Origin of the sequence: Mycobacterium sp. SMC-21, assembly GCF_045310825.1 — a bacterium.
Taxonomy (GTDB): Bacteria; Actinomycetota; Actinomycetes; order Mycobacteriales; family Mycobacteriaceae; genus Mycobacterium.
Genome location: NZ_JBJIAO010000033.1, coordinates 1 through 55,885, shown reverse-complemented (window position 1 = coordinate 55,885; position 55,885 = coordinate 1). Strand labels below are relative to the sequence as shown.

At 67.0% G+C, this 55,885-nt stretch carries 54 protein-coding genes and 1 pseudogene (1 of these 55 cut by a window edge); 28 read left to right on the top strand and 27 right to left on the bottom strand.

The window, feature by feature from the left end:
* The 6 genes from ACJH6H_RS23570 to ACJH6H_RS23545 form a co-directional block, all read left to right on the top strand.
* Positions 1-81, top strand: partial view of a group 1 truncated hemoglobin gene (locus ACJH6H_RS23570; RefSeq protein ID WP_406775927.1) — the 3' end only. It extends 294 nt beyond the left edge of the window; the window shows 81 of its 375 coding nt (coding positions 295-375); its start codon lies beyond the left edge, outside the window; the stop codon is at positions 79-81.
* A 38-nt stretch (positions 82-119) separates the two neighbouring features.
* Entirely contained in the window at positions 120-1,403 is a 1,284-nt protein-coding gene (locus tag ACJH6H_RS23565; RefSeq protein ID WP_406775926.1) for an adenylate/guanylate cyclase domain-containing protein, read from the top strand.
* Positions 1,403-2,173: an enoyl-CoA hydratase gene (locus ACJH6H_RS23560; protein ID WP_406775925.1), complete on the top strand. Its 771-nt coding sequence runs from the start codon at positions 1,403-1,405 to the stop codon at positions 2,171-2,173. The genes ACJH6H_RS23565 and ACJH6H_RS23560 overlap by 1 nt, the downstream gene beginning before the upstream one ends.
* Before the next feature lie 52 nt (positions 2,174-2,225).
* Positions 2,226-2,696, top strand: coding sequence for a hypothetical protein (locus tag ACJH6H_RS23555; RefSeq protein ID WP_406775924.1), 471 nt, complete (start codon positions 2,226-2,228; stop codon positions 2,694-2,696).
* An 86-nt stretch (positions 2,697-2,782) separates the two neighbouring features.
* Positions 2,783-3,886, top strand: coding sequence for a ferritin-like domain-containing protein (locus ACJH6H_RS23550; protein WP_406775923.1), 1,104 nt, complete (start codon positions 2,783-2,785; stop codon positions 3,884-3,886).
* Positions 3,887-4,027: 141 nt separating this feature from the next.
* Complete coding sequence (locus tag ACJH6H_RS23545; protein ID WP_406775932.1) at positions 4,028-7,249, top strand: LuxR C-terminal-related transcriptional regulator; 3,222 nt, start codon at positions 4,028-4,030, stop codon at positions 7,247-7,249.
* A 5-nt stretch (positions 7,250-7,254) separates the two neighbouring features.
* On the opposite strand, the gene ACJH6H_RS23540 is transcribed toward ACJH6H_RS23545, so the two are convergent.
* On the bottom strand, positions 7,255-7,716 hold the full coding sequence (locus ACJH6H_RS23540; protein WP_406775922.1) for an OsmC family protein: 462 nt from the start codon (positions 7,714-7,716) through the stop codon (positions 7,255-7,257).
* 41 nt (positions 7,717-7,757) lie between these two features.
* Entirely contained in the window at positions 7,758-8,135 is a 378-nt protein-coding gene (locus ACJH6H_RS23535; protein ID WP_406775921.1) for a nuclear transport factor 2 family protein, read from the bottom strand.
* 123 nt (positions 8,136-8,258) lie between these two features.
* On the opposite strand from ACJH6H_RS23535, the gene ACJH6H_RS23530 reads away from it, so the two are divergent.
* From ACJH6H_RS23530 to ACJH6H_RS23515, 4 genes are all read left to right on the top strand, one after another.
* A complete protein-coding gene (locus ACJH6H_RS23530) occupies positions 8,259-8,852 on the top strand; it encodes a TetR family transcriptional regulator C-terminal domain-containing protein (protein ID WP_406775920.1) in 594 nt (197 codons plus the stop codon).
* Positions 8,853-8,975: 123 nt separating this feature from the next.
* The gene (locus tag ACJH6H_RS23525) at positions 8,976-9,698 is read left to right on the top strand and encodes a cysteine hydrolase (protein WP_406775919.1); all 723 of its coding nucleotides are present in this window, start codon (positions 8,976-8,978) and stop codon (positions 9,696-9,698) included.
* A gap of 60 nt (positions 9,699-9,758) precedes the next feature.
* Positions 9,759-10,712 (top strand): aldo/keto reductase, encoded by a 954-nt coding sequence (locus ACJH6H_RS23520; protein WP_406775918.1) that lies wholly within the window; start codon positions 9,759-9,761, stop codon positions 10,710-10,712.
* 5 nt (positions 10,713-10,717) lie between these two features.
* Positions 10,718-11,314 carry a DNA-3-methyladenine glycosylase I gene (locus tag ACJH6H_RS23515; protein ID WP_406775917.1) on the top strand — a complete coding sequence of 199 codons (597 nt, stop codon included), beginning with the start codon at positions 10,718-10,720 and terminating at the stop codon, positions 11,312-11,314.
* Here the strand turns inward: ACJH6H_RS23515 and ACJH6H_RS23510 are convergent.
* The gene (locus ACJH6H_RS23510) at positions 11,278-11,925 is read right to left on the bottom strand and encodes a TetR family transcriptional regulator (protein ID WP_406775916.1); all 648 of its coding nucleotides are present in this window, start codon (positions 11,923-11,925) and stop codon (positions 11,278-11,280) included. The two genes, ACJH6H_RS23515 and ACJH6H_RS23510, sit on opposite strands and share 37 nt — an antisense overlap.
* 92 nt (positions 11,926-12,017) lie before the next feature.
* Here ACJH6H_RS23510 and ACJH6H_RS23505 point away from each other — a divergent pair, with 92 nt between their 5' ends.
* Together ACJH6H_RS23505 and ACJH6H_RS23500 are read left to right on the top strand one after the other, a co-directional pair.
* The gene (locus ACJH6H_RS23505; RefSeq protein ID WP_346414586.1) at positions 12,018-12,491 is read left to right on the top strand and encodes a nuclear transport factor 2 family protein; all 474 of its coding nucleotides are present in this window, start codon (positions 12,018-12,020) and stop codon (positions 12,489-12,491) included.
* Positions 12,484-13,167 carry a hypothetical protein gene (locus tag ACJH6H_RS23500; protein WP_318986494.1) on the top strand — a complete coding sequence of 228 codons (684 nt, stop codon included), beginning with the start codon at positions 12,484-12,486 and terminating at the stop codon, positions 13,165-13,167. Before ACJH6H_RS23505 ends, ACJH6H_RS23500 begins: the two co-directional genes overlap by 8 nt.
* Here the strand turns inward: ACJH6H_RS23500 and ACJH6H_RS23495 are convergent.
* On the bottom strand, positions 13,164-13,823 hold the full coding sequence (locus tag ACJH6H_RS23495) for a potassium channel family protein (RefSeq protein ID WP_406775931.1): 660 nt from the start codon (positions 13,821-13,823) through the stop codon (positions 13,164-13,166). The two genes, ACJH6H_RS23500 and ACJH6H_RS23495, sit on opposite strands and share 4 nt — an antisense overlap.
* Positions 13,824-13,917: 94 nt before the next feature.
* Between ACJH6H_RS23495 and ACJH6H_RS23490 the strand changes: the two genes are divergently transcribed.
* Positions 13,918-15,414: a potassium/proton antiporter gene (locus ACJH6H_RS23490; RefSeq protein ID WP_406775915.1), complete on the top strand. Its 1,497-nt coding sequence runs from the start codon at positions 13,918-13,920 to the stop codon at positions 15,412-15,414.
* Positions 15,415-15,499: 85 nt separating this feature from the next.
* Here the strand turns inward: ACJH6H_RS23490 and ACJH6H_RS23485 are convergent, their stop codons facing one another.
* A complete protein-coding gene (locus tag ACJH6H_RS23485) occupies positions 15,500-15,790 on the bottom strand; it encodes a WhiB family transcriptional regulator (protein ID WP_029105464.1) in 291 nt (96 codons plus the stop codon).
* Positions 15,791-16,203: 413 nt separating this feature from the next.
* Here ACJH6H_RS23485 and ACJH6H_RS23480 point away from each other — a divergent pair, with 413 nt between their 5' ends.
* From ACJH6H_RS23480 to ACJH6H_RS23470, 3 genes are all read left to right on the top strand, one after another.
* Complete coding sequence (locus ACJH6H_RS23480) at positions 16,204-17,028, top strand: hypothetical protein (protein WP_406775914.1); 825 nt, start codon at positions 16,204-16,206, stop codon at positions 17,026-17,028.
* An 88-nt stretch (positions 17,029-17,116) separates the two neighbouring features.
* Positions 17,117-17,695, top strand: coding sequence for a sigma-70 family RNA polymerase sigma factor (locus ACJH6H_RS23475; RefSeq protein ID WP_406775913.1), 579 nt, complete (start codon positions 17,117-17,119; stop codon positions 17,693-17,695).
* Entirely contained in the window at positions 17,688-18,911 is a 1,224-nt protein-coding gene (locus ACJH6H_RS23470) for an anti-sigma-D factor RsdA (protein ID WP_406775912.1), read from the top strand. The genes ACJH6H_RS23475 and ACJH6H_RS23470 overlap by 8 nt, the downstream gene beginning before the upstream one ends.
* A gap of 194 nt (positions 18,912-19,105) precedes the next feature.
* On the opposite strand, the gene ACJH6H_RS23465 is transcribed toward ACJH6H_RS23470, so the two are convergent.
* The gene (locus ACJH6H_RS23465) at positions 19,106-19,510 is read right to left on the bottom strand and encodes a DUF5319 domain-containing protein (RefSeq protein WP_020102483.1); all 405 of its coding nucleotides are present in this window, start codon (positions 19,508-19,510) and stop codon (positions 19,106-19,108) included.
* Positions 19,511-19,653: 143 nt separating this feature from the next.
* Between ACJH6H_RS23465 and guaB the strand changes: the two genes are divergently transcribed.
* The 3 genes from guaB to ACJH6H_RS23450 all read left to right on the top strand — a co-directional run bounded on the left by guaB (position 19,654) and on the right by ACJH6H_RS23450 (position 24,147).
* Positions 19,654-21,195 (top strand): IMP dehydrogenase, encoded by a 1,542-nt coding sequence (guaB, locus tag ACJH6H_RS23460; protein WP_406775911.1) that lies wholly within the window; start codon positions 19,654-19,656, stop codon positions 21,193-21,195.
* Between the two features lie 32 nt (positions 21,196-21,227).
* Positions 21,228-22,355: a GuaB3 family IMP dehydrogenase-related protein gene (locus tag ACJH6H_RS23455; protein WP_406775930.1), complete on the top strand. Its 1,128-nt coding sequence runs from the start codon at positions 21,228-21,230 to the stop codon at positions 22,353-22,355.
* Positions 22,356-22,422: 67 nt separating this feature from the next.
* On the top strand, positions 22,423-24,147 hold the full coding sequence (locus ACJH6H_RS23450) for a GMC family oxidoreductase N-terminal domain-containing protein (RefSeq protein WP_406775910.1): 1,725 nt from the start codon (positions 22,423-22,425) through the stop codon (positions 24,145-24,147).
* Between the two features lie 61 nt (positions 24,148-24,208).
* Here ACJH6H_RS23450 and ACJH6H_RS23445 read toward each other — a convergent pair whose 3' ends face one another.
* The 3 genes from ACJH6H_RS23445 to ACJH6H_RS23435 all read right to left on the bottom strand — a co-directional run bounded on the left by ACJH6H_RS23445 (position 24,209) and on the right by ACJH6H_RS23435 (position 28,250).
* Complete coding sequence (locus ACJH6H_RS23445) at positions 24,209-26,569, bottom strand: glycoside hydrolase family 65 protein (RefSeq protein WP_406775909.1); 2,361 nt, start codon at positions 26,567-26,569, stop codon at positions 24,209-24,211.
* Between the two features lie 7 nt (positions 26,570-26,576).
* A complete protein-coding gene (locus tag ACJH6H_RS23440) occupies positions 26,577-27,311 on the bottom strand; it encodes a beta-phosphoglucomutase family hydrolase (RefSeq protein ID WP_406775908.1) in 735 nt (244 codons plus the stop codon).
* 69 nt (positions 27,312-27,380) lie between these two features.
* Entirely contained in the window at positions 27,381-28,250 is an 870-nt protein-coding gene (locus ACJH6H_RS23435; RefSeq protein ID WP_406775929.1) for a TauD/TfdA dioxygenase family protein, read from the bottom strand.
* A 67-nt stretch (positions 28,251-28,317) separates the two neighbouring features.
* Here ACJH6H_RS23435 and ACJH6H_RS23430 point away from each other — a divergent pair, with 67 nt between their 5' ends.
* On the top strand, positions 28,318-28,875 hold the full coding sequence (locus ACJH6H_RS23430; protein ID WP_406775907.1) for a TetR/AcrR family transcriptional regulator: 558 nt from the start codon (positions 28,318-28,320) through the stop codon (positions 28,873-28,875).
* Positions 28,876-28,884: 9 nt separating this feature from the next.
* Positions 28,885-30,444, top strand: a complete 1,560-nt coding sequence (gene guaA, locus ACJH6H_RS23425; RefSeq protein ID WP_406775906.1) for a glutamine-hydrolyzing GMP synthase — start codon at positions 28,885-28,887, stop codon at positions 30,442-30,444.
* Positions 30,445-30,468: 24 nt separating this feature from the next.
* Here the strand turns inward: guaA and ACJH6H_RS23420 are convergent, their stop codons facing one another.
* From ACJH6H_RS23420 to ACJH6H_RS23410, 3 genes are read right to left on the bottom strand one after another with little or no spacing between them, the layout of a single operon-like run.
* A complete protein-coding gene (locus ACJH6H_RS23420) occupies positions 30,469-32,379 on the bottom strand; it encodes a zinc ribbon domain-containing protein (RefSeq protein WP_406775905.1) in 1,911 nt (636 codons plus the stop codon).
* Positions 32,376-34,010 carry a peptidase S53 gene (locus ACJH6H_RS23415; protein ID WP_406775904.1) on the bottom strand — a complete coding sequence of 545 codons (1,635 nt, stop codon included), beginning with the start codon at positions 34,008-34,010 and terminating at the stop codon, positions 32,376-32,378. The genes ACJH6H_RS23420 and ACJH6H_RS23415 overlap by 4 nt, the downstream gene beginning before the upstream one ends.
* A gap of 59 nt (positions 34,011-34,069) precedes the next feature.
* Complete coding sequence (locus ACJH6H_RS23410; RefSeq protein WP_406775903.1) at positions 34,070-34,336, bottom strand: hypothetical protein; 267 nt, start codon at positions 34,334-34,336, stop codon at positions 34,070-34,072.
* 209 nt (positions 34,337-34,545) lie between these two features.
* Between ACJH6H_RS23410 and ACJH6H_RS23405 the strand changes: the two genes are divergently transcribed.
* The 4 genes from ACJH6H_RS23405 to ACJH6H_RS23390 all read left to right on the top strand — a co-directional run bounded on the left by ACJH6H_RS23405 (position 34,546) and on the right by ACJH6H_RS23390 (position 37,991).
* The gene (locus ACJH6H_RS23405; protein ID WP_406775902.1) at positions 34,546-35,241 is read left to right on the top strand and encodes a hypothetical protein; all 696 of its coding nucleotides are present in this window, start codon (positions 34,546-34,548) and stop codon (positions 35,239-35,241) included.
* Position 35,242: 1 nt separating this feature from the next.
* Positions 35,243-36,811, top strand: a complete 1,569-nt coding sequence (locus ACJH6H_RS23400; RefSeq protein WP_406775901.1) for a DNA polymerase Y family protein — start codon at positions 35,243-35,245, stop codon at positions 36,809-36,811.
* Between the two features lie 273 nt (positions 36,812-37,084).
* Entirely contained in the window at positions 37,085-37,516 is a 432-nt protein-coding gene (locus tag ACJH6H_RS23395; RefSeq protein WP_406775900.1) for a MarR family winged helix-turn-helix transcriptional regulator, read from the top strand.
* Positions 37,517-37,568: 52 nt separating this feature from the next.
* The gene (locus ACJH6H_RS23390) at positions 37,569-37,991 is read left to right on the top strand and encodes an organic hydroperoxide resistance protein (RefSeq protein WP_133427590.1); all 423 of its coding nucleotides are present in this window, start codon (positions 37,569-37,571) and stop codon (positions 37,989-37,991) included.
* 72 nt (positions 37,992-38,063) lie between these two features.
* On the opposite strand, the gene ACJH6H_RS23385 is transcribed toward ACJH6H_RS23390, so the two are convergent.
* The 8 genes from ACJH6H_RS23385 to glnT all read right to left on the bottom strand — a co-directional run bounded on the left by ACJH6H_RS23385 (position 38,064) and on the right by glnT (position 46,709).
* Positions 38,064-39,149, bottom strand: coding sequence for a nucleoside hydrolase (locus ACJH6H_RS23385; RefSeq protein ID WP_406775899.1), 1,086 nt, complete (start codon positions 39,147-39,149; stop codon positions 38,064-38,066).
* Between the two features lie 63 nt (positions 39,150-39,212).
* Entirely contained in the window at positions 39,213-39,860 is a 648-nt protein-coding gene (locus tag ACJH6H_RS23380; RefSeq protein ID WP_020102466.1) for an XRE family transcriptional regulator, read from the bottom strand.
* Positions 39,814-41,130, bottom strand: a complete 1,317-nt coding sequence (locus ACJH6H_RS23375; protein WP_212806812.1) for an allantoate amidohydrolase — start codon at positions 41,128-41,130, stop codon at positions 39,814-39,816. Before ACJH6H_RS23375 ends, ACJH6H_RS23380 begins: the two co-directional genes overlap by 47 nt.
* Before the next feature lie 39 nt (positions 41,131-41,169).
* Complete coding sequence (locus ACJH6H_RS23370; protein ID WP_212806811.1) at positions 41,170-42,348, bottom strand: FAD-binding oxidoreductase; 1,179 nt, start codon at positions 42,346-42,348, stop codon at positions 41,170-41,172.
* Positions 42,348-43,703: an FMN-binding glutamate synthase family protein gene (locus tag ACJH6H_RS23365; RefSeq protein ID WP_212806810.1), complete on the bottom strand. Its 1,356-nt coding sequence runs from the start codon at positions 43,701-43,703 to the stop codon at positions 42,348-42,350. Before ACJH6H_RS23365 ends, ACJH6H_RS23370 begins: the two co-directional genes overlap by 1 nt.
* 14 nt (positions 43,704-43,717) lie before the next feature.
* On the bottom strand, positions 43,718-44,398 hold the full coding sequence (locus ACJH6H_RS23360) for a protein glxC (protein WP_212806809.1): 681 nt from the start codon (positions 44,396-44,398) through the stop codon (positions 43,718-43,720).
* Positions 44,395-45,306 (bottom strand): glutamine amidotransferase, encoded by a 912-nt coding sequence (locus tag ACJH6H_RS23355; RefSeq protein ID WP_212806808.1) that lies wholly within the window; start codon positions 45,304-45,306, stop codon positions 44,395-44,397. The genes ACJH6H_RS23360 and ACJH6H_RS23355 overlap by 4 nt, the downstream gene beginning before the upstream one ends.
* A 65-nt stretch (positions 45,307-45,371) precedes the next feature.
* Positions 45,372-46,709 (bottom strand): type III glutamate--ammonia ligase, encoded by a 1,338-nt coding sequence (glnT, locus tag ACJH6H_RS23350; protein ID WP_212806807.1) that lies wholly within the window; start codon positions 46,707-46,709, stop codon positions 45,372-45,374.
* Positions 46,710-46,913: 204 nt separating this feature from the next.
* On the opposite strand from glnT, the gene ACJH6H_RS23345 reads away from it, so the two are divergent.
* Entirely contained in the window at positions 46,914-48,158 is a 1,245-nt protein-coding gene (locus ACJH6H_RS23345; protein WP_212806806.1) for an ammonium transporter, read from the top strand.
* A 67-nt stretch (positions 48,159-48,225) separates the two neighbouring features.
* Here ACJH6H_RS23345 and ACJH6H_RS23340 read toward each other — a convergent pair whose 3' ends face one another.
* A complete protein-coding gene (locus ACJH6H_RS23340) occupies positions 48,226-50,238 on the bottom strand; it encodes an SDR family oxidoreductase (protein WP_212806805.1) in 2,013 nt (670 codons plus the stop codon).
* A gap of 88 nt (positions 50,239-50,326) precedes the next feature.
* Between ACJH6H_RS23340 and ACJH6H_RS23335 the strand changes: the two genes are divergently transcribed.
* On the top strand, positions 50,327-51,193 hold the full coding sequence (locus ACJH6H_RS23335) for a MaoC family dehydratase (RefSeq protein ID WP_212806804.1): 867 nt from the start codon (positions 50,327-50,329) through the stop codon (positions 51,191-51,193).
* A 198-nt stretch (positions 51,194-51,391) separates the two neighbouring features.
* Complete coding sequence (locus ACJH6H_RS23330; protein WP_212806803.1) at positions 51,392-51,844, top strand: DUF5994 family protein; 453 nt, start codon at positions 51,392-51,394, stop codon at positions 51,842-51,844.
* Positions 51,845-51,878: 34 nt separating this feature from the next.
* Here the strand turns inward: ACJH6H_RS23330 and ACJH6H_RS23325 are convergent, their stop codons facing one another.
* From ACJH6H_RS23325 to ACJH6H_RS23300, 6 genes and pseudogenes are all read right to left on the bottom strand, one after another.
* Complete coding sequence (locus ACJH6H_RS23325; RefSeq protein WP_020102455.1) at positions 51,879-52,082, bottom strand: cold-shock protein; 204 nt, start codon at positions 52,080-52,082, stop codon at positions 51,879-51,881.
* A gap of 83 nt (positions 52,083-52,165) precedes the next feature.
* Positions 52,166-52,621, bottom strand: a complete 456-nt coding sequence (locus ACJH6H_RS23320; RefSeq protein WP_212806802.1) for a DUF5994 family protein — start codon at positions 52,619-52,621, stop codon at positions 52,166-52,168.
* Between the two features lie 279 nt (positions 52,622-52,900).
* Positions 52,901-53,386 carry an SRPBCC family protein gene (locus ACJH6H_RS23315; RefSeq protein ID WP_212806801.1) on the bottom strand — a complete coding sequence of 162 codons (486 nt, stop codon included), beginning with the start codon at positions 53,384-53,386 and terminating at the stop codon, positions 52,901-52,903.
* Entirely contained in the window at positions 53,383-54,090 is a 708-nt protein-coding gene (locus ACJH6H_RS23310) for a DUF899 family protein (RefSeq protein WP_212806800.1), read from the bottom strand. Before ACJH6H_RS23310 ends, ACJH6H_RS23315 begins: the two co-directional genes overlap by 4 nt.
* A 52-nt stretch (positions 54,091-54,142) precedes the next feature.
* Positions 54,143-55,321 carry an FAD-dependent monooxygenase gene (locus ACJH6H_RS23305; RefSeq protein WP_256445375.1) on the bottom strand — a complete coding sequence of 393 codons (1,179 nt, stop codon included), beginning with the start codon at positions 55,319-55,321 and terminating at the stop codon, positions 54,143-54,145.
* A gap of 125 nt (positions 55,322-55,446) precedes the next feature.
* Positions 55,447-55,602 (bottom strand): annotated as a pseudogene (locus ACJH6H_RS23300) (FAD-dependent monooxygenase); the annotation flags it as partial.
* Positions 55,603-55,885: the final 283 nt, after the last annotated feature.

Sequence of the window (55,885 nt, the reverse complement as noted above, 5' to 3'; positions counted from 1 at the left end):
CTCAAGAACGGCGTGCCCGACGCCGAAAGGGCGGAGTTCCTGGCGCTTTTCGAGCGCTACCGCGACGACATCGTCGAATAGCGGTCCCGGTCGACCCGGGTCTCAGCTAGTTTCGCCCTGTGGATGCGCAAGCGGTGCGGTGCTGGGTGCAGGAGCGGCATGCCCAGCTTCATATGCGCAAGTGGATGCTGGAGTTCGACGACGCCGACTCCGAACGCGAGTTCCGGGCACACGACGACGCGAACGGCCTGCGGGCGGTGACCTTCGCGCAGGTGGTCGGCGTTCTGTTCACCGTCGTGTACGCGGGTGTGGATTTCCTTGTCCTGCACGGTTTCGTCCCCGGCGCGCTGATCGTCCGCGTGGTCACCATCGCCATCTTCCTGCTCGGGATCGTGGCGATCCGGCGGATTCGAACGCTTCAGGACCGTCTGCAGGTCGCCGCGGTCGTGCAGCTGACGATCGTCCAGGTGCTGCTCGTCCCGGTGCTTGCCGGCATCGGCGATTTCCCGACCCAGTACCTGATGACCTCGGCCACCGTCACGCTGCTGGGCGCCGTCGGTCTGCTGCGGCTGCGGATGCACGCCGCCCTGGCCAACACGGTGGTGTTCGTCGTGGTGTGCCTGGAGCTGCCGAATGCCCGGGGGAACCTGAACGAGCTCGGCACGATGGCACCGCAGATCGCGGGACTGGCCGCGATCAGCGTGCTGATCGCCTATGCGCTGGAGCGGCTGCGGCGCATCGACTTCCTGCGGCAGCGTGAAGTCGAACGAGAGCGGGCCCGAACCGAGGAGATTCTCTACAACGTGCTGCCGGCACCGATCGCGGACCGGCTGCGCGACGGCGCGCTGACCATCGCCGACTCGGCGCCCAGCGTCAGCGTGTTGTTCTCGGACATTGTGGGCTTCACCCCTCTGTCCGAGACGCTGACGCCGGAGGAGCTGGTGCAGCTGCTGGACACGATGTTCCGCGCCTTCGACGAGCTCTGCGACCGGCGCGGCATCGAGAAGATCAAGACGGTCGGTGACGCCTATATGGCGGTGGCGGGCCTGCCCAATCCCGACGCGGACCACGCTGCCTCGATGGCTGAACTGGCCCTCGACATGCAGCGCACCGTCACCGGCCTGTCATCGAGTTGGCCGAGTCCGATCTCGATGCGGATCGGCATCTCGTCGGGTCCGGTGGTCGCAGGCGTGATCGGGCAGCGCAAGTTCATCTACGACCTGTGGGGCGACACCGTGAACACCGCGAGCCGCATGGAATCCAGTGGCCGCCCGCACCGCATCCAGGTGTCCGCGTCCACACACGCGCTGCTGGCGCACCGCTACGCATTCAGCGACCCACAGGTGGTCGAGGTCAAGGGCAAGGGACGCATGACAACGTACTTCTTGGAGGGCGCCCGGTGATGAGTGAACCGCTGCTGCGGCACGACCGCGACGACCGCGGCGTCGTCACGCTGACGCTGAACCGGCCGCAGGCCTTCAACGCCCTGTCCGAGGCGATGCTCACGGAACTGGGGGAGGCGTTCGCTGCACTCACGGACGACGCGACGGTGCGGGCCGTCGTCCTCGGGGCATCCGGCCGGGCCTTCTGCGCCGGTCACGACCTCAAGGAAATGCGCGCCGAACCGTCGCTCGAGTACTACCAGGACCTGTTCGCCCAATGCACGGCGGTGATGTTGGCGATCCAGCGGTTGCCGGTGCCGGTGATCGCGCGGGTTCAGGGCCGGGCGACCGCGGCCGGCTGTCAGCTCGTGGCGATGTGCGATCTGGCGGTGGCGAGCCATGACGCCCGCTTCGCCGTCAGTGGCATCAACGTCGGATTGTTCTGTGCCACAACGGGAGTCGCGTTGTCACGCAACGTCCCGCGCAAGGCCGCCTTCGAGATGCTGGTGACCGGGGAGTTCATCGCGGCTGACGAAGCCAAAGCCCTCGGACTGGTCAACCGGGTGGCGGCGCCGGAAGCGCTCGACGACGAAGTGGAGGCCGTTGTCGCGAGCATCGTCGCCAAGCCTGCCGTCGCCGTCGCGATGGGCAAGTCGTTGTTCTACCGCCAGCTCGAAGTCGGGATCGAAGCCGCCTACGCGGATGCCGGCGCGACGATGGCCTGCAACATGATGGACCCGAGCGCACTCGAGGGCGTGCTGGCGTTCATCGAGAAGCGCCCGCCCCACTGATGTGGCGGCGTGCGCCAAGAATCCGCCAAGGCCCGCGCACCACGCTGTGGCCATGAAGACCATTCTGATCGCGGCGCTCTCGGTCGCGGCCACCGCAGCATTGCCACTCGCCGCTGTGGCGAACGCCTGTGGCGGTGGCGGCCCGGTGCCGGCCAACCATGAATTCGTGACCCCGTCGGGGAACATCGGGTGTGACATCTACTCCGACGGCACTGGCGTGAATTGCGAAGTGCGGGAACATGTCTGGGTGCAGCCGGCATCCACGATGGGTCCCTACGGCCGGGCCTGTAATTTCAACTTTGGCGGTCTGCAGTTCTACGTCAGCAAGGGCAATCCCGGAAAGCTCGGATGCTACGAAGGCGCGAGCAACTTCACCGCCGCGAACCTCAAGACGCTCGACTACGGCCAGACCTTCACTCAAGGTTCGATCACCTGCACCAGCGAGCTGGCAGGCGTCACCTGCACCGACACAGCCACCGGGCACTTCATCCGCGTCTCGCGTGAGAATTACGACTTGGGCTGAGTGGTTGACGGTTCGGCCGCCCGCGGCGCACTGTGATGTGAGTCATATTTCTATCCGGACACATCGGGGCAGAGAGGCGGCCGCTCGTGACCACGAAGGACAAGTACACGGAAGTGCCCACGCCGTACTCCTGGGACGTCGCGAGCGGTGGCGACGCACGCTTCACCTGGGAATATGACGACGGCCGCGGGCGCCTGTTGAACCTGTACCAGAAGGGCAAGGACAAGCAGTGGGACGCCCAGTCGCGTATCGACTGGTCGCTGGATGTCGATCCGATGAACCCGATCGGCCTGCCCGACGAGTTCCATCCGCTGTTCGGCAGCCCGATGTGGGAAGCGGCCGACGAGAAGCGCCGCGCCGAGATGAAGCGCCACTCGCAAGCCTGGCAGTTCTCGCAGTTCCTGCACGGCGAGCAGGGGGCGATGGTGTGCGCGGCGAAGATCGTCGAGGTCGTCCCCGACCTCGATGCGAAGTTCTACGCGGCCACGCAGACCATGGACGAGGCCAGGCACGTCGAGACATTCTCCCGGTTCCTGCAGGAGAAGGTCGGCCTCGTCTACCCGATGAACAAGAATCTGAACCTCCTGCTGGAGGACACCCTGCGGGATTCGCGCTGGGACATGCCCTATCTCGGCATGCAGGTGCTCATCGAGGGCCTCGCGCTCGCCGCGTTCGGGGTACAGCGCGACCTGGCGGCGCCGGGGTCGCTGGCAAAACAGGTGCTGGCCTACGTCATGCAGGACGAGGCCCGGCATGTGGCGTTCGGCCGAATCTCGTTGAAGGACTACTACTCCGGGATCACCGAGGCGGAGCGGAGCGAACGCGAAGAGTTCGTCGTCGACGCCTGTTACCTGATGCGGGACCGGTTCCGCGGCGAAGAGGTTTTCGAGACCCTCGGGCTCGACGTCAAGGCGTGTGCCGAGTGGGTCGATACCTCGGCGCCCATGATGAAGCAGTTCCGCGCGCATCTGTTCAGCCGAATCGTGCCCATTGTCAAGGACATTGGGCTGTGGGGTCCCAAGGTGCAGCAGGCCTTCGCCGACATGGGCGTGCTGGACATGGCCGGCTTCGACATCGAGTCGATGATGAAGGCCGACGAGGATCAGGCCGAGGCGCTCGACAAGGCCCACGCTGAAATGGCTGTCCGGGCAGCTGAAGTGAATCAGATCATCGCTCAGGCGGCGAGTTAGAGGCCAGGCGCGCGGGGACGTATACGACCCCCTCCTTCGAGCTGCTACGCGGTTGTGTCGATGTTCCGCGGTTACCGACGCCGCATGCTCGTTAGCATGATCGACACTGACGCGGCGCTGCTGAACTGCGGAGATCTGGCTATGGGCGAGCTGATACCGACCGGCACGGTCACGCTGCTGCTTGCTGACGTCGAGGGGTCGACCAGACTCTGGGAAGCGCAGCCCGACGACATGACGGCCGCGTTCGCGAGCCTTGACCGCACGCTTGCACAGCTGGTGGCACCGCATCATGGCGTGCGACCGCTCGAGCAGGGCGAGGGTGACAGCTTCGTCATCGCCTTTGGCCTGGCCAGTGACGCCGTCGCCTGCGCGCTGGATCTACAACGGGCGGCGCTTGACCCGATCCGGTTGCGTATCGGTATCCACACCGGTGAGGTGCAGTTGCGCGATGAAGCCAACTACATCGGCCTGACCATCAATCGCACCGCCCGGCTGCGGGATCTGGCCCATGGTGGACAGACTGTGTTATCCGGTACCACAGCGGATTTGGTCATCGACCGCCTGCCGGACGCAGCCTGGCTGGCCGATCTGGGCCGTCATCCGGTTCGTGACCTGCCACGGCCCGAACACGTGATGCAGTTGTGCCATCCCGACCTGATCAACGAATTTCCGCCGCTTCGCGTCGCGAAAGCGGCCAGGGCGCACAACCTTCCGGCGCAACTGACCAGCTTCATCGGACGGAGCGCACAGCTGGACGAACTGCGCGGGAGTCTCACGGAACATCGTCTGGTGACCCTCACGGGCGCGGGTGGTGCTGGGAAAACCAGGTTGGCCATTGAAGTTTCGTCCCAATTGACCGAGAAGTTCCCGGATGGTGTCTGGTACGTCGACCTTGCACCGATCACCGACCCCGCGGTGGTCGCAGTCGCCGTCGCGCACACCCTGGGGTTGCCTGACCAACCGGGCCGCTCGCTGGTAGAGATCGTGCTTAGGTTCATCGGGGACCGAGACGTGTTGCTGTTGCTGGACAACTGCGAGCACGTGCTCGACTGCTGCGGCGAACTGGTGATGACGCTCCTCACCGGCTGCCCGCAGCTGACGGTTCTGGCGACCAGCCGGGAGCCCATCGGTCTTGCCGGAGAGGTGATCTGGCGGGTTCCGTCGCTCGGATTGGCGGACGAGGCGGTCGAGTTGTTCCTCGACCGGGCGCAGCGGGCCCGTCCAGGGTTCCGGCTTTCTGGCGACGACGTAGAACGGGTGCACGACATCTGCCACCGACTCGACGGCATGCCGCTGGCCATCGAGCTCGCCGCGGCCCGAGTGCGTGCGCGGTCCCTCGGCCAGATCGCCCTGGGCCTGCAAGACCGTTTCCGGGTACTGACCGGGGGCGCCCGCACTGCGGTGCGGCGGCAGCAGACCTTGCGGGCGTCGGTGGACTGGTCGTTCGGGTTGCTCAGCGAGCCCGAACGGATGCTGTTCCGCCGGCTCGGTGTATTCATGGGTGGATTCGACCTGGAGGCCGCACAGGCGGTGTGCGGCAGCAGTTCCGTCGAGCAATTCCAAGTGCTGGACCAGATCGGTCTGTTGGTCGACAAGTCGCTGGTTGTCTCTGATGACGGTGCCGGTGGCATGCGGTACCGGATGTTGGAGACCATGCGGCAGTACGCGCTGGAAAAGCTCGGCGAATCGGGCGAAGCCGCAGCCGTTCGAGACCGGCACCGCGACTACTACACGGACAAGGCGACCTGTACCGCGCCACATCTTTTGTCCGACTGGGCCAATGGTGAGTACGACAACGTTCGGGCAGCATTGGGCTGGAGCCTCGAAGTCGCCGATGTCGAAACGGCCTTACGGCTGGCCTCTGCGCTGCAACCGTTCTGGATCGCACAGGCACGATTCCACGAGGGCCTGACGTGGTTTGATGCGGCGCTGACCGAGCAGCCGGGCGCTGTGTCTCCTCGCAACTGGGTACATGCCGTGGCCAACCATGCTGTCTTGTCGATGTGGGCAGTGGCCCCGGCCGACCTGGAGCGGGTCTATGCGGCGTTGTCGGTCGCGCGAAAGCTGGGCGACCCGTCGCTGATCGCCGCGGTACTCAACGCCTGCGGAAACCTCACGTTGATCGATGTGCAGACCTGTCGGGCGTACCTGGACGAGGCCGCCCGCGCGGCGCGGGAAAGTGGTGATCGGCGGACACTCTGTGAGATTCGGCTCACCCAGGCAATTGCCGGCCCCTTCGGGGGTGACCCGGGCAGCCGGGCGGCCGCGGAAGAGGGGCGCGATATCGCCGATGAGCTCGGCGACCGGTTCATGTCGTGGAACATCCGCTGCTGGCTCGGCATCACCCTGTTCACACTGGGCGAGCTCGACGAGGCGGACCGCACCTGTCGCCCGCTGACGGTGGGCAGCGCCCCGGAGGAGCGATTCAGGGTCTGCCTGGCCAACATCGGCTTGGCGCATGTCCATGCGTTTCGGGGCAGGCTCGCCGAAGCTCGCGCGTGCAACGATGTCGCGCTCAAAACCTCCGCAGCCATGGGAGGTTGGGCCGAAGACGCCATCTACACGGTTATGGCTTTCACCGCATTGGCTGCCGGCGACGGCGCCGCCGCGAGAGCAGCGTGTGAAACGTGTTGGCAGCGCACGGTGCCGCAGCGGCAGCTCTTCATTCGCAGCCTCAATCCGATGGCCGAGGCGTTACTGGCCTGCGGTGAGCTCGCGGAGGCGCGGCGATGGGCTGATGACACCGTTGCCATGGTGTCGGGCTGGCACAAGATGGTTGCGCTGCACGCGCGTTCGCGCGTGGCCATCGCGCAGGGTGAATGGGAACAGGCCGAGAGCGATGCCCACGAATCTCTGGCGATCGCAGCGCAGGTCCGGGGATTCATCCGGCTGCCCGACATCGTCGAACGGCTGGCTCAGCTCGCCGTTGGCACCGGTGCGCATCGACACGCCGCCCGCCTATTTGGCGCGGCCGAAGCAATGCGGCAGCGCAATGGCATTGTGCGGTACCGGATCTACGACGACGACGTCGTGGCCGCACAAACGGCCGCACGAGACCTGCTCGGCGAACCGCAGTTTCAGGCGGCGTGGAACGAAGGCTCATCGATGTCAGCCGACGAGGCCATTGCCTTCGCCCAGCGCGGCCGCGGCGCGCGCAAGCGGGCCGCGACCGGTTGGGAATCGTTGACTCCGACCGAACACGATGTCGTGCGTCAGGTCAGTGATGGCCTGTCCAACAAAGACATTGCTGCCAAGCTGTTCATCTCGCCGCGGACGGTACAGACGCATCTCACCCACGTGTACGCGAAATTGGGGCTCGAGTCGCGCGTTCAGTTGGTGAATGAAGCCGCGCGGCACACGTGAGCTGGTTACTCCGTCAAAGACGTGGAGACGTGCACCGACGAGGTCAGCGTCCGGTGCACGGGACAGCGTTCGGCGATGGCCAGCAGCTTCTCCCGCTGATCGTCGTCGAGGTCGCCGACCAACTCGATATCACGATCGATGTGGTCGACCATGCCCTGTTGCGTCTCGCACTCGGCGCAGTCTTTTGCGTGAATCCGGGAGTGCCGCAGCGATACTCGCACCTGTTCGAGCGGCAGGCCCTTCTTGTCCGCGTACATCCGTACCGTCATCGAGGTGCAGGCACCCAGGGCGGACAGCAGGAGGTCATAGGGCGACGGTCCGGCGTCGTCGCCGAACGGGCGGGGCTCGTCGGCGATCAACCGATGACCGCCGGCGATGATGTCCTGCGTGTAGGTCCCCGCGCCGCTCTCGGCGACGGTGACGGTGCCTTCGGGCGAGGTTGCAGCCTGGTCGGCTTGCTGGGTCATCGAAGTCTCCTCATCGGTTGTTGCGTCGCGGTCGGTTGGCGTCACATTCGTTCGACCCATTGGGCCCGAGAGGGACCAGCCTCGAATGCCTCTGTGAAGTACTGGGTCTCGCGCACGACCTCGGTGCCGGAGAACTCCATGATGCTCACCGTATAGAAGGGTTGCTCGTCATACGTCATTACCAGCTCGGTGATCCACAGCTCACCCGATCCTACGATGCGCCGCACCTGGAAGTGCTTCGCGTTCGGTTGTGCGGCGCGGGATGCCTGGATGTTGTGCCGCCCGCGAATTCGTTCGCCTGACTGGGGATACTCGAGAACCGCGTCGTCACGGTAGATTTCGTGCTCTGTCGCGAAGTCGTTGGCGTCGGATGCGGCCCAGTGCCGCCGTAGTGCGGCTTCCACGTCGTCGTCGCGCATCGGGGTTCTCCTTGGGCTTCGGCGACGACGTTAGCCGTGGGACCGCCGGTTTCGCGGGCGCCTTCGATCAATCACCAATTACTGCGAGCCGTGATAGTCGACCGGTCGGCTAATATCGCGAGGGTGCCCCGCCCGTCGAATCCCGAAGTCCGCCGCCGCCTGCTGGCCGCGGGACTCGATCTGGTTCATGCACACGGCTTCGCTGCCAGTGGTGTCAAGGAGATCACCGACGCCGCGGGTGTGCCGAAAGGTTCGTTCTATGCCTACTTCCCCAGTAAGGAAGGATTCGCGGCGGCGATCCTCGAGCACTATTGGTCCGATATCGAGGCGCGCATACTGCCGCTGCTGGACGGCGATGGATCGGCGCACGAGCGCATCACCCGGTTTTTTCACGCGCTTGCCGACGAGCACGAATCCGCGGACTTCCTGCTCGGCTGTCTGATCGGCAACATGTCGCTGGAGCTCGGTGGTTCCAGTGAGCCGGTGCGCACTGAGCTGACCCGCATCCTCGAACGCTGGGACGGGGCGCTTGCGGACTGTGTGCGATCAGGGCAGGGGAGTTCTGGTGAGATCGCCACGGACATCGGAGCGTCCGAGTTGGCCTCGGCGCTGATCGAGGCGTGGGAGGGCGCCGCCCTACGGGGCAAGGTCACCCGCAGCCGCGCGCCCTACGACCGATTCGAAGCTGTCACGCTGCCGGCCTTGTTGTCGCGCTGATCCGGCCTTGTTGTCGCGCTGATCCGGCCTGTCACGCACACCACTGTCGACGACTCTTGATACATAGACGACCGGTCATCTATTGTTTAGGTACCGACATCCACCGATCGCGAAGGCCGTCCCATGACAGACCAGGCGAACTACGCCGAGCCGCTCCATCCCGCGTTGCCGAGTTCCGGTTTCGTGCTCGACCATGCGCGCGCGGCGCTCGTTGTCACCGACCCGCAGATCGACTTCCTCAGTCCCGATGGAGTGTCGTGGTCGGTGTTCGGGCCGAGCGTCGAGGAGAACAACACCGTCGCCCATATCGGCGAGCTGTTCGATGCGGCCAAGCGTGCGGGGCTCACTGTCGTGGTCTCGCCGCACTACTTCTATCCGACCGATGGGCAGTGGCGGTTCGGCGACCCGCTCGAGCAATTCATGGGTGGTGTCGGGATGTTCGCGCGTGCCGGCGCCTACACGATGGACGGCTTCGCCGACTCCGGCGCGGACTTCCTGCCCGCGTACCGCAGCCACATCCATGACGGCCGCACCGTCATCACCTCACCCCACAAGATCGTCGGTCCGGAGTCGAATGACCTTGTGCTGCAGCTACGTAAGCGCGGAGTGACGCAGGTGATCCTGGCCGGCATGGCCGCCAACCTGTGTGTCGAGGGCCACTTGCGCGAACTCGTCGAACAGGGCTTCGAGGTGGCCGTGGTCAAGGATGCCACGGCCGGACCGCGCCTGCCCGAAGGTGACGGGTATCTGGCCGCGCTGGTGAACTTCCGCTACCTGGCGAGCGCGGTATGGACCACCGCTGCGGCCGTCGCCAACATCGACGGGAGCGCCGATGGCAGCCACTGAACTGCGAAATACCCAGCACCCGAACACTTTCCAAATCTTTACCTCATCGAACTTGGAGATATGACCATGACATCGAACGACGATCTACGGCAGCGACGCTTCCCGCTGAGCAATGGCAGCGGTGCCATACCGGCCCTGGGCTTCGGGACTCTGCTGTCCGACAGCACGAAGACAGAAGCTGCGGTCAAGGCTGCCGTCGAAGCAGGTTTTCGCCACCTCGACGCGGCCGAGCGGTACCGCAACGAAGCGCAGGTCGGCGCGGCGCTCAAGGAGCTGTTCGCGAACGGCACCGTGCGCCGCGAAGACCTGTTCGTGACCAGCAAGCTCTGGAACAACAACCACCGCCCGGAACGGGTCAAGCCGGCATTGCAGGCCAGCCTGAATCGGCTGAGGCTCGACACGCTTGACCTGTACCTGGTGCACACCCCGTTCGCGTTCCAGCCGGGCGATGACCAAGACCCGCGCGATGTCCACGGAAAGGTGATCTATGACAACGGGGTCACCTTGGCCGAAACCTGGGCCGCCATGGAAAGCCTTGTCGATGAAGGACTTGTCGGAGCGATCGGCCTCTCCGACGTCAGCGCCGAGAAGGCCGAGGAGGTGCTGAATTTCGCGCGGATCAAGCCGGCGGTTGTCGAGGTCGAATCGCACCGGTACCACCCTCAGTGGGAGTTGCACGAGCTCGGCAAGCCTCACGGAACCATCTTGCTGGCCTTCGCGCCGCTCGGACGTGCTCTGGAACCGCGTCTGCTCGACGACCCGCTGATCATCTCGCTGGCGCGGCAGTTCGGTAAGACGCCGGCGCAAATTCTGTTGGCCTGGGGTATCCAGCGCGGCAGTGCAGTCATCACGGCATCGGTCACGCCCTCGCGGATCATCGAAAACTTCGACGTCACAGCGCTTCCCGACACCGCGATCGAGGCAATCAATGAGCTGGACACCCGCATCCGGTTCAATTCCGTCGTCGACGGTGGAGAACCGGGGTTTGCCGAAGTTCCGTCCGGCGTGAGATGAGAGCAATGGCCGGCGTCGGGATGTCGTCGGCGCTACCCACCGTGGTCACCGCCGCCGACGGTGTGACGAGATGTCGATGGGCGACCGAAACCGGCCGGGATTTGAGGGCGTATCACGACCAGGAATGGGGTGTGCCGACGCATGGCGACGCCGCCTTGTTCGAACTGCTTGCCTTGACGTATTTCGAGAACGGGTTGTCATGGGTTGCCGTGTTCGATAAACGGAGCAACCTGCGCAACGCCTTTCGCGGATTTGACCCGGAGGCCGTGGCTGCGATGACGGCCGACGACGTCGAGCGTTTGATGGCTGATACCAGCATCATTCGTAATCGGCGCAAGATCGAGGCCACGGTGCACAATGCCCGAATGCTGGCGACGTGCTCGCTGTCGGAGCTGTCCTGGCAGCATCAGCCGCGGCGGCATTACCGAATCAGGAGCTGGGCTGACGGCAGAATGACAAGTCCGGAGTCTGTTCGGCTGTCAGCGGCATTGCGGGAAAACGGGTTTCGGTTGGTCGGGCCCGTCGTTGCGCATTCGTTCATGCAGACCGCGGGCATCGAGAACGGTCACTTCGAAGGTTGCTTCCTGGCCTTATCGGGCTGATCGCGGTCGGACAACGGGGCCAGGATCAAGCGGCAGGCCAATTGTATTTCGTCTTCGGTCTCGTCGGCGGAGATTCGCCCGTTCATGCTGGACTGCAGGATGCCGTGCCACGTGTGCTGGACGAGTCGCATCAACGAAATATCTTGTGGCCCTGGATCATCCACGCCGCAGATGGTCAGCAGCATGCTGCGGACCTGGCGGTCGATGTGGCCCACCTCGGCCACGGCCGTCGCATCGGCGGTGTTCAGTGAATTGAGCATGGCGGCGGTCAGATGCGGTTGGCGCAGCATCGGGCGGGTAGCGCGGGACAGGACGTCGAACACGCGGTCGGCCGCGGTGCCGGCCGGGGCCTTCCGGCGGTCGATGCCCTCCTGCATCCGGTCCACCCGGTCGGCCATGAGGCCGACGAACAAGTGGGTCTTGGACGGGAAATAGCGGTACAGCGTGCCGAGGGCGACCCCGGCCGCGCGGGCGACTTCGTTCATCTGGACCTGGTCGGCGGGCTTCTGTGCGGCCAGGGCTGCGGTGGCCTTGAGGATCGCGTCGCGCCGCTGCTGCTGCACGGCGGAGCTGGGCTCGGCGGCCGGGCGAGGTTCGGCGATTCTTGCCAAGGTGCAGCTCCTTTTTGGGTCTGGAGTGAATTCTAGTTGTTCGGTAGAGTCCCGGAACTGAAATTGATTCTAGTTATCTTGGAGGTCTGGACATGCCACGCTTCACCCGGGACGAGCTGATGGCCGCGCTCGATCACTACACCAAGGTCGTCGAGGTCTGTTCGAGCACGGGGGACTGGGCGCCGTTCGCCGATCTGTTCACCGAGGACGTCCACTACATCGAGCACGCCTACGGCGAGATGCACGGCCGCGAGGCGGTGCGCGAGTGGATCATCGGCGTCATGAAGCCGTTCCCGCACATGCGATTCCCGCACACCTGGGTCGCGATCGATGAGGAGAACGGGGCGATCGTCACCGAGATCATCAACGCCCTCGACCACCCGACCGAGCCGGGCAAGGTGTTCGGTTTCCCCAACATCACCCGCCTCGTCTACGCGGGGGACAACCTGTTCTCCTCGGAGGAGGACGTCTACAACCCGGTCCGGGATGCACCGCGCGTCGTCGGTGAGTGGCTGCAGGCCGGCGGTGTCATGCAGGCCCAGCCGATGGCCGCCAAGCATGGCTGACGGCGTGAAGCTCATCTACGCCCTGTGGGGCTCGGGTCTGGACACCGCCCTGCATTCGACGCAATTGCACGTGCTGCTGCAGGCGGCCGGTGTGAACCGGTTGCAGATCAACGTCGACGATGCCGACGTGGAGGCCGCGATGTTGCGCATCACCACCTTCGACAACCCGGTCCCGGCGGTGGTCAGTGTGTGGACCGACGCCGGTGTCGACCCGGACCCCATCTCCGATCTGCTGGCCGCGATCTCTCAGCGCAGCGCCGGCTGGGAGGTCGAGGAGACGGTGCGGCTGGAGCCACCCGTCGTGGAAAACGGGGTCCGGACAACGGCATTGGCGCAGCTCGGCTTCCTGCGCATCCCGGCGGACCTCGATCCGGCCGACTGGCTCCAGATCTGGCAGGGGCAGCACACCAGTGTCGCGATCGACACCCAGGACACCTTCGGCTATGTGCAGAACCGCGTCCTGCGGACGGTGCACGGCAGTGAGCGGGTCGACGCCGTCGTCGAGGAACTGTTCCACATGGCAGCAATGACGGACGTGCACGCATTCTACGGCAGCGGGGGAGACGACGCGGAACTGCAGCGGCGGATGACGCTCATGGTCGAGAGTGTGATGCGCTTCGGCGCCCACACGAACCTCGACTCGGTGCCGACGAGTAGGTACTGCTACGCGCTCTAGCCGCCGTGGATGAGGTCGCGGATGTCGCCGTCGACGGATTCGTCTGCGACGAAAAGCAATTCGTCGCCATCCTCGAAGTGGTCGCCGGATTTGGGCACGATGATCCTGCTGCCGCGCTGCACGGTCACCAGCAGTGTGTTCGGCGGCAGGGTCATGTCCCCGATGGTGCGTCCGATCAGTGGGCTGTCCGGCGGCAGCGTGAATTTCGTCAGGTTCGCGTGGCCCTGACGTAGGCCCATCAGCCGAACCAGGTGGCCGACGTCGATGGCGCCCTCGACGCCGGCGGCCATCGCGTGCGGTGTGGACACCGCAACGTCGACACCCCAGTCGTCGGTGAACAACCACTCGTTGGCGACGTTGTTCACGCGCGCCACCACCCGCGGGACGTTGAACTCGGTTTTGGCCAGCAGCGCCATCGCGAGGTTCGCCTTGTCATCGCCCGTCGCGGCGATCACTACGTCGCACATCTCGATGCCGCATTCCTCGAGCGCGGCCACCTCGCAGGCGTCGGCCCACAGCCAGTCGGCCTCGGGGACTGTGCGCGGCTCGTACTTGCGGATGTCGCGCTCGATCAGAAGAACTTTGTGCCCGTTTGCGACGAGTTCCTGTGCGACCGACCGGCCCACCGCGCCGGCGCCGGCGATCGCCACGCGCATGCCCCGGGTGCTCACGCAGTCATTGTCGCCTACCGCGTTCCGCAGCGAGTTCCCAGATACATTTGCTTCGGCCGCACACCGGAATGGGGGATTGATGACGCTCGAGCAGCTGAACCGGGTGCTGCTCGTCGGGGCACTGGTGCTGTTGGCGAGCATCGTCGCCACGCGACTCGCGACCCGCGTCGGCCTGCCCAGTCTGCTGCTGTTCCTCGGCCTCGGCGTGCTCGTCGGCGAGGACGGCATCGGGCTGCGGTTCGACGACGTCGCCCTGGTCCGGGACCTGGGGACCGCGGCGCTGGCGATCATCCTCATCGAGGGTGGTCTGACCACCAAGTTCAGCGACGTCCGCAAGAGTTTGGCGCCGGCCGCGGTCATGGCCACCGTCGGCGTGGCCGTCAGCACGGCCGTCACCGCAGCGGGCGCGCATCTGGCGTTGGGCATGGACTGGCAGCTGGCGCTGCTGCTGGGAGCCATCGTCTCGTCGACCGACGCCGCCGCGGTGTTCTCCGTGCTGCGCGTGCTGCCGTTGCCCCGGCGGCTGGCGGGTCTCCTGGAAGCCGAGTCCGGTCTGAACGACGCCCCCGCCGTCATCCTCGTCCTGATGTTCAGCGTGGTTCCGCTGGCCTTCCATCCGGTGCACGGGCTGCTCGATCTGGTCTACGAGCTGGCGGTCGGTGCGGCGATCGGTCTGCTGTGCGGCTACCTCGGTGCCGTCACGCTGCGCCGGATCGCGCTGCCGGCGTCGGGGCTGTATCCGCTCGCCACGTTCGGGCTGGGCACGGTGGCCTTCGCGGCCTGCGGGGTCACGCACGCCAGCGGATTCCTCGCGGCCTACCTGACCGGCCTCGTGCTCGCGAATTCCGGGCTGCCGCACCGCGCGGCCACCAGGTCATTCGCCGAGGGGCTGGGCTGGCTGGCCCAGATCGGTCTGTTCGTCCTGCTCGGCCTGCTGGTGACGCCCAGCCAGCTCGGTGACGACCTGGTGCCGGCCGTCGTCATCGGCCTGGTGCTGCTGTTGTTGGCCCGGCCGTTGTCGGTGGTGTTGTCGCTGATCGGCTTCCGGGTGCCCTGGCGGGAGCAGGCCTTCCTGTCGTGGGCCGGACTGCGTGGCGCTGTGCCGATCGTGCTGGCCACCTACCCGATCGTCACCGGAGTGCCGGACAGCCAGCGGCTGCTGAACATCGTGTTCGTGCTGGTGGTGGTGTTCACGCTCGTGCAGGGGCCGAGTCTGAAGCCGATCGCGCACCGGCTCGGGTTGATTCGGCGCGACGTCACCCGGGAGATTCAGGTGGAAGCGGCGCCGCTGGACGTGCTCGACGCGGAGCTGTTGACGCTGACGGTGCTGCCGCAGTCGCGGCTGCACAACGTGACGGTGCTGGAACTGCGGCTGCCTGATCCGAGCGTGATCACGCTGATCATCCGCAAGGGCAATACCTTTGTGCCGCAGCCCGACACACGGCTGGAAGCCGGTGATGAACTACTGATCGTCAGCACCAGCACCACCCGTGAGGCCACCGAGCGCAGACTGCGTGCGGTGAGCCGCCGCGGGAAACTTGCCTATTGGTTCGATGAATACGGTGAGCCGGACTGACGGCTGCGACTACTGCGCCGAAACCGCATTCCAGCAGCGAAGTTCGAGGAACGCCCCGCCGGAATGCGGATTCGGTGGAGATGGACTACGACGCGCGGCGGATGCCCCGCTTCAGCAACAGTTCGCGCTCACCTTCGCTGAGCCCGCCCCAGATGCCATACGGTTCGCCGACGGCCAGGGCGTGCGACCGGCATTGAGTGATCACCGGGCAGGCCCGGCACATTTCCTTGGCGCGCATTTCGCGCTGGGCCCGAGCCCGACCGCGCTCGCCATCGGGATGAAAGAACACCGCTGAGTCGACGCCACGGCAAACGCCGTGCATCTGCCAATCCCACATATCGGCGTTGGGTCCGGGAAGCTGCTGCGGCTGTGGCATTGGGAATGACTCCTCCCCGCGCATCCTTTTTGGAAATCTGTGGATACGCGTTGATCTGCAAATGACCCGAGAACTTGTCGCCGATGACAACTCGTGCACACAAAGTAGAAGGATTCGGCAAATTCCGTCAATAGCCGCGCTCTGTGCGAAACCCCATAAGCGCAGGTCAAGAATTTACATCACGTTCATCTGCGCGATGCCTTGGAAACGAAACGGATGGTGGCGATATTGGCGCAACCCACCTGTTTCGGCAGTTCGCGATAGTTCGCCACGTCTGTCAATATGTGGCGGAATTGGAAGTCGTTGACATGCTGTTAACACGGCCAGCATTAATTATTAACCAAAGCTCCCGAACTCGCATGGCGAGAGAAGGCGGCCATGCCAAGGTGCGGCATTGATACCGTGCTGACTCGATGACCGCAACCGGTACCAGGACGGGCACTGTCGACCCGCCAGCCGTCCCTTTGTATGACGCCGCTTTTGGCAACAACCTGCCGTGTTGGCCCCTGCCCGCGGCGCATTCGGCCGACGAACTGTGGCTGCGCGCCGTGGCCGCCGGCGGTCAGGGTCGATACGCCGCGGCGACCGCCGATCTCGACGCCGTGGCGCGACGCGGTCGTGGTCCGTTGCTGTCGCTGGCGCACAGCACCCGTGCGTCGTTTCTCCGGCAGCTCGGTTGGCATCGCCTCGCCCGGGTTGCTGACGGGCGCGCGTGGGCCTTGGTCGCCCATCGGCCCGACGCCGCTGAGGCGCGCGCCGACGCCCTCGTCGGCCTGGCTGCCGATGCTCTCGGGATCGGCCGCTTCCCGGTGGCGCAGCGGTTGCTCGAGCGGGCCGCGGTCGACACCGACAACAGTGGGGTGCCGCGTCAGCGGGTTCGGCTGGCCTGGGTGAGCGCAGAGTTGGCCATGGTCAGCGGTCGTGGCGAGGACTCCGTCGCCCATGCCGAATGTGCCCGGCAGCTCGTCGGCGACCTCGGTTCGCCGCGCCACGCCGTGAAAACCGACGTCGTATATTCGGCGGCGCTGTGCAGCGCCGGCCGGTTCGACGAGTCCCGCCGCATCGCCGACGCCGCTCTGGAACGGACGCAGCAGTTCGGGTTGGTGCCGCTGACCTGGGCATTGGGCTGTTTGTTGAGCGATATCGGCAGCGCCGGGCACAGCCCGGAAGCGATGGCAGAGATCCGTGATGCGGCGGCCGACACCGTGCGCGGCCGCGGCGGGCGATGGGCGGGATGAATCTGGCAGCCCGCACCAGTCATTACTGTTGTCCTGACATACCAACCACGGCACTGCCTCGTCCGTAACGCTGGAGATTGCGCCCACGATGACATTTTCGGGAGATGGTCTCGATGCTGTCGTTGCTGATGCAGTTGCCGGCAATCGCGACGCGCTCCGCAAGGTGCTGGAAACCATCCGCCCGATCGTCGTTCGGTACTGCCGTGCGCGCTTCGGGGTCGGCGAACGCCAGGGTGTTTCCGCAGACGATGTGGCTCAGGAGGTGTGTTTAGCTGTGATCACGGCGCTGCCGCGGTACAAGGACCAGGGACGGCCGTTCCTGGCTTTCGTGTACGGCATTGCCGCTCACAAGGTTGCTGACGCGCATCGTGCCGCCGGCCGCAACCGCGCTGAAGCCACCGACAATCTGCCGGACCGCCCCTCGGCGGAGTTGGGTCCGGAACAGCTGGCCATCGACGCCGACTCGGCGGCCCGGATGAACCGCCTGCTGGCCGTGCTGCCCGAGAAGCAGCGCGAAATCCTGATCCTGCGCGTCGTCGTCGGCATGAGCGCCGAGGAGACCGCCGAGGCCGTCGGCAGCACCGCCGGCGCCGTCCGCGTCGCGCAGCACCGCGCGTTGGCGCGGTTGAAGACCGAGATCGGTTCGACGGAGCGCGGCCATGCCTGACTCCGGACAATGGCCGCCGGGCGGCGGCGACCCCTCGCTCAACGAGATTCGACGCGTCGACCGATTCTTCGACGCGCTCGCTGCCGACCAGCACGCGTACTCGACGGATTCCACCGAAGCCGAGCTGGCATTCCTGCTCGCCGACTGGCGCGACAGCATCCGCGAACCCGCGGTGACGACGCCCGTCACGGCCCGTGACGCCGTCGCGGCCCTGCAGAACGGGTTGCATCGCAAGGAATCTCGGACATCGCTGACGATCGTCGGCTCCGTCGCGGCCGCGCTGCTGTGCCTCGGCGGGTTCGGCACCGCGATCTACGCCGCCGGGCCGAACTCGTCGCTGTACGGCTTGCACACGGCGATGTTCGGCTCCGAAAAGGCCAGCCGCGACGACCAGGTGATGCTGGCCGCGCAGACCGAGATGCAGCAAGTGCAGCAGCTGATCGACAACGGCCAGTGGCAGCAGGCGCAGGAGAAGCTCCAGGCGCTGAGCCCGACCGTGCAGAGCGTCGACGCCCCAGAGCACAAGCAACAGCTGATCCAGCAGTGGAATGCGTTGACCTACAAGGTGGTTGAGCAGAACCCCGCCGCGACGCTGCCCCCGCCGGGAGAGCCGATGCCGGTCCTGCCGTCTTCGCCGCTGACCTTGTTGCCGGTCCCGGTGGTGGAGACGACGTCGTCGTCGACCTCGTCGTCCAGCACGTCGACGACCACCTCGTCGTCCACGACGGCCACCTCGACCGACACGTCCACGACGTCGACCAGTACGTCGACCTCGGCCTCGGAGCCGACGAGCACGTCTTCTTCTACGAGCGCGACGTCCTCGACCGAGACGGCCAGTTCTCCGTCGGCGAGCAGCTCGAGCGTCACGTCGGTGCCGTCGTCGTCGGTGTCGACGGTTACCTCGGCGCCGTCCACGGTGTCGTCGACTGCGACCGTGCCCTCGAGCGAGCCCGTCGTCACCAAGCCGCCGACTGCGACTGCCACACCAACGGCCACGGTCGCGCCCTCGACGCAGAACCCGGCGCCCGCGCAGACCGTCACGACCGTCGCCCCGACCGTCGAAGTGCCCGCGGTGACCACACCCGCACCGACAGCCCCGGCAGTGCAGCCCACTGCGGCGCCGTCGACCAAGGAAGCGCAGCCCGAGCCGACCCGCGAGCGGTCCGTCGTGACGACGACGCAAGCCCCGTCAGGATCGGGACACGGGGAGCACTGAGGTTATTCGGCCGTTGACTCTGTAGCCACGGCGCCGTCTACTCGGCCTTTTGCGCCTGGACCGCAGGATCAACGCGGAGGGGCCGCGGCTTGGCCGTTGAGCCTGTGGCCACGGCTCCGTCTACTCGGCGGATTTCGCCCTCAGCGCAACTTCAACATGGCCAGACGTGACATCCAGCACGTCAACACAAAAAATCAGCGGTAGCCGTCGTGCTCGGAGGTCGCTTCGTTGAGCGACGCATCCGCATAACCGCGGCAGTAGTCCCACGTCACGTAAGCATCAGGCTCGGGATCGTAGGCCGGCTCGTGGGGACGGACGGTGCCGTCGACAAGCAGCTGCAGCAGGTTCGCCCGCAGCATGTCCCAGTCGTGGTAATGGTCCTGCTGACACTCGTCGCAACAGACGACGAGACCGCGAATGCCTTTGTGCGCCAACAGTGTTTCGTACACCGCCAGATCGGCGAGATCGGCCTCGACGGCCATGCGTTCCTGCGGGTCCAGGGGTTGTCCGGGCTCCAGCGCATCCAGAACGGCCGACGGGTCCATGGGATCGTCGGCGAACGGGTCGGGTGGCAAGCCCGGCGGCAGGTGGTCACGCACAGGTCCACCCTACTTATCACCCCCGACGATGCGCCAGCCGTTACCCCGGCGAGCCGCCACAGAGTGGAGTTCGTTGCACGCAGTCTGGGCCGATAGGATGGCTTTTTAGTTCCACGACTGTGTCTGCCCTGGAGGCCCCACCCATGTCGATCGCTGAAAGCAGCGTTCCCATCTCCGTTCCGGTGCCGACCGGCGGTGACGATCCGACCAAGGTCGCGATGCTCGGGCTGACCTTCGACGACGTTCTGCTGCTGCCTGCGGCGTCCGACATCATCCCGGCCACCGCCGACACGTCCAGCCAGCTGACGCGCAACATCCGGCTGCGGGTGCCGCTGGTCAGCTCGGCCATGGACACCGTCACCGAGTCGCGGATGGCCATCGCGATGGCCCGTGCCGGCGGCATGGGCGTGCTGCACCGCAACCTGCCGGTGAGCGAGCAGGCCGCGCAGGTCGAGACCGTCAAGCGGTCCGAGGCCGGCATGGTGACCGACCCGGTCACGTGCTCGCCGAGCAACACCCTGGCCGAGGTCGACGCCATGTGCGCCCGCTTCCGGATCTCCGGCCTGCCCGTCGTGGACACGACGGGGCAGCTCGTCGGGATCATCACCAACCGCGACATGCGCTTCGAGGTCGACCAGGACAAGGCTGTCGCCGAGGTGATGACCAAGGCTCCGCTGATCACCGCTCAGGAGGGTGTCTCGGCCGAGGCCGCGCTGGGGTTGCTGCGCCGCCACAAGATCGAGAAACTGCCGATCGTCGACGGACACGGCAAGCTCACCGGGCTGATCACCGTCAAGGATTTCGTCAAGACCGAGCAGTTCCCGCTGGCCACCAAGGACAGCGACGGCCGTCTGCTGGTCGGTGCCGCGGTCGGTGTCGGTGACGACGCCTGGACCCGTGCCATGACACTGGCCGACGCCGGCGTCGACGTCCTGATCGTCGACACCGCGCACGCCCACAACCGCGGTGTGCTGGACATGGTTGCCCGCCTCAAGAAGGCCGTCGGCGAGAAGATCGAGGTCGTTGGCGGAAACGTCGCCACCCGCTCGGCCGCCGCCGCGCTGTGCGAGGCCGGCGCCGACGCCGTCAAGGTGGGTGTCGGGCCCGGCTCCATCTGCACCACCCGCGTCATCGCCGGTGTCGGTGCCCCGCAGATCACCGCCATCCTCGAGGCGACCGCCGCGTGCCGGCCCTACGGCGTGCCGGTCATCGCCGACGGCGGCCTGCAGTACTCGGGCGACATCGCCAAGGCGCTGGCCGCCGGCGCGTCGACCGCCATGCTCGGCTCGCTGCTGGCCGGTACGGCCGAATCGCCGGGTGAGCTGATCTTCGTCAACGGCAAGCAGTTCAAGAGCTACCGCGGCATGGGCTCGCTCGGCGCCATGCAGGGTCGCGGTCAGGGCAAGTCCTACTCCAAGGACCGCTACTTCCAGGACGACGTGCTGTCCGAGGACAAGCTGGTGCCCGAGGGCATCGAGGGCCGAGTGCCGTTCCGCGGTCCGCTGTCCACCGTCATTCACCAGCTCACCGGCGGTCTGCGGGCCGCCATGGGCTACACCGGTTCGGCCACCATCGAGCAACTGCAGCAGGCGCAGTTCGTGCAGATCACGGCGGCGGGCTTGAAGGAAAGCCACCCGCACGACATCACGATGACCGTCGAAGCACCGAACTATTCCTCGCGCTAACTGACAGGGAAGTCAAAGAACACATGCGTGACATGGTCGAAATCGGCATGGGCCGGACCGCTCGTCGTACCTACGAACTGGACGACATCAACATCGTGCCGTCGCGGCGCACCCGCTCCAGCCAGGACGTTTCCACGGCCTGGCAGCTGGACGCCTACCGGTTCGAGATTCCGGTCCTGGCGCACCCGACCGATTCGCTGGTGTCGCCCGAATTCGCCATCGAGATGGGCCGCCTCGGCGGCCTCGGTGTGCTCAACGGTGAGGGCCTCATCGGCCGGCACCGCGATGTCGAGGACAAGCTCGCCCAAGTCGTCGAGCTGGCCGCCAAGGAAGGCGACCCGTCGGCAGCCGTGCGGCTGCTGCAGCAGCTTCACGCCGCCCCGCTGGACCCGGAGCTGCTCGGCGCCGCCGTGGCGCGCGTGCGTGAAGCCGGCGTCACCACCGCGGTGCGGGTCAGCCCGCAGAACGCCCAGGCGCTGACCCCCACTCTGGTGGCGGCCGGGATCGACCTGCTGGTCATCCAGGGCACCATCATCTCCGCCGAGCGGGTGGCGCAGGACGGTGAGCCGCTCAACCTCAAGACCTTCATCTCCGAGCTGGACGTGCCGGTGGTCGCCGGTGGCGTGCTCGATCACCGCACCGCGCTGCACCTCATGCGCACCGGCGCCGCCGGCGTCATCGTCGGCTACGGCTCCACCTACGGCGCGACGACCAGCGACGAGGTCCTGGGCATCAGCGTGCCGATGGCCACCGCGATCGCTGACGCCGCCGCCGCGCGGCGCGAATACCTCGACGAGACCGGCGGTCGCTACGTACACGTGCTGGCCGACGGCGACATCCACACCTCGGGTGACCTGGCCAAGGCCATCGCCTGCGGCGCCGACGCGGTCCTGCTGGGCACGCCGTTGGCTGCCGCCGCCGAAGCGCCTGGTGACGGCTGGTTCTGGCCGGCTGCCGCGGCACACCCGTCGCTGCCGCGCGGCGCGCTGCTGCAGGTCGCGCTGGGGGAGCGTCCCTCGCTCGACCAGGTCCTCAATGGCCCGTCCGACGACCCGTTCGGTTCGGTCAACCTGGTCGGCGGTCTGCGTCGATCGATGGCCAAGGCCGGGTACTGCGACCTCAAGGAGTTCCAGAAGGTGGGCCTGACCGTCGGTAGCTAGTACCGGCGGTAGCGAGTTAGGCATACCTTGGTAGCTGGTTACCGAACGGTAGGTCCATACTTCTGCCATGGAGCCTGACTACGACGTCTTGATCATCGGCTCGGGTTTCGGAGGCAGCGTCAGCGCCCTCCGGCTCACCGAGAAGGGTTACCGCGTTGGAGTGTTGGAAGCCGGCCCCCGGTATTCCGACGCCGACTTCGCCAAGACCTCGTGGGACCTGCGAAAGTTCTTGTGGGCCCCCAAGTTCGGCATGTACGGCATCCAGCGGATTCACCTGCTGCGCAACGTCATGATCCTGGCCGGCGCGGGTGTCGGCGGTGGTTCGCTGAACTACGCCAACACCCTCTACATCCCACCGGACCCGTTCTTCAACGACGCGCAGTGGAAGAACATCACCGACTGGCGCGCGGAGCTGATGCCGCACTACGAGCAGGCGCAGCGCATGCTCGGCGTGGTCAAGAACCCGACGTTCACGGACGCGGACAAGATCATCAAAGAGGTCGCCGAGGACATGGGCTGCGGCGACACGTTCGTGCCGACGCCCGTCGGCGTGTTCTTCGGTCCCGACGGTGAGAAGACCCCGGGCAAGACGGTGCCGGACCCCTACTTCGGCGGGGCGGGCCCGGCCCGCACCGGCTGCATCGAGTGCGGCGAGTGCATGACCGGCTGCCGGCATGGCGCCAAGAACACCCTGGTGAAGAACTATCTCGGTCTGGCGGAAAAGGCTGGGGCACAAGTACATCCGCTCACCACGGTCACCAGCTTCGAGCAGCGCGGCGACGGGCTGTGGGAGGTGTCGACCCGACGCACCAACGGCAAGGTGCGGCGCGGCAAGCGGACCTTCACCGCCAAGTACCTGATCGTGGCGGCCGGCACGTACAACACCCAGAAGCTGCTGTTCAAGGTGCGTGACACCGGCAAGCTGACCAAGCTGTCGGACAAGCTCGGCGTGCTGACCCGCACCAACTCCGAGTCGATCGTCGGCGCGCAGACCCGCGAAGTGCCCACCGACATGGATCTGACGCACGGCGTGGCCATCACGTCCTCGATCCACCCGACGCCGGACACCCACATCGAACCGGTGCGGTACGGCAAGGGCTCCAACGCCATGGGCATGCTGCAGACGCTCATGACGGACGGCGCCGGCCCGCAGGGCACCGACGTGCCGCGGTGGAAGCAGTTCCTGGACCAGGCCGGCGAGGACCCGCGTGAGCTGATCCGTCTGCTCAACCCCAAGCGGTGGAGCGAGCGCACCGTGATCGCGCTGGTGATGCAGCATCTCGACAACTCGATCACCACGTTCACCAAGCGCGGTCCCGGTGGCATCCGCATCATGTCGTCGAAGCAGGGCCACGGCGAGCCCAACCCGACGTGGATCCCGGTCGGCAACGAGGCGACCCGGCGGATGGCCGAGAAGGTCGGCGGTATCGCCGGCGGCACCTGGGGCGAGCTGTTCAACATCCCGCTGACGGCCCACTTCCTGGGCGGCGCGGCGATCGGCGACAGCGCCCAGACGGGCGTCATCGACCCCTATCACCGCGTCTACAACTACCCGACGCTGTTCGTCACCGACGGTGCCGCGATTTCCGCGAATCTCGGTGTGAATCCGTCACTTTCGATTGCGGCGCAGGCCGAGCGCGCGGCTTCGCTGTGGCCGAACAAGGGGCAGGACGACGTGCGCCCGGCGCAGGGTGAGCCCTACCGTCGCATCGAACCGATCGCGCCGGACCGTCCCGTCGTCCCGGCCGACGCCCCCGGCGCCCTGCGCCGGCTCCCGATCACCCCGGTTTAGCAGGGATTTGTGCACGATTTTCCGCGCTGACCGCGGAAAATCGTGCACAAATCCCTCGGGGTCAGGCCGTATTGAACCGCCGGTGGGTGGGTGCCCGGCCGGGTGGTTGCGGCGGCGGGGGCAATAGCGACTGCCGCGGCTTGACGTCGACGACGGTCGGCTCGCGCGTACTGAGCGTGAGGTCGGCACCGGCATGCCGGATTTCCAGGGTGGAGTCGGGGCCGTCGCGCAGGGTGTACGTCACCTCGTGGTGCGTGGCGTCGACGGTGATCCGAAATTCCTTCCACCGCAACCGAAACCGGAGCCGGGCCAGGCTGTCCGGCAGTTGAGGGTCGAGCGCGAGGACGCCTTCGTCGTCGCGCAGACCACCGAAACCGGCGACCAATGCGATCCAGGCACCGGCCAGGGATGCCATGTGCAGCCCGTCGCGGGTGTTGTGGTGCAGGTCGCGGAGATCGATCAAGGCCGCCTCGTAGGTGTAGTCGTGCGCCAATTCGAGGTGGCCGACCTCTGCGCACATCACCGCCTGGCTGCACGCGGACAGCGACGAGTCCCGGACCGTGCGCCGCTCGTAGTAGTCGACGTTGTGCGCCTTCTGCCGGTCGGTGAAGGCGTGGCCCTGCCACTGCATGGCCAGCACCAGGTCCGCCTGCTTGATCACCTGCGCCGGATACAGCCGCACGTACGGGTGGTGCAGAAAGAGGGGATAGGCGGTGTCGGACGAGAACTCCCATTCCGCGAAGGTGGTGAAGCCTTCACACTGCGGATGCACCGCGAGCTCGTCGTCATACGGGATATGTGCGGCGGCTGCGGCGTCGCGCCAGGCGGCGGTCTCCTCGTTGGTCACGCCCATGGCATAGGCGTTGTCGGGATGCCGCGTGCACGCGTCGGCCGCGACGCGCAAGTTGTGTGCCGCCATGAGATTGGTGAAGACGTTGTCGCGCACCATCGCGGTGTACTCGTCGGGACCGGTGACGCCGTCGAGATGCCAGATGCCGTGCCGGTCGTGGTGTCCCAACGACATCCACAACCGTGCCGTCTCCACCAGGACCGTCAGGCCGCAGTCGAGTTCCAGCGATTCGTCCCCGGTGGCGTTGCGGTAGCGCTCGAACGCCATCGCGATGTCGGCGTTGACGTGCCATGCTGCGGTCCCGGCCGGCCAATAGGCCGAGCACTCGGGTCCGGATATGGTTCGCCACGGGAAGCTCGCGCCGCGCAAACCCAGTTCGGCCGCACGGCTTTTCGCCAATTCCAGGGTCGAAGCGCGCCATCGCAGGGCGTCGGCGACGGTATGGGGTTTCGTGTAGGTGAGCACCGGGAGCACGAAACCTTCGGTGTCCCAGAAGGCGTGACCGTCATAGCCGGTTCCGGTCAGCCCCTTGCCTGCGATGGCGCGGCATTCCGCGCGGGCACTGGCCTGCAGCACGTGGAACAGCCCGAACCGCACGGCCTGCTGGCAGTCGGGGTCACCGTCGACCTCGACGTCGGCGCTGTCCCAGAAATCGTCGAGATAGGCCCGCTGCAGATCCAGCAGACCCTGCCACCCGCTGTAGTGCGCGCCGGCCAGCGCACCGGCGACCTGATCTCGCAGCGCGGGTCGCGACCGCAGGCTCGACCAGCCGTACGCCAGATACTTCACGATGCGCAGTTGCTGACCCGGTCGCAGCCCACAGATCACGGTGGTGCGCGCCAGATCCGGGCGTGCGTCGGTGCTCACTTCGACACGGCCCGGGACCTCGATCTCGTGGTCCATCGCGGCGGCCATCATCAGCCCGCTGCGCTTGGTCTGGTGGATCAGCAGGCCACTGTGTTGGTTGTGTTCGTGGTGTACCGCCTGGAGTGGATTGGCAAGGGCCGACGCGACCCGGGGGTCCGATGAGGTCTGCGGCTGGTCCTCATTGGCGACCAACTCCGATTGCACTGTGACACGGGCGAATTCGTCGATGGCCTCGACGATGTACTCGATTGCCGCGACGCTGCGCTGGGCCAGCGAGACCAGGCGAACCGAATTGACCCGCACCTGTTTTCCGGCCGGTGACCGCCAGTGCACGGTGCGCGAGAGGGTGCCGGCACGCAGATCCAGAATTCTCTCGTGGTCGATGAGTTCGCCGTACCGGACGTCGAAGGGCTCGTCGTCGACCAGCAGTCGGATGATCTTGCCGTTGGTGACGTCGACGATGGTCTCGCCGCCCTGCGGATAGCCGAATCCGCTTTCGGCGTACGGCAGCGGCCGGGTTTCGTAGAACGAGTTGAGATAGGTGCCGGGCAGTCCGTGCGGTTCGCCCTCGTCTAGATTTCCGCGAAAGCCGATGTGCCCGTTGGACAATGCGAATACCGACTCCGACTGTGCCAGCAAATCGAGGTCCAGTTGCGTCTCGCGGACCTGCCATGGCTCGACGGGAAATGATTCCTGGGTGATCATCGTCGGCCTACAGCAGCTCGGCCAGGTCGCGAACCACGACATCTGCGCCGCTGCTGCGTAGCTGCGCGGCTTGATCGGCTCTGTCGACTCCGACGACGTACCCGAATCGGCCGTTTCGGCCCGCCGCGACACCGGCCAACGCGTCTTCGAAGACGGCGGCCGCCGCCGGTGCGACGCCCAACAGCTGTGCCGCCCGCAGGAACGAGTCCGGTGCCGGTTTGCCCGCGATGTGCTCGTCGCGCAGGGTCACGCCATCGACCCGCTGCTGGACGAACCGAGACAGGCCGGTGACGTCGAGCACCTGACGGGTGTTGGCGCTCGACGACACGACCGCGATGCCGAGGCCGGCGTCGGCGACGGCCTCCAGATATCGCCGGGACCCGCTGAACGCCTCGATGCCGTCGTCGTGCAGCACCTTCTGGAACATCTCGTTCTTGCGGTTTCCCAGGCCGGCGACGGTCTCGGCGTCCGGCGGGTCGTCCGGGTTGCCATCGGGGAGGTCGATGCTGCGGCTGCGCAGAAACGAGCGGACGCCATCCTGGCGCGGCTTGCCGTCGACGTACAGCAGGTAGTCGTCGTGGCTGTCGAACGGGACGAACGGTTCGCCGTCACGTTCGGCACGATGCTGCAGATAGTCGTCGAACATCGCCTTCCAGGCCTTCTTGTGCACGCTCGCGGTGTCCGTCAGGACGCCGTCGAGGTCGAACAGGCACGCGTGCACGGCGTCGGGGAGACCCAGCATGGTTGTCTTTCGGTCGGGAGCGGTTCTGCTGTGTCCTTTCCCGCTTTTCGGCGCGGTTATGCCTCGCCGCTATGCCGCACTGATGACGCGGCTGGGTGCGCCGTGGATGTCGACCGGAACGTCGCCGGTCAGCGTGACGCGGTGCATCAGCCGATGCTGGCCGTCGTAGTCGTCGACGGCGCGGTGCTGGGTGGCCCGGTTGTCCCACATGGCGACGTCGCCGTGCTGCCAGTTCCAGCGAACGGTGTTCTCTGTCATGGTGATCCGTCGCTGCAGCAGTTCCAGCAGTGCAGCCGACTCGTAGCTGTCCAGGCCGACGAAGCCGCGGACGAACTGCCCGGCCACCAGGGCGCGTTCGCCGGTCTCCGGGTGGACGCGCACCACCGGGTGCTCGGTGCGGAAGTCGGGCTTCTGGAACTCGGCCTGGTAGCCCTTCTGTTCGTCGGTCAGGTGCGTCGTATCCACGGTGACGTCCTTGAGGTAGTCGAACCGGTTGGAGTGCACGGCCCGCAGATTCTCGACCAGTGCCTTGAGCGGGGCGGGCAACGCCTCGTAGGCCGCGACGGTGGAGGCCCACAGGGTGGAACCGCCGTAGGTCGGCAGCGTGACGGCCCGGAGCACCGATGCCGAGGGGTAGTCGGGCATGAACGTCACGTCGGTGTGCCAGCGGTTGGCTTTGCCGTATTCCGAGTCGATCGGGGCGATCTTCGGTGCGTCGGCGCTCTTCATCGAGTGATGGCCGACCAGATCGCCCATCAGTTCCCCGAAGGCCTGCTGCTGCGCGTCGTCGAGATGGTCCTGGCCGCGGAAGAAGATGACCCTGTGTTCCAGCAGCGCGGCGCGAATCCCGGCGACGGTCTCGGGGGACAGGTCCCCGCCCAGCCGCACGCCGTCGATGACGGCACCGATCTTGCTGGTCAGTTTGGTGGCGTTGAGCATGACGTTCCTTTCGGCGAAGGTGACTGTAGTCAATTGACTACAGTCACGTGGACGCTAGTGTAACCACGTGACTACAGGTGTGCCAGTGGGTCGCGACGAGGTGGTCGCGGCCGTCCTCGAGGCCGCGTCGGAACTGTTCGCCGCGCGCGGTCCCGCAGCCACGTCGATCCGGGACATCGCCGCGAAGTCGAACGTCAACCACGGACTGGTGTTCCGGCACCTCGGCTCCAAGGACAAGCTGGTGGGAGCGGTGCTGGATCATCTGGGACAACAGCTCAGGGAGTTGATCGACACCGATGCACCGGCCGACGTGATCGAGGCGGCAGTCGACCGGCAGCTGCGGGTGATCGCCCGGGCCGCGCTCGACGGGTACCCGGTGGGGGAGTTGCAGACGACATTTCCCAACATGGCGCGCCTGCTCGACGAATTCCTGCCGCGGTACGCCGACGAGAATCAGGCCCGGCTCGCGGTGGGCAATATCATCGCGCTGCAGCTGGGCTGGCGCCTGCTCGGGCCGTTCCTGCGGCCCGCGCTGGGGCTCGGCGAGATGACCGACGACGACGTCCGCGCCGCCGTGGGCGCGGCGGCCGAGCGGCTGGCAGAGCCGCCGCCTGGTCACCACTAGACTGGGCGGGTGCAAACACCAGCTTCACAGCCCGTCCTGGTCATCGACTTCGGTGCGCAGTACGCACAGCTGATCGCCCGCCGGGTCCGCGAGGCTCGGGTGTTCTCCGAGGTACTGCCGCATACCGCGACGGTCGAGGAGATCAAGGCCAAGAATCCGCAGGCCATCGTGCTGTCCGGCGGCCCGTCCAGCGTCTACGAAGAAGGCGCGCCGCAACTCGACTCGGCGATCTTCGACCTCGGGGTCCCGGTGTTCGGCATCTGCTACGGGTTCCAGGCCATGGCCCAGGCGCTCGGCGGCACCGTGGCGCACACCGGCACCAGTGAATACGGCAGGACCGAGCTCAAAGTCGCCGGCGGCGAACTGCATTCGGGCCTGCCTGGCACGCAGCCGGTGTGGATGAGCCACGGCGACGCGGTCACCGCGGCGCCCGCCGGGTTCGACGTCGTGGCCAGCAGCCCCGGCGCCCCGGTCGCCGCCTTCGAGGACCGGGCCCGCAAGCTCGCCGGCGTCCAGTACCACCCCGAGGTGATGCACTCTCCGCACGGCCAGCAGGTGCTCAGTCGCTTCCTGCACGACTTCGCCGGCATCGGCGCGACCTGGACCGCGGCCAACATCGCCGACCAGCTGGTCGAGCAGGTGCGCGAGCAGATCGGCGACGGCCAGGCCATTTGCGGCCTGTCGGGCGGCGTCGACTCGGCGGTGGCGGCGGCGCTGGTGCAGCGCGCCATCGGTGACCGGCTGACGTGTGTGTTCGTCGACCACGGCCTGCTGCGCGCCGGCGAGCGCGAGCAGGTGGAACGCGACTTCGTCGCCGCGACCGGCGCCAAGCTCGTCACCGTCGATGAAGCCGACCGCTTCCTCGACGCCCTGTCGGGTGTGACGAACCCCGAAGGCAAGCGCAAGATCATCGGCCGGGAGTTCATCCGGGCCTTCGAGGGCGCGGTGCGCGACACCTTGGGATCGAGCGAGTCCGAGATCGAATTCCTGGTGCAGGGCACGCTGTACCCGGACGTCGTCGAGTCTGGCGGCGGCACCGGTACCGCCAACATCAAGAGCCACCACAACGTCGGCGGTCTGCCCGAGGACCTCAAGTTCAAACTCGTCGAGCCGCTGCGGCTGCTGTTCAAGGATGAGGTGCGTGCCGTGGGCCGCGAGCTCGGCCTGCCCGAGGAAATCGTTGGGCGCCAACCCTTCCCGGGTCCGGGCCTCGGTATCCGGATCGTCGGCGAGGTGACGGGCTCGCGGCTGGACACGCTGCGCCGCGCCGACTCGATCGCCCGCGAGGAGCTCACCGCGGCCGGTCAGGATCAGAGCATCTGGCAGTGCCCCGTGGTGCTGCTGGCCGATGTGCGCTCGGTGGGTGTGCAGGGTGACGGGCGGACGTATGGGCATCCGATCGTGCTGCGCCCGGTGTCGAGCGAGGACGCCATGACCGCCGACTGGACCCGCGTGCCTTACGAAGTGCTGGAACGCATTTCGACCCGGATCACCAACGAGGTACCCGAGGTGAACCGCGTCGTGCTGGACATCACCAGCAAACCGCCGGGCACCATCGAGTGGGAGTGAGCTCCCTCCGCTGACGCCGCCGGCTCAGCGCGCCGGGTCGCCCCGCCACGCGAAGCTGTTGACGTACTGGCCCATGTCCAGGGCCAGCTGCAGGCCGACAGCGGACGGTTTCCCGGAACCGAAGTCGGGACCGAAACGGTGGTACGGACCCGAGGCCGCGGCGATCAGTGCCAGGTCGTTCTTGACGGCGACGAGCACCAGCAGCCGCATCCGGGAGTACTGGCGGCTCGCGCCCTGCGGATACCAGTCGGCGACGACGCCGTAGCCCGTCTGGTAGCCGACCATGGCGTTCGGAATCTCGTACGCGGTCTTGGCATCCGGGTAGGTCGACCTGACCAGTTCGGCCGCAATGTCTTTCGGATGACGTCCGGTTGCGGGCCGGCTGAACAACTGCAGCATCCCGCCGTCACCGGCGAGCAGTTTGGCCAGGACGCCGTGGTCGTCCTTGGTCACCTCGTACGCCGATCCGGTTGCCGGGTAGGCGACGCTGAACGAGCCGTCGGGTGCGGTGAACCGGGGGTTGATGGTCACCGGCTGACCCATGGGCGGATGGCCGCATTCCGGCGGGCACACGTACCGCACGGCCGGCTTCTCCAGAAGTCCGGACACCCCGACCAGGAGCGCGGCCACCACCACGGCGGCGAGGACGAAAACCAGTGCCACCTGAACGCGTTTCGTGGTCCGGGTCGGCGTCGTCGCGTAGGCCGGGGCGTGCAGCGAGTAGCCGGGGAGGAGCCCCACCGTCAGGGTGTCGGCGGGTGCCGGGCGGTCGGCGCGCTGGCTGTGCCGTGCCGCCCGTGACGATGCCCGGGTGGCGGCGCCGCAGGCCGCGCAGAACGGGGCGTCGGGCACGACGTGGCCGCACTGCGTGCACAGCAGCGGCTCATCCATGTCGTAGTCGTCGTGAGCCTCGTGCAGCAGCGCCAGGTGCAGCCCGATGCGCAACGCCAGCAGCGCCACGAGGGTGAGCGCGAAATACATTGCCAGCTGGACGAACTGGGGCAGCTGGACGGCATCGATCAGGCCGAGCAGGGCATAGACCACGGCAACGATCACCGCGATCAGGGTCAGCGTCAGCCGGACGTAACCGCGATGTTGGTGCGCCTTGTTCGGTGGCCGGGTGAACCACAGCGCCGCGCCGATCAAGCCGCCGACGGTGGCGGCGATGATGGGAGTGGCCAGGCCGCGGATACCGGCTTCGACCAACAGGCCTTGCAGCGGGCGGTCGCGGTTGACCATGCCGGTGCCGAACTGCGGGGCCAGCCGGGTCAGGGTTGCCGCCGCGGTGAAATAGATGGCGGCATGGGCGCCAATGGCGTAGCCGTGCAAGGCTTCTCGATGGCCGGGCCGGACCAGGCGGATCACCAGCGTGGGCACCTGCATCAGCAGTAGGCCACCGAGCGTGGCGCCGAGGCCGGTGCGCAGCATGCGGGCCGCCGCGATACCCGCACCGAGTGGGATGCCGTACGACCGGGCGGCCACCGCTCCGGTGAGTAGCGCCCACCCGACGCCCAGGGCGACGGCGAGACCGGCGGTCAGCCAGAGGTTGCCGCGCGGTGCGTCCTGGTTGAATTCGGATTCCCGGAGATAGATTCCGAAGATCACGGGCAGCCCCAGGACGGCGACGGCGACGAGCGCGCCGGGCAGGCGGAGCATCGCGGTGGCAATGAGAGCGAGCACCAGGGCGACGAGCCCGAGCATGAACGACGTGCGCGACCGCGGGGACAGGTGCGGGAACAGCGAACTGGTGATCGACAGGCGAAGCAGATGCTGGCCGGGAGCGGCGCTGAAAGACCGGGCCCGCAGCCAGTGCGGTCCGTCGTGGCGGTGTTCGCTCAGCGGTGCGCCGCACAAGCCGCAGTACTCGCCGGCCGGGACGTCCAGCTGGCAGACCTCGCACTCCATCATCGGGCGGTCTTGGAGCTGGGTGGTCATTGCGTCACCTTCTGCAGCAACAACAGGTTTTCCGCCAGGTTCTCCACGTTCGGGGTGCCGAGGCCGCTGACCAGGTCGTAGCCCGGGCCCGCGGTGTCAACAGCGTTGCCGCCCAAGGTGATATCGCGGAATGCCGGTCGCGGGGCGCCGGTGGCGATCCGATACAGCAGCGGGTTGAGCGCGCCGATCGGACGTCCGCCGTTGGCGGTGAGGTATTGCGTCATGACGGCCGTCAGTCCGGCCCAGATCGGTGCAGACTGCGACGTGCCGCCACCGACGACCACCTGTTTGTCCACCACGATCCGTACGCCGGTATAGGGATCGGCGACGGCCGAGATGTCCGGCGTCATGCGCCTTCCGGCGCTGCGCTTCGGGTCGACCTGGTTCGCCGCGGCCGCCTGCCAGCGTGGCTGATCGAACAGTGCGGAGACCCCGCCGCCGGTGCCCTGGGAGAGCGGGACGTTGAACCAGGCCTGTTCGTCCACCCACCTGCCGTCGGCGTCGGTGGACAGGGTGCTGCCGCCGACGTTGGTCATCTCGGGCATCGATGCCACCGAATCCAGCCCGACGTCGGCCGGGCCGGGCGGGGAGTCCCAGTCGTCGCCGCCCTTGCATTCCAGTCCGGCCAGGTCGCCGCTGGCGTCAAATGCCGTGGTGCCGTGGGATTCTGCGGCGGCCAACGCCGAGCGGACGGGGGCGAGGTCGGCCGCGGTGGTCAGTTTGTCGCAGCCCCAGCCGATCGACAGGCTCCAGATCGCGCCGGGGAAATCACGGTCGGTCTGCTCGAACATCTCGCCGATCTTCAGGTAGGCGCCGTCGCCGGTGACCGTGGGACGGGCGTTGACCACGACGAGCCGGGCGTCGGGGGCGATGGCGTGGATCACCTCGAGGTCCATGGTGGTCTCGCCGCGCTCGTCGCCGGGCTGCCCGCCGATGAGGGTCGGGGTGAACTTGGGCAGGCCGAAGGTGGTGGAGAACTGGTCCAGGTCGGCTTGGTCGTAGCCGTTGAAGGCGAAGACCACCACCGTGGTGCCCTTGCCGGTGTGGCCGGCGGCGCTCAACTTGTCGGCGTGGTAGGCGCTGAGCAGGTGGCTCGGGGTCAGGCCGCGTTCCGGGACACCCTGCGGCGGGTCCTGCGGTGCCGAATCGTGGTGCGGGGTGTAGCTGAGGATCCGGCCCAATTCGGCGACCGTGCCTTGTAGTTCGGTGGGGAGCTGAGGTTGCTGCGGCGCGGCGTAGAACTCCTGTCCACGCCGGCCGCGATAGTCGTGCACCTCGACGCCGAAAGCGGCGCCCATCCGGTCGGGGTCGCCTTCGACGACGGCCCAGTTGTCGCCGGGGCGCCAGCGCACCGAAAGGCGTTGCAGCTCAGCCCAATTGATCAGCGCGTCCGGTCGATGGTTCGCATCGAGCGTGGCGGTGAGCTGGACGCGCTGCGGATGGGCGGGCCCGAGATCGGTCGAGGAGGCGAGCAGCGACGCGAAGGGGCCGTCGATGGTGCCTGACGATTGGTCTGACGCCGTGGTCGGCCGGCCCGGGGTGGGCAGGTTGACGACCACCAGCGTCAGGGTGGCGGCAAGCGCCAGGGCAACCAGCCATCGCCGGGGCGGTGTCCGATTCGGCGATGGCATGTACCAACGGTAGCGCGAACCCGGATTCTGCTGGGCCGGTAGGCAACCCGGGTTGGTTGTCAGTTGCGGTGCGTGCCCGGTGTGGCGGTGGGTGCCGGGTTGGCGGTGACCGACGGGGTGAACAGGTTGCCGCCGCCCGGGCTGATCGACTTCTCGGTCGGGGTGACCGCCGACGTCGTCGTGGACGTGGTCGTGGTGGTCGTCGACGACGGCGTCTCGGGGGCCTTCTTCTCCTCACCGCAGCCGGCGGTGAGGCCGATCATCGCGATGAGTGCGGTGCCTCCCGCTGCGGCGGTGACGCGGTGGACCAGACGATTCGAACGCATGATGCATGCCCTTCCACTAGCGCAGCGGTCCACCAAGCCTCGAGTGGGATTCCGGACCTATTCCAGTTACGAGCGTACAGGTCAGAACGCCGAGATGGCGGTGTTGTGGATCACCGGCGGCTTGACCGTGTCGGTGGGTAGGTGTTTACTCACGGTATCGAACAAATATTCGAATATTGACAGTGTCTGGTGGTGCGGGAGGTGTTGTTGTGGCGGCTGTGACCAGTCTGGCGGATGGTCGGATTGACCGTGCTGACCAGCTGGAACAGCTCCGGCGCAAGATCGCCGAGATGTCGGGACCGGCGGGTTTGCGCGGCCGGGACCGGGGGCGGCCGGAACCGGTCCCGAAGCCTGCGGAAAGTTTGCTGGAATCCCCGGATTCCCAGTTTGAGGCGCTACCCGACGTGTTGCCCCGCGGCACGGTCGCGGTGCTCTCGGGGGCCCGTTCGCTGCCGTTGCGGATGGTGGCTGCGGTGACGGCGGCCGGTGGGTACGCGGCCATCGTCGGTCAGCCCAAGATCGGGTTGCTGGCCGCGGTGGAGATGGGGGCCGACCTGGAACGCATCGCACTCATCCCGGACCCGGGGCCGGACCCGGTGGAGGTGGCCGCGGTACTCATGGACGGGCTCGACCTGGTGCTGCTCGGCCTGGGCGGCAAGTCCGTTCCGGCCGGCCGGGCGCGGGTGGTGGCGTCCCGGGCCCGGCAGCGCGAGTGCACCCTGCTGGTCACCGACGGCGACTGGCCCGGGGCGACGGCCCGGCTGGAGGCCAGGGTCCGCGGGTACGAGGTGGTCGGCGCGGGCGCCGGGGACCCGGTGCCGGGGTGCGGACGGATCGGCCGGGTGCGGCTGGACACCCGGGCCCGGGGCCGCTCGATGCGCCCGCTGCGAGCGGTGGGCGGCTGAGATGTCCCGGGTACTGGCCATCTGGTGCATGGACTGGCCCGCCGTGGCGGCAGCGGTGGCGGCGGGACTGCCGGTGACCGAACCGGTGGCAGTCACTCTGGCGAACCGGGTGGCGGCCTGTTCGGCGTCGGCCCGGGCATCGGGCGTCCGAAGGGGGTTGCGGCGCAGGGAAGCTCAGGCCCGCTGCCCGCAATTGCACGTCGCCACCGCCGATCCGGCGCGGGACGCCCGTCATTTCGAGGGCGTGACGGCCGCGGTCGACGAGGTCGTGCCGCGCGCGGAGGTGCTGCGGCCCGGGCTGCTGGTATTGCCGGTGCGCGGCGCGGCCCGGTATTTCGGGTCGGAGCAGACCGCGGCCGAGCGGTTGGTCGACGCGGTGGGTGCGGCCGGGGTCGAATGCCAGGTGGGCATCGCCGACCAGCTGCCCACGGCGGTCTTCGCGGCCCGGGCGGGACGCATTCTCGCGCCGGGTGAGGATGCGCAGTTTCTCTCCGGATTGTCCATCCGGCAGCTGGCCACCGAACCGAGCCTGTCCGGCGAGGGCCGGGAAGAGCTGTCAGACTTGTTGTGGCGCATGGGCATTCGAACCATCGGCCAGTTCGCTGCGCTGTCGCGGACCGACGTGGCGTCCCGATTCGGCACCGATGCCGTGGTCGCGCACCGGTTTTCGCGGGGTGAACCGGCGCGCCGCCCGTCGGGGCCGGAGACATCGGCGGACCTCGATGCCGTGATGGACTGCGACCCGCCGATCGACCGGGTCGACGCGGCGGCATTCGCCGGACGCTCGCTGGCGGGTCAGTTGCACCGCAGCCTGGAGTCCGCCGGGGTGGGGTGCACCCGGCTGGCCATCGACGCGGTGACCGCCAACGGTGAGGAACTGCAACGGGTCTGGCGGTGCGCCGAGCCGCTGACCGAGGACGCCACCGCCGACCGGGTGCGGTGGCAGCTGGACGGTTGGTTGACCAGGCGGGGACTGGGCGGGGCCGGACCCACCGGGCCCATCACGGTGTTGCGGCTGCATCCGGTCGAGGTGGTCTCGGCCGCGGCATTGCAGTTGCCGTTGTGGGGATCGTCCGGAGATGACGACCGGATGCGCGCCCGACGGGCACTGGTGCGGGTCCAGGGTCTGCTCGGGCCGGAGGCGGTACAGGTGCCGGTGCTCAGTGGTGGACGGGGGCCGGCCGAGCGCATCACGCTGACCCCGCTGGGGGATGAGGTGGTGCCGCTGAACGATCCGACCCAGCCATGGCCGGGGCGTCTGCCGGAGCCGGCTCCGGTGGTGCTGCTGGATGACCCGGTGGAACTAGTTGACGTACGCGGTGATTCGGTTCGGGTGACGGACCGGGGCATGTTCTCCGCCGATCCGGTGGGACTGACGGGTTCGGGGTATCGCGGGGCGTTGCGCTGGTGGGCGGGGCCGTGGCCGGTCGACGAACGCTGGTGGGATCCGGAGCGGGGGAAGGGCCGCACGGCACGGGTCCAGGTGCTGCTCGGAGATGAAGGGGAGAGCCGTGCGCTGCTGCTCTGCTACCGGCAGCGGCGGTGGTATGTGGAGGGGGTTTATGAATAGGCCGGCGCCGCAGTCCGAATCATCGCGTTCCTGAGCCGGGCAGCGCCCAGTGGTCGCCCGATTGCTTCCTATGGCGAACGTGCAGGTTTCGTTCCAAATTTCCAGGCAGCTCCACCGTCCGAAGCTGCACATTCGCCGTAGCGCCCTCGGGGGGGTGGGGGCGGGGGGCTGAGGCGCCGCCGGAAGTGCCCGAACCCGCGGCATCTTCGAGGACTCCGGAAGAACGAGAAATTATGATTGCGCACAACTGAATTGTGGGCTACAGTTCTTCACGTGGACGCACTCACCTTGGACCGCCAACTCTGCTTCGCCTTGTACTCGGCGTCGCGGGCGATGACGGCGGCCTACCGGCCGATCCTGTCCGAGCTGAATCTCACCTACCCGCAGTACCTCGTGCTGCTGGTGTTGTGGGAAGAGGAACGGGTCACGGTCGGGCGCCTTGGTGAGCGGCTGCAGCTGGATTCGGGGACTCTCTCACCGCTACTGAAACGGCTGGAGGCCAACGGATTCATCCGTCGTGAACGGTCGCTGCAGGACGAGCGTCAGGTCGAGGTGACCCTCACCCCGGCCGGCCGCAAGCTCGAAGGGAAGGCCCAGTGCATTCCCCAACAGCTGGGCGCCCGGATGGGCATCACCGAGCGGGAAGCGGCAGACCTGCGCGACGCGATTCACCGATTGACCGATGCGCTCAGCGCATCGCACTGATTTACCGACGCATCCCGCGTCACTGTGCACCAACCACCACAAGGAGATCGACATGAAGACGCTCTACACCGCTGAAGCCCTGGCCACCGGCGAAGGTCGCGACGGCCACGGTCGCACCTCGGACGGCAAGCTCGACCTGGACCTGGCCATCCCGAAGGAGATGGGTGGCAGCGGCAACGGCACCAACCCCGAGCAGTTGTTCGCCATCGGTTACGCGGCCTGCTACCACTCGGCGCTGCGGCTGGTCGCTCGCGAAGCCAAGGCGGACGTCACCGATTCGTCTGTGGGAGCACGGGTTTCGCTCGGCCAGCTGGACAACGGTGGATTCGGCCTCGCGGTCGAGCTCGAGATCACCCTGCCGAACCTGGACCACGACGCCGCGCAGGAGCTGGCCGACAAGGCCCACCAGGTGTGCCCCTACTCCAACGCCACCCGCGGCAACATCGACGTCAAGATCACCGTCACCGACGACTGATAACCCAGCGCCCGACGGGCCACTTACGACACGAAATCCGCGAATTCACGTGTCATAAGTGGCCTTTCGGCGTTACAGCTTCGACGCGAAGGCCCCGACGCGCTCGATGAACCGGTCGAAGAACGCCACCGGGTCAACCTCGATGCCGATGTGGGCATTGGGCTGGCGTCCCCAGTGCCCGCGCCAATCGGCGACCGTCATACCGCGTGTCAGCGTGCCCAGCAGTTCCACATCGACCGTCGCCTGCTGGTACCGGACGATGTCCGGATCCAGCGCGACGGCCGCCGCCAGCGGATCGTGCAGGTGCGCCAGATAACCCTCGCCCTGGTCGAAATGGAATTCGAAGTAGAACCGCATGGCGTCTTCCAGCACCCGGATCAGCGGGTTGGACGACGTCGACCGCGTCCCGCGATCGTCCAGCACACTCATCGGCGACGACGGTCCGCCCGCTGCGGTCGCCAGCCGGCTCAGCAGCGACGGCGTCATCGCGACGTTCTCGGTCAGGTTGAGCCCCAGCACAATTGGCAGATGGGCCGGGTCCTCCAGACCCCATGCCGCGCCCCACACCGAGAACACCTCGGCCGCGGCCTCCGGGTCGACGCTGATGTTCCACTCGGACACCGGCGTGGTGTTGCCGCGGTAGTCGAAGGCCCCGCCCATGATCACCAGGCGCCGCAGCAGCCGGGGGAGTGACGGCTCCTTCCGCAGCGCCAACGCGAAGTTGGTCAGCGGGCCCGTGACGAGACCGATCAACTCACCGGGGTATTCGCGTGCGGCCTGGATCCAGGCCTCGGCGGCGTCGTACTCGGTGAGCACGCCACCGGTCTCGGACTCGGCACTGGGCTCGGGCAGTTCCGCATAGCCCAGTCCTCGCGGGCCATGGGTGTCCTCGGCGGTGCGCAACGGGGCGACCAGCGGGACGCTCGAGCCCCGCGACACCGGGATGGGCCCGACTCCGCACAACTGCAGCAACCCCAGATTGTTGATGCATACCTGGTCGACCGGGACGTTTCCCGCGGTGGACGCGATGCCCACCAGCTCGGCGTCGGCGCTGGCCAGCAGGTAGGCCAGTGCCATCGCGTCGTCTACGCCGGTGTCGACGTCGGCAAAAACCGGCTGCACCCTGGCCTGGCCGGCGGGAAGTAGGCCCCCTGTCATGTCGCCAACCCTAAGGGGCCGCGGGGGAACGGGCAGTCCGATCGCGGGCTCTGGGCCTGTTATCTATATCGCGCCGTCGGGGAATGCGATGACCGACACAAAACGGATCGGCAGCCGGATCAGCCGGGTCGGCCCGTGGACGCCCTCACCGTCGAACTGCAGTGAGTCGCCGGGCTCGAGCCGATACTCGGAATGGCCATGGCCGTAGTCCATGACGCCGTCGAGCATGTAGATGAATTCGGTCCCGGGATGCTGGAACAGTGGATAGACCTCACTGTCCTCGTTGAGCGTCACCATCAGGCATTCCAGGCGTTTGTGCTCGCCGCGGAGCCCACCCAGTAGTTCGTATTCGTGGCCGGCCTGCGAGCCGCTGCGGACGATCGGGGTGCCCTTGCCGGCTTTGACGAACGACGCGGGCCGTTCGGTGTCGGCGCCGCGGAACAGGTAGGTCACCGGTACGTCGAAACCTTTGGACAGCAGCGCGAGGGTGCTCAGCGAGCAGGACGTCTGGGCATTCTCGACCTTGGACAGCATGGCCTTGGAGATGCCGATGCGGGCGGCCATCTCTCCGACCGACAGACCCGAATTGTGGCGCAGCTGACGAACATTGCGCGCGATGGCGACCTCGAGCTCGAGTTCTTCGACCTTGTCGTCGGGCCGTCGGTTACGGGTGGTGCCCGCATTGCGAAGTAGCGTTTCGTCGTTCTCCACTTGTCAACCGTAACGCATCAACGTCCACTGTCAGTAGACGACGCGCGTCGGGGTCGGTACGGGCCGACTGGGCCTCGATGAGGTGCTGCAGGCTGTCGGCCAGAGCGACCGAGCCGGCTTCGGCATCCGCGTTCTCGACCGCTTCGGACGGCGCGTGGGAGACGCCGGTGGGGTTGCGCACGAACAACATTGCGGTGGGCACGTGATCCTTCAAGACTCCGGCATCATGCCCCGCGCCGGTGCCCAGTATCGGCGCGTCATCGAGCGTAGCGCTCAGCCCGTCACGCAACGACGAATCGAAATCGACGGTGGCGCTGAATGATTCCTCGGTCATCGTGACACCACAGCCCTCGCCGGCGGCAGCGGCATTGGCGGCCTCCGCGATCTCGTGCACCAGGAACTTGGTCACCGCGTCCTCGGGGTGACGTACGTCCAGCCAGAGATCCACACGCGAGGCGATGACGTTGGTGCCGCCGGGCACCGGGACGATCCGGCCGACGGTGGCGCGTGCGCCGCTGATGGCCCGCGCCTGTGACTGGACGGCGGTGATCAGCCGGGCGGCGGCCACCATGGGATCGGCCCGGTCCGTCATGAGCGTGGTGCCGGCGTGGTTGCCCGCACCGGTGAAGGACAACCGCCACCGGCCGTGGCCGAGGATGGACGACGCGACAGCCACCGGCCTGCCCAGATCGATCAGCCCGCGGCCCTGTTCGACATGGAGTTCCACGAACGTCCCGATCCGCCGCACCATGTCTGGATCGGGCCCCAGATGAGCGGGATCGATTCCGGCACAACGACTTGCCTCGGCGAATGTGGTTCCGCTGCTGTCGGTCAGTGATCGGGCCCGGTCCGGGTCGATCGCTCCGGTCAGCAGCCGCGAGCCCAGGCACGCGACCCCGAAACGTGAGCCCTCCTCCTCGGGGAACACCGCGATGGCCCGCCGCCCGCCGACACCGCGGGCGGCCAGTAGATCGAAAGCGACCAACGCCGACGCCACCCCGAGCGGCCCGTCGTAGGCGCCGCCGCCGGGCACGGAATCCAGGTGACTGCCGGTGACGACGGCGTCGTCGCCGACTCCGCCCGACCAGGCCCAGATGATCCCGTTGCGGTCGGTCTCGATGTCCAGGCCGCGCTTTGCCGCGTGCGCGACGAACCACGACCGCAGGTCGAGCTCGGCGGTCGAATAGACGGGCCGGGTGTAGCCGCCGCGCTGGTTGTCGACGCCGGTGCCGGCGATCTCGGCAAGCAACGAGGTGACGGTGTCAGGCATGAAAGATCCTTCTTGGCAGAGAGATTCAGGGTGACGTGATCAGCGCATCTCGCCCGCACCGGCGTACGGGTGCAGGCTGTTGAGCGGCTTGCCTTCGGCGAACCGTTCCAGCCGGAAGTCCGTGGCCGGGATATCCGGATCGGTGCTGTCGCCCTCGAATACCAGATCCGCGACCAGCTCACCGACCGCGGGGCTGATCTTGAATCCGTGACCGGCGAACCCGGCCGCCAGGATCAACCCGTCGACCCCACCGACCGGCGCGATCACCGGATTCCAGTCCGGCGGAACGTCATACACGCCGGCGTAGGTGTGGGTCACCGCCGGCTCGGGGAAGCCGGGGAACCGGTGCATCACCTTTTCGCCGTAGGCCAGGACGGATGCCTCCGCCGCGACATTCGAGTAGTTGTCCGGGTCGACGAACTTCTTCTGGAAGTCGGCGTGGTCGCTGTTGCCGACCAGAAACTGGCCGGAGCCTTCGACGCGGCAGTACTGCAGGCTGATCAAGTCGGAGATCACCGGCAGGTCCGGCAGCGGTGTGCCGGCGTCGACGATCAGCAGTTCCGATCGATACGCCTCGATGGGAAAGTCGATGCCCATGGCGGCCAACAACTTTGCCGACCACCAGCCGTTGGCCACGATCACCAGATCGGCGTCGATGAGGTCACCGTTCTCCAGCATGACCCCGGTGACCTTGTCGCCGGCTGTCACGACGCGGGCGACGGGCGTGTTCTGCCGGATCCTGGCCCCCGCCGCCCGGGCTGCCTGCCCGAAGTGCAGTGCCAGCTGGGTGGCGTCGGCGAATCCGCCGCGTGGTTCGTAGGAAGCCAGTGCCACATCGGAGGTTTCGAGCATCGGCCACAGTTTCTGCAGGGTGTCGGTGTCGATCAGTTCGACCTCGACGCCGAGCGATTGATGCATGGCCGTGTTCGCGCTCAGGGCGTCGACGTTCTCGTCACCGACGAGCACGGTGTAGCCGACCTGGCGGAAGCCGACGGCGTCTCCCAGCTGTTCGATCACCGGCAGGCTGCGCCAGGCCATCGCGGCGATCGACGGCACACCGTAGTGGGCGCGGACGATGCCCGATGATTTTCCGGTGCCGCCGCTGGCCAGCTGATGCCGTTCCAGGACAAGGATATCCGTGAGCCCGCGCTGAGTCAGGGAGTGTGCGATGGACAGTCCGATGAGGCCGCCACCGATGATCACGGCTTTCGACGCCATCAGAAACCACCTGCCGCGGAGTGGCCCGGGATCCACGACGTGCCGGCCAACGGCACCCGCGCCATGGCGGCGGCTTCGATGGACACGGCAACCATGTCCTCAGGCTCCAGGTGCGTGACGTGTGCCTTGCCGCAGGCGCGTGCGATGGTCTGTGCCTCCATCGTCAAGACGCGCAGGTAGTTGGCGACGCGGCGGCCGCCGTCGACCGGGTCCAGCGCCTGCTGCAACACCGGATCCTGCGTGGTGATGCCTGCTGGGTCCTGGCCGTCCTGGAAGTCGTCGAAAAACCCTGCTGCCGAGCCGAGTTGGGCGTACTCGGCCTCGTACTTCGGGTGGTTGTCGCCGAGCGCGATCAATGCAGCGGTGCCGATCGCGACGGCGTCGGCTCCCAGCGCCAGTGCTTTCGCGACGTCGGCGCCGGTGCGGATGCCGCCGGACACGATCAATTGCACGCCGTCGGGCTTGCGGTGTACGCCGAGTTCCTGCAGGGCCTGCACGGCTTGCGGTACTGCGGCCAGGGTGGGGATGCCGACGTGCTCGATGAACACCTCTTGGGTGGCCGCGGTGCCGCCCTGCATGCCGTCGACCACGACGACGTCGGCGCCGGCGTGGACCGCGAGTTTGACGTCGTAGTACGTGCGCGATGCGCCGACCTTGACGTAGATCGGCTTCTCCCAATCGGTGATCTCACGGAGCTCGTTGATCTTGATGGTCAGGTCGTCAGGGCCGGTCCAGTCGGGGTGCCGCGACGCCGAGCGCTGGTCGATGCCCTGTGGCAGGTCGCGCATCCCGGCGACCCGTTCGGAGACCTTCTGGCCCAGCAGCATTCCGCCACCACCGGGCTTGGCGCCCTGGCCGAGTACCACCTCGATGGCGTCGGCGCGGCGTAGGTCGTCCGGGTTCATTCCGTACCGGTTCGGCAGGTATTGGTAGACAAGGTGTTTGGAGTGGCCACGTTCCTCGGGCGTCATGCCGCCGTCTCCCGTGGTGGTCGACGTACCCACTTCTGAGGCGCCGCGTCCGAGCGCCTCCTTGGCGCGGCCGGACAGCGCCCCGAACGACATGCCGGCGATGGTGACCGGGATATCCAGGTGCAGTGGGTATTTGGCGTTCCGTGCGCCCAACACCACATCGGTGCCGCACTTCTCGCGGTAGCCCTCCAGAGGGTAGCGCGACATCGACGCGCCGAGGAAGAGGAGGTCGTCGAAATGGGGGAGTGCGCGCTTGGCGCCCCAGCCGCGGATGTCGTAGATGCCGGTCTCCGCCGCCCGGTGGATGGCGGCGATGGTCGTGCGGTCGAAGGTGGCGGACTCGCGTAGACCGCGGTTGGCGCGGTCGTCTGCCGAGAAGGTCATGAGCTGGCCTCCAATCAGTAGGAGTTGTGTGCTTGGAAGTGATAGAGGTTGCGGGCCGAGCCGTAGCGCCGGTACGTGGCCGGGTCGTCGTCGTAGCCCGCCGCCTTGAGCAGGCCCGCGAGCTCCTCGAGGTGTTCGGCCTCCATCGGTTTCTCGATGCAGTCCGCACCAAGGGATTTCACTTCGCCTCGGACGTACAGCCGGGCCTCGTAGATCGAGTCGCCGAGGGCGTCGCCGGCGTCACCGCGGATGACGATGCGGCCCTTCTGTGCCATGAAGGCGCTCATGTGGCCCACTGAGCCTCCGATGACGATGTCCAGCCCTTTCAGCGAGATGCCACACCGGGCGGCGGCGTTGCCGTCGATGACGAGCAGTCCGCCGCGCCCCGTGGCGCCCGCCGATTGCGATGCGTCGCCGGTGACATGGACGACACCGCTCATCATGTTCTCCGCCAGACCTTGTCCGGCGTTGCCGTTGACGGTGATCTCGGCCTTCTGGTTCATGCCGGCGGCGTAGTAGCCGACGTGGCCGTGCACCGTGATCTCGACCGGCGAGTTGACTCCGACGGCCACGTTGTGCGCGCCTTGGGGATTGGTGATGACGAACTGGCCGTCGATGCCGTCGGCGTGCAGGGCCGCATTGACGTCACGCAGACTCACCGTCGACAGGTCGAAAGTCGTTGGCGCGTCGCTCATGCCGGCACCGCCTCTCGGCTCCAGGCGTAGACCACTTCGGGTTCGGGCTCCCAGATGCGGGCGTCCTCGATCCCCGGCAGGTGCGCCAGGGCGCGGAACTCCGATGCCATGGCCACCCAGTCCGTGGTCTCGGCGATGACCGCCGGTTTGCACGCGATGGCGTCGCGGACGATGGCGAAGCTGTCGCTGTTGGAGACCAGCAGGGTGTAGAAGCCGTCGAATGTTGTCGTCAGATCGGTCAGGGCCTGCTCGACGTCGGATCCCGCCGCCAGCTCGTGGGCCACGAAGCGGGCACCGACCTCGGTGTCGTTCTCGGAATCGAATTCGACACCGGCCGCGCGTAGGTTACGTCGGATGCCGGCGTGGTTGGCGAACGAACCGTTGTGCACCAGACACTGATCCGGGCCCACCGCATACGGATGTGCGCCGCTGGGCGTCACCGCCGATTCGGTGGCCATCCGGGTATGGCCGACGCCCTGCCAGCCCTGTGCGCCGGCCAAGCCCCAGTTCTCGACCAGCGACGTGGGCGTGCCGACGCCCTTGAGCACCGCCACATCGGTGCCGAATCCGCCGACGAGAGCGTGCGGGTACACCGCCTTGGCCGCGGCGAGCAGTGCCTCGGGCGTCGTGGACGCCGACACCAGATAGGTCACATCGCGCGCGATGACCGTGATTTCGGCGCTCAGGCGGGCGCCGAGTGCTTCCGCGACCTGTTCGGGGGACTCGCCGACTTCGATCAGCGAGATGGTGCTCTGTCCCGGCGGTGACCACTCGGGGTCGCCATACACGGCGATGCCGGCGGAGTCGGCGCCGCGCGCCTCCATGGCGGTCAGCATGCCGGCCAACAGTTCACCCAGCCTGGGATAGAGCTCGGGGTTGCGCAGGTGCAACCCGACGATTCCGCACATGGTTGTACTGGTCCTTTCTCGTCGCGGCCCGATGTTGTTGGCCGACAGCGGTTTTGCTGCAGTGCTCAGAAAGCGGTGAGGTAGCGCTCGTGTTCCCAGGCGCCGACCGCGGAATGCCAGTCCCAGAACTCGGTCTTCTTCAGACGGGCGAAATAGGCGGCGACACTGGGGATATCGGTGTTGGGCGGGATGGCGGCATCCAGGGCGCCGGTCATCACCTCGTCGGTCTCCAGCCGTTCGATGGCGTGCAACAGCGTGGCGGGGAGGCGTTCCTGTTTCGGTCCCGTGCCCAGGGCGCCGGGGTCAGCAGCCCGCTTGATGCCGTCCAGTCCGGCGGCGAGTGCGACGGCCGCCGCCAGGTACGGGTTGGCCGAACCGTCGGCGCCGCGCATTTCGATGCGACTGCTGTCCGGGACGCGCACGTAGTGGGTGCGGTCGTTGCCGCCATAGGTCGGAAAGCGCGGCGCCCATGAGGCGCCCGACGCCGTCGAGATGGCGCCGGTTCGCTTGTAGGAGTTGACCGTTGGCGCGATCACCGCCTGCATGGCGCACGCGTGATCGAGGATGCCGGCGATGAACGAGTACGCCGTCGCGGACATCGCGAGGCCGCGGTCGTCCTCGTGGGGCTCGGTCGGGAACACCGGGGCGCCGCCACTGGTGAGTGACATGTGCATGTGCAGGCCGGATCCGGTCTTGTTCGCGAACGGCTTCGGCATGAACGTGGCGATCATGCCCCGCTCAGCGGCCATCACGTTGAGCAGGTAACGCAGGGTGATGACGCGGTCACAGGTGGTCAGCGCCTCGGCGTAATTGAAGTTCTGTTCGAACTGGCCGGACCCGTCCTCGTGATCGTTGGCATAGTTGCCCCAGCCCAGACCGTTGATCGCGGTGCTGATCGACGACAGGTGGTCGTACATCCGGGTGACACTGCGGGCGTCGTAACACGGTTGGGCCGCGGTGTCCTGGTCGTCCGCAGGCACCAATGCGCCGTCGGCGTCCCGCTTGAGTAGGAAGTACTCGACCTCGGCGCCGATCCACGGTTCGAATCCGGCGTCGGCGGCCTGCTGGATCATGGCCTTGAGGATGTTGCGCGGCGCGAACGGCCACGGCTCACCGTTCACGTGCGGATCGCAATGGACGAGGGCCAGGCCCTCTTTGACGAAGGGGATCGGTGTGAACGACGCAGGATCGGGCATGGCGACCAGATCGGGGTCTTTCGGTTCCTGGCCGATCGCGCCGACCGCGTAGCCGGCGAACCCGACTCCGTCGGTGGCGAGTTCGTCGACCGCTTCGACTGGCACCAGCTTCGCGCACGGCTTGCCGTTCAGGTCGACGAAGAGCGCGAGGATGAACTTGGTTCCCGCCTGGGCGGCCAACTCCGCAAGTGTGGTGGGCTTCGTCATGCCAACTCCCGACTACTGATAGGAATCATCGTTTCTCAATAGTAGACATGGGCGACTTGGGGATTGCAACAGCAGCTACGTAACTTCGGCGTTACGAGGTCGTTCACAAGCTTGTTACGCGCACCATCTCGTCTACGCAAAGAAAACGATGTCTACTGTCCCGAGACGGGCATAGCCTGTGCCCCGAACTTGCGAGGAGGCGAAATGGATACCGGAACAACAGCATTCATGCTCTGTTGCATCATTGGGCTCACCATCATGATCCCGGGGCTGGCCCTGTTCTACGGCGGCATGGTCAGTGTGAAGAGTTCGACCAACATGATGATGATGACGTACGGCGCCGTGGCGGTCGTCGGAGTGCTGTGGGTGCTGTTCGGCTTCTCCATGGCGTTCGGCACTTCCTATGGCGGATTCGTCGGGAGCTTCACCGAGTTCGCGGGGATGAAGAACCTCCTGGACCCGATGACCACCATCAACGGCCTGCCGGTCAGCTTGTTCGCGCTGTTCCAGGCGCTCTTCGCGGCGCTGACCGTGGCGATCGTCTCGGGTGCCGCCGCGGACCGGATGAAGTTCGCGGCCTGGATGACGTTCGCGACGGCGTGGGCAATTCTGGTCTACTTCCCGGTCGCCCATTGGGTTTTCGCGGTCGACGGCGTCGTCACGAGTGACGCCAAGGGCGGCTGGATCGCCAACAAGCTGCACGCCATCGACTTCGCCGGTGGCACGGCGGTCCACATCAACGCGGGCGCGGCTGCGCTCGCGGTGGCGCTGGTGCTCGGCCGCTCGGCGACCTGGTCGTCACGTAAGCCGCACAACGTGCCGCTCATCCTGCTCGGCGCCGGTCTGCTGTGGGCCGGTTGGTACGCGTTCAACGGTGGCTCGGCGCTGTCCGCCGGCAAGCCGGCGGCGATCGTCATGGTCACGTCGTTCGTCGCGACGTGTGCGGCCACGCTGGGCTGGCTCCTGGTGGAGAAGTTCAAGGACGGCCACGTCACCGGCATCGGCGCCGCCTCGGGCGCCATCACCGGTCTGGTCGCCATCACTCCCGCGTGTGGTGCCGTCACCCCGGTCGGCGCCATCTTCGTCGGCTTCATCCCGGCGGTGATCTGCCCGTTCGCCATCGGGCTCAAGCACAAGTTCGGCTATGACGACTCGACCGACGTCGTCGGCGTCCACCTCGTCGGCGGCATCGTCGGCACCCTGCTGATCGGTTTCTTCGCCAGCTCGGGCATGCCCAACGGCGTCAACGGACTGCTGTACGGCGGCGGCGCAGACCTGCTGCTCAAGCAGGCCGTCGCCGCGGGGTCGGTCCTGGCCTACTCGTTCACGGTGGCCCTCGTCATCGCGCTTGTCATCAAGAAGATGATGGGGCTGCGGATCTCGGCGGAAGAGGAGGAAGAGGGCATCGACTCGACCCTGCACCGGGACCCGGCGTACGAATTGGTCTGACCTCGACACCGCGACACCTGGTCCGAGCCCCATTGCTGGGACCAGGTGTCGCCGTCTGTATCGGTGTCTACCAGTGCACGCCGGGGATCAGCCGTACCGCGGTCTTGACCGGACGGGGCACCCGGACCTTGCCGGCTGCGAGGGGCCGCTTGGGTCGACGCGGTGTGCGCGGGCGATCCGGACGATCAACCGGCGGCTGGGTTTCGGCGACACCGCGGGCCGCTGCCGAATCCGGGTAGCCGAGGTACAACTGGTGCAGCACGCGGCGAGACAGCTTGGGTGTGAAGTAGTTTCCGAGATCACCCAGCGTGCCCATCGGGGTGTCGATCCGGGCCGGCTTCTCGACCAGGCCGCGCACCACCATTGCCGCGGCGTGCTCCGCGGTGATCGGCGGCATGGGGTTCAACCGCTTCGACGGCGCGATCATGGGGGTCTCCACCAACGGCATGTGGATGTTGGTGAACGTGATGTGGTCCGAAAGGGTCTCGGTGCCAACCACTTCCGAGAACGCGTCCAGCGCGGCCTTGCTCGGCAGATAGGCGCTGTACTTCGGGCTGTTGGCCTGCACCCCGGCGCTCGACACGTTGACCACGTGACCGAACCGGCGTTCGCGCCAGTGTGGCAGCAGCGCCAGGGTCATTCGCACGGCGCCGAAGTAGTTGACCGCCATCACGCGCTCATAGTCGTGGAAGCGGTCGGTCGAGTTGACGACCGACCGGCGGATCGAGCGGCCGGCGTTGTTCACCAGATAGTCGACGTGATCGAACTGGCCGAGGATGTCCTTGACGGTGTGTTCCACCGAACTGCCGTCGGCGACATCGCACGTGAAAGCGTAGGCCTCGCCGCCGAATTGGCGAATCTCCGCCACCAGCTCATCGAGGGCGTCGGCGCTGCGCGCCAGCGCGAACACCCGCCCGCCGCGCTCGGCGACGGCGATGGCCGAGGCCCGGCCGATACCGCTCGAGGCACCCGTGATGATCACGTTGCGCCCGACCAGCGGACCGCGCGGATCATCACGGCGGGCCCGGTCCGGGTCCAGGTGTTCGGCCCAGTACCGCCAGAGTTTCGGTGCGTAGGAAGCGAATTCGGGTAAGACGATGCCGGTGCCCTGCAATGCTGCGACAGTGGCCTCGGAGGCGAACGACGGCGCCAGGTCGACGACATCGAGCACCTCACCGGGGATGCCCAACTGGATGGCCGCCATGTTGCGCAGGACCTTGGCCCGCCCGGTGGCCTTGAGCACCGGAGCCGCAGTGGCCTTCGGCAAGGTGCCACGCAGTGGCGGCAAGCCGGCTTCCTGCGCGACGCCGCGGTAGATGTCCTTGAGCCCAATGGGATTCGGCGAGGTCAGATGGAAGGTCTGGCCGTCGCGTCCCTCGGCATGCATCAGCGCCACCAGCGCGTCGACCACGTAGTCCACCGGCACGATGTTGGTACGGCCGGTGTCGGGCACCATCATCGGCGTGAATTTCGGCAGTGCTGCCAGTCGCGACAGCACCCCGAAGAAGTAATACGGCCCGTCGACCTTGTCCATCTCGCCGGTCCGGGAGTCGCCGACGACGACGGCAGGCCGGTAGATCCGGTGCCGCAGACCCGCGGTGGCGCGCACCAGTTGCTCGGCTTCGAACTTGGTCTGGTGGTACGGCGTCGGCAGCTCCTGGGAGACATCGAAGTCGTCCTCCGTGAAAACGCCCCGGTAATTGCCGGCCACCGCGATCGACGACACGTGGTGCAGCGTCGCACCGAGGCCGCGCGTCAACTCGATCACCGCGCGAGTCCCTTCGACGTTGGCGGCCTGCTGAGTAGCGGCGTCGACGGTCATGTCATAGATCGCGGCGCAGTGCACCACATGATCGATCGGACCCAGATCAGCCAGATCGGCCAGGCCCAGACCTGCGGAGGTGAGGTCGCCGACCAGGGGTTTCGCCCGGTCACCCCAGTCCGCGGCCAGTTCTTCGAAGCGAGCCAACGAGGCCCGACGAACGAGAACGAACACTTCGGCTTCGTCGTACTGAGCCAGAATCCGGCTGACGACGCGGCGGCCAATAAACCCGGTACCGCCGGTAACGACATATCGCATGCGAGTCATCGTGAACCTGTCGCGGGTTCAGGTCAATAGCGCGTATGGTCCGAATTTGTCACACCGACTTCTGAGGGAGAACCGCCGAATGCCGATCAACCCCAATGCCATCGGAGCCAAGACCGCACCGCAGCCTTTCGAGTGGACCGAGCGCGACACCCTGCTCTACGCACTCGGAGTGGGTTGCGGGACGAAGGATTTGGCGTTCACCACGGAGAACAGCCATGGCATCGACCAGCAGGTGCTGCCCACCTACGCGGTGATCTGCTGCCCGGCCTGGGGCGCTGTCGGGGAGGTCGGCAGCTTCAACTTCGGCAAGCTGCTGCACGGCAGCCAGCAGATTCGGCTGCACGCGCCGCTGCCGCCGTCGGGCCGATTCAACGTCAGCTCCGAGGTGGTCGACATCCAGGACAAGGGCGAGGGCAAGAACGCCATCCTGACGTTCAAGGGCACCGCCACGGACGACAGCGGGAATGTGATCGCCGAATCCTGGTCGACCGCGGTGATCCGCGGTGAGGGTGGATTCGGCGGGCAGCCAGGGGAGCGGGCCGCCGCGCCGGAGATCCCGGATCGCCCGGCCGACGCCGTCGTGGCGCTGCCCACCACCGAGGATCAGCCGCTGATCTACCGGCTCTCCGGCGACCGGAACCCGCTGCACAGCGACCCGTGGTTCGCGCAGACCCTCGCCGGCTTCCCGAAGCCGATCCTGCACGGCCTGTGCACCTACGGCGTCGCCGGCCGCGTCCTGGTCACCGAGCTCGCCGGCGGTGACGCCGCCAAGATCAAGGCCGTCGGCGCGCGCTTCACATCCCCGGTGTTCCCCGGCGAGACGTTGACGACATCGGTGTGGCGCACCGAGCCTGGGCACGCGGTGTTCCGTACCGAGGCCGCTGCGGCCGACGGCAGCAACGCCCGGCTGGTGCTCGAAGACGGGACCGCGGAGTACAGCGACTGACGGTTGCGCGGCGCGGCGGCCGCGCATGCGGCGTAGCGTCATAGGTAGAGCCGCGTCAGATGTTGCTTGGCGGCTCCGCTCGAAGTCATTGGCAGCGTGGTCTCTACGTGATTCTGCCGGTGGGTGATCGCGGCACCGACCGTTAGGACTTTTCATGGGATGGCGCACCAGTGGGCTTCAGCATGCGGTGGTGACCTGATGGCGTACGTCGCGCAACGGATCCGCGCCGACAAGCCCGTCCGGCTGTGCCTGTCCGACAAGCTCGGTCGTCGGATCGACGGGGCCTGGTGGCCGTACACGGGAGTCCTGGCCGACGAATTCGGGGGCCTGATGGCGGTTCTCGATGACCGTCTCGGGAAGATCGCGGAGGTCGGCATCAACTGGTCGCCCCTGCACAATCCGCCGAACCTCAATTGGCAGGCCTGGCGTGGACGCGCGCAGCACATCATGACCGTGGAAGGGTGCGAAGCCACCGCCACCCTGTTGATCGTGCCCAGCACGACCAACAACACGCTCGCCGGCATGGTGCTGCGCCGCGCTGCCGGTCAGCCGGTAGACCCGCGTCGCGGTGAGGACGCGATGCTGGAGACCGCCGAGGAAATCCTGACAGCCGCACGGCGGCAACGTGTTTCGGGAAAGGTTCTGGACTGACGCGTGGTGCGTCAGTCCAGAATTTCCGCGGGAATCAGAGCGTGGTGACGCCGACGGCCTGCGGGCCCTTATTGCCCTGGGTGACATCGAACTTCACTCGCTGGTTCTCCTCCAGTGAGCGGAAGCCGGCGCCCAGGATTTCGGTGTGATGTACGAAAACATCGGGTGCACCGCCGTCGGGGGAGATGAAGCCGAAGCCTTTAGCGTCGTTGAACCACTTCACGGTTCCTTCGGTCATGTGACTACTACTTTCTTTTTGAACATGGATGCGAACGTCCGCATCCAAATCTGTTGTGATTCAGCGCAAGAAGCGATGAACCGCTAGTCCGCGTGCTGCGCGGCTGCGAAAATGCCCGACACCGTCGTGTGGTCATTGGGCTGCGCGGCACTCATAAGCGCGCAATGGGCTTCTGCCGGAGCCGTATCGACGGGCACGGTCAGGAGCACGATCCGGTTGCGATCGAGACCAACCACCTCAACGGTGTTGATCGGCTGGCGCTGATAGCCGTCGAGGCGCACCCGCCGCCCGCCTGCCGCGAGTTTGGTGGGGGCGGCCGACCACTCGCCGACGTTGTAGAGCACCCGGTCGATCTGTCCGAGGCGCACCGACAAGACGGCCAGCAGGTCGGGCAGCTCGGTGCTCAGGTTGCGGGTGTGCGGCCACCACGCCCCGTCGACATATCCACTGTGGGGAGCCTTGGGCTTCAACCGCAATCGTGGAGTCTGCTTCGGCGACGTGCGCTGAGCGTGGGTCGTGCGGTCATGTTGCGGCGTCATTTCGACGCTCCTGCCTTGACCGCGAATCGGTCAAACTACTTCGAATCGGCGACGGCGTGGCTTTGACCCGCCACGCGACGAAGTACCGCCGATGGACCAAGCGTACGCGGGAAACGCGCAGGACCAAAACGGTTCTCGCCTGGCCATTCGGAGTCGACTCGGTGAACGGCCGACGCTTTTGCCCGTACCCTCGGTTCGGTGAGGGCACCGCCTCGCCCGTGCATGTGTGACAATCCGTTGTCGTGCAAGCGTTGTCGCGCAGCGCGGGCGAGGCGGCCCCTACCCGGTGACGGCGCGGTCGAGTGCGGCGAGCGACTCCTCGATGAACCCGAGCGGGAACGGCGGCATGCCGCCGATCTGGTCGCGGAAGGCCTGCGGTGTCTCGGTCCAGTCGTACGTGAGGGTGACATCGGTGCCGTCGCCATTCGGGGTCAGGTCGTAGCGCCACCACCAACCGCCCGGGACGTGCTGTCCCGACTCGTCCAGACTGCCGGTCGCCCAGCCGACGGTCCTGTCGGGCTCGAAATCCGTCACCAGGTTGTACGTGACGTAGTCCCCGCCGGCCTGGTCCAGGTACATGTTCATGGCGAAGACCTGGCCGGTACCGGTGATCGGTGCGGCGTCGACGGCGTCGCGGACCCAGTCGCCCGGTTCGGTCTCCTTGTGCCGCGCCGGGTTGGCCAGCACCGCGAACACCGCCGCGGGCGGTGCGGCGATGGTGCGGGTGGCGACGAAGCGTTCCTGGGTCGTCGAGCTGCTGGTCATCGGTTCTGTCCGTTCTCTGCGTTCGATCCGTATGCGCGGGCAATGTCCTGTGAACTGGCCCATTTGGAGTATGTCGGCGACTGGGGCCAGCCTTCGGGCGAATCCTGCCACTGCTCCTGGCGGCCGTAGGGCAGAACGTCGATCAACGCGAAACTGTGGCCCAGCTGCTCGCAACCGCGGCCGTCGGTGTGCCAGGTGCGGTACACCGTATCGCCGTGTCGCAGAAACACATTGACGGCGAAACCCGTGCCGGGCGCGGCGCCCATGTCCGACCCGAAGCTGCTCTCCGACGACGAGTACCACTCCATCTTGTTGCCCACTTTGGCCTTGTAGGCCAAGGCTTCCTCGATGGGCCCGTTGGTGACGATGACGAAGCGGGCGTCGTAATTGGCCAGGAAATCGAGGCGGGTGAACTGCGAGGTGAAGCCGGTGCAACCCGAGCACTGCCACTCGGCGCCGTCGGTCCACATGTGGTTGTAGACGATCAGCTGGGACTTGCCGTCGAAGACGTCAGCCAGCCGCACCGGCCCCTCGGCGCCGATCAGGGTGTAGTCGGGCAGCTCGACCATCGGCAGCCGGCGCCGTTGTGCGGCGATGGCGTCGAATTCGCGCGTCGCGGCCTTTTCGCGGCGGCGCAGGTCGTCGAGGGCGGCCCGCCAGGTGTCCTGGTCGACCACTGGCGGCAGGGCGGTCTGCTCGGTCATGTTGCCTCCTGATGGTTGCGTTCACTGGGTAGACCGGTGCGGGCGCGAATATTCATCGCGGATCGCCGAACCAATACGTGAGTGCGTCCCGCAGCCCCGCATCCGAGGCGCCGGCCCACGCGATGTGTGCATCCGGGCGAATCAGCAGGGCGTCGGCCTGGCCCCTGAGGATGTCGACGCGATCCACCCACGGTGCCGCGACGTCGCACAGCTCGGGTGGTCCGACGAAGACAGGTCGCGCCGCGCGCAGGGCCGCCACGACGTCGTCGGGCAGGTGCGACGCGAACGTCCCGGCCAGCGGGTGCGGCTGCGCGCCGGGCATCGGATACCGGACGTCGGACGCGGCGATCATCGCGCCGACGCGCGCAAGCGCGGGCGCGTCGGAGAGCAACTCAGTGAACACTTTTCGCAGCGCCTCGTCGGCCGGGTCGTGGCCCCGCCGCAACGACACCTGGGCCTGCGCGTGCAGCAGCAGGCGTTCGCCGGCGAGGTGCCGTTCGGAGTGGTAGGTCTCGAGCAGGCCGGGCGGTGCCCAGCCATGGAGCGTGGCGGCGAGCTTCCACGCGAGGTTCACCCCGTCGAGCATCCCGGCCGATACCGCGACGCCGCCCGTCGGAATCTGGTGCGCCGTGTCACCGGCCAGCAGCACCCGGCCCGACACGTAGCGCTCGGTGTGCCGGGCCGCGTACGTGAAGCGGGTCAGCCGCTTTGGCTCGCCGAGCGGGAAGTCCACGCCGAGCACGCGACGGACGCTGGCGCGGAATTCGTCCAGCGTCATCGGGTCGTCATCGTCGTAGTCGTGGTCGGGAGCCTCGCTGGTGTACAGGCCCAACCATCCGGGCTCTGACGACGCGATGGCGAAGATGCCGCCCTCGGTCTGGCTGTAGCCCCACGGCAGGCGGCCATAGCCCGGGACGTCGTAGTCGCCGTCGTCGCGGGCGGTGATCTCGCGCGGCCACGTGACGGTGGCCATCCGGTGGATCTCGGGGTAGACGATGCCCGGGAAGCCGATGCCGGCCAGTTCCCGCACCCGGCTCCGTACCCCGTCGCAGCCCACGACGTAATGCGCGATGATGCGGTACGGACCATCCGGACCGCGGACCTCGAGATGCACGGCGTCGTCGTCCTGCTGCAGACCGACGACCTCCTGGCCGCGCCGGACCTCGACGCCGAGGCTGCGTGCGTAGTCCTGCAGGAGGGCTTCGAGCCGAGGCTGGGGGAGCCGCTGCACCTGATCGGCGACTCGTCGAGCTGGGTGAGATCGACGTGGATGCCGCCGAACGGGAGTTTGGCGGTGACGGGCGGGCCGGCCGCGTCATTGAGCAGGTCACCGAGTTCGCGGTAGCGCAGCAGGTTGAGGATCTGGCCGCCGATGCCGCCGGCTTTGGCGACCTCGCGAATGTCGGTGAGTCGCTCCAGGACAAGCGGTTTGATCCCGGTCAGGCAGAGTTCGGTGGCGAGCGTCAGACCGGTCGGTCCTGCGCCCACGATGATCACGTCAATGTTCGTCATGCGTCCCCCTCAAGACGATCGAGCTGCAGTTACGTTGCAGCCCAGCGATTCTGGAGCATGAGGGGGGGTCTTGCCACAAGCCCCGGGGTGCGCTATATGTTGAAAGTGAGGGGAGCAGGGGTTGCTTTTCTCCGTGGCGACGCGCATTACGAAATCTCCAACGGTGCCGGGTTCGACCGTTTGCACTGCAAAAGGTCAACTAAGCAGGTCGTGTCCGGGACGCGGTGTAAATACGGAGCACGGGCGTAGGTTCCGCTTCACGACCTGCAAGTCTGCGAAGAAG

Coding starts and splice junctions, on each gene's coding strand:
- ACJH6H_RS23560 (WP_406775925.1), top strand. CDS start 1,403: ATGAGTGAACCGCTGCTGCGGCACGACCGCGACGACCGCGGCGTCGTC.
- ACJH6H_RS23555 (WP_406775924.1), top strand. CDS start 2,226: ATGAAGACCATTCTGATCGCGGCGCTCTCGGTCGCGGCCACCGCAGCA.
- ACJH6H_RS23545 (WP_406775932.1), top strand. CDS start 4,028: ATGGGCGAGCTGATACCGACCGGCACGGTCACGCTGCTGCTTGCTGAC.
- ACJH6H_RS23540 (WP_406775922.1), bottom strand. CDS start 7,716: ATGACCCAGCAAGCCGACCAGGCTGCAACCTCGCCCGAAGGCACCGTC.
- ACJH6H_RS23535 (WP_406775921.1), bottom strand. CDS start 8,135: ATGCGCGACGACGACGTGGAAGCCGCACTACGGCGGCACTGGGCCGCA.
- ACJH6H_RS23525 (WP_406775919.1), top strand. CDS start 8,976: ATGACAGACCAGGCGAACTACGCCGAGCCGCTCCATCCCGCGTTGCCG.
- ACJH6H_RS23520 (WP_406775918.1), top strand. CDS start 9,759: ATGACCATGACATCGAACGACGATCTACGGCAGCGACGCTTCCCGCTG.
- ACJH6H_RS23515 (WP_406775917.1), top strand. CDS start 10,718: ATGGCCGGCGTCGGGATGTCGTCGGCGCTACCCACCGTGGTCACCGCC.
- ACJH6H_RS23505 (WP_346414586.1), top strand. CDS start 12,018: ATGCCACGCTTCACCCGGGACGAGCTGATGGCCGCGCTCGATCACTAC.
- ACJH6H_RS23500 (WP_318986494.1), top strand. CDS start 12,484: ATGGCTGACGGCGTGAAGCTCATCTACGCCCTGTGGGGCTCGGGTCTG.
- ACJH6H_RS23495 (WP_406775931.1), bottom strand. CDS start 13,823: ATGCGCGTGGCGATCGCCGGCGCCGGCGCGGTGGGCCGGTCGGTCGCA.
- ACJH6H_RS23490 (WP_406775915.1), top strand. CDS start 13,918: ATGACGCTCGAGCAGCTGAACCGGGTGCTGCTCGTCGGGGCACTGGTG.
- ACJH6H_RS23485 (WP_029105464.1), bottom strand. CDS start 15,790: ATGCCACAGCCGCAGCAGCTTCCCGGACCCAACGCCGATATGTGGGAT.
- ACJH6H_RS23480 (WP_406775914.1), top strand. CDS start 16,204: ATGACCGCAACCGGTACCAGGACGGGCACTGTCGACCCGCCAGCCGTC.
- ACJH6H_RS23475 (WP_406775913.1), top strand. CDS start 17,117: ATGACATTTTCGGGAGATGGTCTCGATGCTGTCGTTGCTGATGCAGTT.
- ACJH6H_RS23470 (WP_406775912.1), top strand. CDS start 17,688: ATGCCTGACTCCGGACAATGGCCGCCGGGCGGCGGCGACCCCTCGCTC.
- guaB (WP_406775911.1), top strand. CDS start 19,654: ATGTCGATCGCTGAAAGCAGCGTTCCCATCTCCGTTCCGGTGCCGACC.
- ACJH6H_RS23455 (WP_406775930.1), top strand. CDS start 21,228: ATGGTCGAAATCGGCATGGGCCGGACCGCTCGTCGTACCTACGAACTG.
- ACJH6H_RS23450 (WP_406775910.1), top strand. CDS start 22,423: ATGGAGCCTGACTACGACGTCTTGATCATCGGCTCGGGTTTCGGAGGC.
- ACJH6H_RS23445 (WP_406775909.1), bottom strand. CDS start 26,569: ATGATCACCCAGGAATCATTTCCCGTCGAGCCATGGCAGGTCCGCGAG.
- ACJH6H_RS23440 (WP_406775908.1), bottom strand. CDS start 27,311: ATGCTGGGTCTCCCCGACGCCGTGCACGCGTGCCTGTTCGACCTCGAC.
- ACJH6H_RS23435 (WP_406775929.1), bottom strand. CDS start 28,250: ATGCTCAACGCCACCAAACTGACCAGCAAGATCGGTGCCGTCATCGAC.
- ACJH6H_RS23420 (WP_406775905.1), bottom strand. CDS start 32,379: ATGACCACCCAGCTCCAAGACCGCCCGATGATGGAGTGCGAGGTCTGC.
- ACJH6H_RS23415 (WP_406775904.1), bottom strand. CDS start 34,010: ATGCCATCGCCGAATCGGACACCGCCCCGGCGATGGCTGGTTGCCCTG.
- ACJH6H_RS23410 (WP_406775903.1), bottom strand. CDS start 34,336: ATGCGTTCGAATCGTCTGGTCCACCGCGTCACCGCCGCAGCGGGAGGC.
- ACJH6H_RS23400 (WP_406775901.1), top strand. CDS start 35,243: ATGTCCCGGGTACTGGCCATCTGGTGCATGGACTGGCCCGCCGTGGCG.
- ACJH6H_RS23390 (WP_133427590.1), top strand. CDS start 37,569: ATGAAGACGCTCTACACCGCTGAAGCCCTGGCCACCGGCGAAGGTCGC.
- ACJH6H_RS23385 (WP_406775899.1), bottom strand. CDS start 39,149: ATGACAGGGGGCCTACTTCCCGCCGGCCAGGCCAGGGTGCAGCCGGTT.
- ACJH6H_RS23375 (WP_212806812.1), bottom strand. CDS start 41,130: ATGCCTGACACCGTCACCTCGTTGCTTGCCGAGATCGCCGGCACCGGC.
- ACJH6H_RS23370 (WP_212806811.1), bottom strand. CDS start 42,348: ATGGCGTCGAAAGCCGTGATCATCGGTGGCGGCCTCATCGGACTGTCC.
- ACJH6H_RS23365 (WP_212806810.1), bottom strand. CDS start 43,703: ATGACCTTCTCGGCAGACGACCGCGCCAACCGCGGTCTACGCGAGTCC.
- ACJH6H_RS23360 (WP_212806809.1), bottom strand. CDS start 44,398: ATGAGCGACGCGCCAACGACTTTCGACCTGTCGACGGTGAGTCTGCGT.
- ACJH6H_RS23355 (WP_212806808.1), bottom strand. CDS start 45,306: ATGTGCGGAATCGTCGGGTTGCACCTGCGCAACCCCGAGCTCTATCCC.
- glnT (WP_212806807.1), bottom strand. CDS start 46,709: ATGACGAAGCCCACCACACTTGCGGAGTTGGCCGCCCAGGCGGGAACC.
- ACJH6H_RS23345 (WP_212806806.1), top strand. CDS start 46,914: ATGGATACCGGAACAACAGCATTCATGCTCTGTTGCATCATTGGGCTC.
- ACJH6H_RS23340 (WP_212806805.1), bottom strand. CDS start 50,238: ATGCGATATGTCGTTACCGGCGGTACCGGGTTTATTGGCCGCCGCGTC.
- ACJH6H_RS23335 (WP_212806804.1), top strand. CDS start 50,327: ATGCCGATCAACCCCAATGCCATCGGAGCCAAGACCGCACCGCAGCCT.
- ACJH6H_RS23330 (WP_212806803.1), top strand. CDS start 51,392: ATGGCGTACGTCGCGCAACGGATCCGCGCCGACAAGCCCGTCCGGCTG.
- ACJH6H_RS23325 (WP_020102455.1), bottom strand. CDS start 52,082: ATGACCGAAGGAACCGTGAAGTGGTTCAACGACGCTAAAGGCTTCGGC.
- ACJH6H_RS23320 (WP_212806802.1), bottom strand. CDS start 52,621: ATGACGCCGCAACATGACCGCACGACCCACGCTCAGCGCACGTCGCCG.
- ACJH6H_RS23315 (WP_212806801.1), bottom strand. CDS start 53,386: ATGACCAGCAGCTCGACGACCCAGGAACGCTTCGTCGCCACCCGCACC.
- ACJH6H_RS23310 (WP_212806800.1), bottom strand. CDS start 54,090: ATGACCGAGCAGACCGCCCTGCCGCCAGTGGTCGACCAGGACACCTGG.